The sequence below is a fragment of the Bradyrhizobium ivorense genome (genome assembly GCF_900696085.1).
Lineage (GTDB): Bacteria > Pseudomonadota > Alphaproteobacteria > Rhizobiales > Xanthobacteraceae > Bradyrhizobium > Bradyrhizobium ivorense.
Window position 1 is genome coordinate 57,672 of sequence record NZ_CAADFC020000011.1, and the last position, 57,671, is coordinate 115,342.

40 protein-coding genes, 1 pseudogene and 1 riboswitch are annotated in these 57,671 nt (G+C 58.1%); of the genes and pseudogenes, 23 read left to right on the forward strand and 18 right to left on the reverse strand.

Annotated elements, in window-relative coordinates:
- Positions 1–106 precede the first annotated feature (106 nt).
- The 3 genes from CI41S_RS15185 (at position 107) to hemN (ending at position 3,387) form a co-directional block, all read left to right on the forward strand.
- Positions 107–790 carry a helix-turn-helix domain-containing protein gene (locus CI41S_RS15185; RefSeq protein ID WP_244626526.1) on the forward strand — a complete coding sequence of 228 codons (684 nt, stop codon included), beginning with the start codon at positions 107–109 and terminating at the stop codon, positions 788–790.
- A 140-nt stretch (positions 791–930) separates the two neighbouring features.
- Positions 931–1,560 (forward strand): hemerythrin domain-containing protein, encoded by a 630-nt coding sequence (locus CI41S_RS15190; protein ID WP_139481479.1) that lies wholly within the window; start codon positions 931–933, stop codon positions 1,558–1,560.
- Between the two features lie 474 nt (positions 1,561–2,034).
- The gene (gene hemN / locus CI41S_RS15195; RefSeq protein WP_139860101.1) at positions 2,035–3,387 is read left to right on the forward strand and encodes an oxygen-independent coproporphyrinogen III oxidase; all 1,353 of its coding nucleotides are present in this window, start codon (positions 2,035–2,037) and stop codon (positions 3,385–3,387) included.
- Between the two features lie 704 nt (positions 3,388–4,091).
- Here the strand turns inward: hemN and metE are convergent.
- Positions 4,092–6,437 (reverse strand): 5-methyltetrahydropteroyltriglutamate--homocysteine S-methyltransferase, encoded by a 2,346-nt coding sequence (gene metE / locus CI41S_RS15200; protein ID WP_139860103.1) that lies wholly within the window; start codon positions 6,435–6,437, stop codon positions 4,092–4,094.
- A 102-nt stretch (positions 6,438–6,539) separates the two neighbouring features.
- Positions 6,540–6,742, reverse strand: a riboswitch (cobalamin riboswitch).
- A 1,343-nt stretch (positions 6,743–8,085) separates the two neighbouring features.
- Between metE and CI41S_RS15205 the strand changes: the two genes are divergently transcribed.
- Positions 8,086–8,913 carry a nodulate formation efficiency C protein gene (locus CI41S_RS15205; RefSeq protein WP_139860105.1) on the forward strand — a complete coding sequence of 276 codons (828 nt, stop codon included), beginning with the start codon at positions 8,086–8,088 and terminating at the stop codon, positions 8,911–8,913.
- A gap of 553 nt (positions 8,914–9,466) precedes the next feature.
- Here CI41S_RS15205 and CI41S_RS15210 read toward each other — a convergent pair.
- Positions 9,467–9,649 (reverse strand): hypothetical protein, encoded by a 183-nt coding sequence (locus tag CI41S_RS15210; protein WP_139481483.1) that lies wholly within the window; start codon positions 9,647–9,649, stop codon positions 9,467–9,469.
- A 558-nt stretch (positions 9,650–10,207) separates the two neighbouring features.
- Here CI41S_RS15210 and CI41S_RS15215 point away from each other — a divergent pair.
- Together CI41S_RS15215 and CI41S_RS15220 are read left to right on the forward strand one after the other, a co-directional pair.
- On the forward strand, positions 10,208–10,447 hold the full coding sequence (locus CI41S_RS15215) for a type II toxin-antitoxin system VapB family antitoxin (protein ID WP_139860106.1): 240 nt from the start codon (positions 10,208–10,210) through the stop codon (positions 10,445–10,447).
- Positions 10,447–10,806, forward strand: coding sequence for a type II toxin-antitoxin system VapC family toxin (locus CI41S_RS15220; protein WP_244626527.1), 360 nt, complete (start codon positions 10,447–10,449; stop codon positions 10,804–10,806). Before CI41S_RS15215 ends, CI41S_RS15220 begins: the two co-directional genes overlap by 1 nt.
- A gap of 155 nt (positions 10,807–10,961) precedes the next feature.
- Here the strand turns inward: CI41S_RS15220 and CI41S_RS15225 are convergent, their stop codons facing one another.
- Positions 10,962–11,165, reverse strand: coding sequence for a hypothetical protein (locus tag CI41S_RS15225; protein ID WP_139860108.1), 204 nt, complete (start codon positions 11,163–11,165; stop codon positions 10,962–10,964).
- A gap of 912 nt (positions 11,166–12,077) precedes the next feature.
- On the opposite strand from CI41S_RS15225, the gene CI41S_RS15235 reads away from it, so the two are divergent.
- Both CI41S_RS15235 and CI41S_RS15240 read left to right on the forward strand, forming a co-directional pair.
- The gene (locus tag CI41S_RS15235) at positions 12,078–12,797 is read left to right on the forward strand and encodes a thermonuclease family protein (protein WP_139860110.1); all 720 of its coding nucleotides are present in this window, start codon (positions 12,078–12,080) and stop codon (positions 12,795–12,797) included.
- 49 nt (positions 12,798–12,846) lie between these two features.
- Positions 12,847–13,557 (forward strand): carbonic anhydrase, encoded by a 711-nt coding sequence (locus CI41S_RS15240; RefSeq protein WP_139860112.1) that lies wholly within the window; start codon positions 12,847–12,849, stop codon positions 13,555–13,557.
- 872 nt (positions 13,558–14,429) lie between these two features.
- Here CI41S_RS15240 and CI41S_RS15245 read toward each other — a convergent pair.
- The 3 genes from CI41S_RS15245 to CI41S_RS15255 form a co-directional block, all read right to left on the reverse strand.
- Positions 14,430–15,572, reverse strand: a complete 1,143-nt coding sequence (locus tag CI41S_RS15245; protein ID WP_172628056.1) for an 8-amino-7-oxononanoate synthase — start codon at positions 15,570–15,572, stop codon at positions 14,430–14,432.
- Between the two features lie 1,336 nt (positions 15,573–16,908).
- Complete coding sequence (locus CI41S_RS15250; RefSeq protein WP_139481490.1) at positions 16,909–17,490, reverse strand: LabA-like NYN domain-containing protein; 582 nt, start codon at positions 17,488–17,490, stop codon at positions 16,909–16,911.
- A gap of 163 nt (positions 17,491–17,653) precedes the next feature.
- Positions 17,654–17,917: a Flp family type IVb pilin gene (locus CI41S_RS15255; protein WP_139481491.1), complete on the reverse strand. Its 264-nt coding sequence runs from the start codon at positions 17,915–17,917 to the stop codon at positions 17,654–17,656.
- 966 nt (positions 17,918–18,883) lie between these two features.
- Here CI41S_RS15255 and CI41S_RS15260 point away from each other — a divergent pair.
- The 9 genes from CI41S_RS15260 to CI41S_RS44020 all read left to right on the forward strand — a co-directional run bounded on the left by CI41S_RS15260 (position 18,884) and on the right by CI41S_RS44020 (position 33,360).
- The gene (locus tag CI41S_RS15260; protein WP_139481492.1) at positions 18,884–20,599 is read left to right on the forward strand and encodes an MFS transporter; all 1,716 of its coding nucleotides are present in this window, start codon (positions 18,884–18,886) and stop codon (positions 20,597–20,599) included.
- A 1,144-nt stretch (positions 20,600–21,743) separates the two neighbouring features.
- A complete protein-coding gene (locus CI41S_RS15265; protein ID WP_139860116.1) occupies positions 21,744–22,862 on the forward strand; it encodes a branched-chain amino acid ABC transporter substrate-binding protein in 1,119 nt (372 codons plus the stop codon).
- Between the two features lie 1,708 nt (positions 22,863–24,570).
- The gene (locus tag CI41S_RS45330) at positions 24,571–25,026 is read left to right on the forward strand and encodes a helix-turn-helix domain-containing protein (RefSeq protein WP_139860122.1); all 456 of its coding nucleotides are present in this window, start codon (positions 24,571–24,573) and stop codon (positions 25,024–25,026) included.
- Positions 25,027–26,099: 1,073 nt separating this feature from the next.
- A complete protein-coding gene (locus CI41S_RS15285) occupies positions 26,100–27,614 on the forward strand; it encodes an FAD-dependent oxidoreductase (protein ID WP_139860124.1) in 1,515 nt (504 codons plus the stop codon).
- Between the two features lie 28 nt (positions 27,615–27,642).
- Positions 27,643–28,953, forward strand: a complete 1,311-nt coding sequence (locus CI41S_RS15290) for an aminotransferase class III-fold pyridoxal phosphate-dependent enzyme (RefSeq protein ID WP_172628058.1) — start codon at positions 27,643–27,645, stop codon at positions 28,951–28,953.
- Between the two features lie 29 nt (positions 28,954–28,982).
- Positions 28,983–29,924 carry a sulfotransferase family protein gene (locus CI41S_RS15295; RefSeq protein ID WP_139860128.1) on the forward strand — a complete coding sequence of 314 codons (942 nt, stop codon included), beginning with the start codon at positions 28,983–28,985 and terminating at the stop codon, positions 29,922–29,924.
- Entirely contained in the window at positions 29,921–31,168 is a 1,248-nt protein-coding gene (locus CI41S_RS15300; RefSeq protein WP_283813125.1) for an MFS transporter, read from the forward strand. The genes CI41S_RS15295 and CI41S_RS15300 overlap by 4 nt, the downstream gene beginning before the upstream one ends.
- 17 nt (positions 31,169–31,185) lie before the next feature.
- A complete protein-coding gene (locus tag CI41S_RS15305; RefSeq protein WP_244626528.1) occupies positions 31,186–32,547 on the forward strand; it encodes a condensation domain-containing protein in 1,362 nt (453 codons plus the stop codon).
- Between the two features lie 255 nt (positions 32,548–32,802).
- Positions 32,803–33,360: a hypothetical protein gene (locus CI41S_RS44020; protein WP_175607154.1), complete on the forward strand. Its 558-nt coding sequence runs from the start codon at positions 32,803–32,805 to the stop codon at positions 33,358–33,360.
- Between the two features lie 212 nt (positions 33,361–33,572).
- Here the strand turns inward: CI41S_RS44020 and CI41S_RS15315 are convergent, their stop codons facing one another.
- A complete protein-coding gene (locus CI41S_RS15315) occupies positions 33,573–34,220 on the reverse strand; it encodes an FkbM family methyltransferase (protein ID WP_139481499.1) in 648 nt (215 codons plus the stop codon).
- A gap of 896 nt (positions 34,221–35,116) precedes the next feature.
- On the opposite strand from CI41S_RS15315, the gene CI41S_RS15320 reads away from it, so the two are divergent.
- The 4 genes from CI41S_RS15320 to groL all read left to right on the forward strand — a co-directional run bounded on the left by CI41S_RS15320 (position 35,117) and on the right by groL (position 41,844).
- The gene (locus CI41S_RS15320) at positions 35,117–35,995 is read left to right on the forward strand and encodes a hypothetical protein (RefSeq protein ID WP_139481500.1); all 879 of its coding nucleotides are present in this window, start codon (positions 35,117–35,119) and stop codon (positions 35,993–35,995) included.
- An 843-nt stretch (positions 35,996–36,838) separates the two neighbouring features.
- Positions 36,839–39,205, forward strand: a complete 2,367-nt coding sequence (locus CI41S_RS15325) for an LPS-assembly protein LptD (protein WP_139860130.1) — start codon at positions 36,839–36,841, stop codon at positions 39,203–39,205.
- A 601-nt stretch (positions 39,206–39,806) separates the two neighbouring features.
- Positions 39,807–40,121 (forward strand): co-chaperone GroES, encoded by a 315-nt coding sequence (locus tag CI41S_RS15330; protein WP_139481545.1) that lies wholly within the window; start codon positions 39,807–39,809, stop codon positions 40,119–40,121.
- A gap of 82 nt (positions 40,122–40,203) precedes the next feature.
- Positions 40,204–41,844, forward strand: coding sequence for a chaperonin GroEL (gene groL, locus CI41S_RS15335; RefSeq protein WP_139860132.1), 1,641 nt, complete (start codon positions 40,204–40,206; stop codon positions 41,842–41,844).
- A 986-nt stretch (positions 41,845–42,830) separates the two neighbouring features.
- On the opposite strand, the gene CI41S_RS15340 is transcribed toward groL, so the two are convergent.
- From CI41S_RS15340 to CI41S_RS15375, 8 genes are all read right to left on the reverse strand, one after another.
- On the reverse strand, positions 42,831–43,043 hold the full coding sequence (locus CI41S_RS15340; RefSeq protein ID WP_139481503.1) for a hypothetical protein: 213 nt from the start codon (positions 43,041–43,043) through the stop codon (positions 42,831–42,833).
- A gap of 364 nt (positions 43,044–43,407) precedes the next feature.
- Positions 43,408–44,118: a hypothetical protein gene (locus CI41S_RS15345; RefSeq protein WP_244626529.1), complete on the reverse strand. Its 711-nt coding sequence runs from the start codon at positions 44,116–44,118 to the stop codon at positions 43,408–43,410.
- Complete coding sequence (alr, locus tag CI41S_RS15350; RefSeq protein ID WP_244622200.1) at positions 44,115–45,209, reverse strand: alanine racemase; 1,095 nt, start codon at positions 45,207–45,209, stop codon at positions 44,115–44,117. Before alr ends, CI41S_RS15345 begins: the two co-directional genes overlap by 4 nt.
- Before the next feature lie 103 nt (positions 45,210–45,312).
- Positions 45,313–46,380, reverse strand: coding sequence for an NAD(P)/FAD-dependent oxidoreductase (locus CI41S_RS15355; protein ID WP_139481505.1), 1,068 nt, complete (start codon positions 46,378–46,380; stop codon positions 45,313–45,315).
- Positions 46,377–46,718, reverse strand: coding sequence for a cupin domain-containing protein (locus CI41S_RS15360; protein ID WP_139481506.1), 342 nt, complete (start codon positions 46,716–46,718; stop codon positions 46,377–46,379). Before CI41S_RS15360 ends, CI41S_RS15355 begins: the two co-directional genes overlap by 4 nt.
- A 49-nt stretch (positions 46,719–46,767) precedes the next feature.
- A complete protein-coding gene (locus tag CI41S_RS15365; protein WP_139860134.1) occupies positions 46,768–48,078 on the reverse strand; it encodes a lysine N(6)-hydroxylase/L-ornithine N(5)-oxygenase family protein in 1,311 nt (436 codons plus the stop codon).
- Positions 48,079–48,102: 24 nt separating this feature from the next.
- On the reverse strand, positions 48,103–49,317 hold the full coding sequence (locus CI41S_RS15370; protein ID WP_244622202.1) for an MFS transporter: 1,215 nt from the start codon (positions 49,315–49,317) through the stop codon (positions 48,103–48,105).
- The gene (locus CI41S_RS15375; RefSeq protein WP_139860137.1) at positions 49,314–50,972 is read right to left on the reverse strand and encodes a class I tRNA ligase family protein; all 1,659 of its coding nucleotides are present in this window, start codon (positions 50,970–50,972) and stop codon (positions 49,314–49,316) included. The genes CI41S_RS15370 and CI41S_RS15375 overlap by 4 nt, the downstream gene beginning before the upstream one ends.
- Before the next feature lie 515 nt (positions 50,973–51,487).
- Here CI41S_RS15375 and CI41S_RS45155 point away from each other — a divergent pair.
- Positions 51,488–52,633 (forward strand): annotated as a pseudogene (locus CI41S_RS45155) (PAS domain-containing sensor histidine kinase); the annotation flags it as partial.
- Positions 52,634–53,012: 379 nt separating this feature from the next.
- On the opposite strand, the gene CI41S_RS15385 reads toward CI41S_RS45155, so the two are convergent.
- Positions 53,013–53,204 carry a hypothetical protein gene (locus CI41S_RS15385; protein ID WP_139481510.1) on the reverse strand — a complete coding sequence of 64 codons (192 nt, stop codon included), beginning with the start codon at positions 53,202–53,204 and terminating at the stop codon, positions 53,013–53,015.
- Between the two features lie 927 nt (positions 53,205–54,131).
- Here CI41S_RS15385 and CI41S_RS15390 point away from each other — a divergent pair.
- Positions 54,132–54,554, forward strand: a complete 423-nt coding sequence (locus CI41S_RS15390) for a hypothetical protein (protein ID WP_139860140.1) — start codon at positions 54,132–54,134, stop codon at positions 54,552–54,554.
- Between the two features lie 676 nt (positions 54,555–55,230).
- On the opposite strand, the gene CI41S_RS15395 is transcribed toward CI41S_RS15390, so the two are convergent.
- Both CI41S_RS15395 and CI41S_RS45335 read right to left on the reverse strand, forming a co-directional pair.
- Positions 55,231–56,064 carry a YopT-type cysteine protease domain-containing protein gene (locus tag CI41S_RS15395; RefSeq protein ID WP_139481512.1) on the reverse strand — a complete coding sequence of 278 codons (834 nt, stop codon included), beginning with the start codon at positions 56,062–56,064 and terminating at the stop codon, positions 55,231–55,233.
- 561 nt (positions 56,065–56,625) lie between these two features.
- Entirely contained in the window at positions 56,626–57,045 is a 420-nt protein-coding gene (locus CI41S_RS45335; RefSeq protein WP_139481513.1) for a DUF7694 domain-containing protein, read from the reverse strand.
- Positions 57,046–57,671: the final 626 nt, after the last annotated feature.

Below are 57,671 nucleotides of genomic sequence, written 5' to 3' on the forward strand. Positions count from 1 at the left end.
CGTATAAATACTTAGTGGGTTCTACTTAGGGGAAACATCCAAGTTTTCCAGTTCATTAGAAGCGGCCAGTCTGCGCTCCATCGACATTTGGAAGATCGAGTCCGCCATGTACGCTCAGGCCGCGAGTATTCACGAGATCAGCCATCATCCGAGCAGCGTCTTGTGCAGGCAATCTCGTACCTATGGACCGTTTGGTATGGTTGCGACCCCGATGCGGTTCGCTCGCAATAGCGAGATCTACGGCGAAGACGAAGTAGCTGAATACCTATATCAGGTGGTATCGGGTGCTGTACGAACCTACAAGATTATGGAAGATGGACGTCGTCAGATTGGTGCGTTTTATCTGCCCGGTGACATCTTCGGCTTTGAGGCCGGAGACAGCCATATCGCTTCGGCGGAGGCGGTCTGTGAGACGCACCTTTTAATGGTGAAGCGCAGCACCCTCATTGTTCGCGCCAGCCACGAGAGCGAGCTCACAAGGCAGCTCTGGGACGCGATGGCGCTTGAGCTCCGCCGCTTTCAGGAGCATCTGATGCTCCTGATCAGCAGCGCTGAACAGCGGGTCGTGGCATTCCTACTCGATATGTCTCGCCGCGCTACGAAGAACGCAGCGATCGAACTGCCCATGTCACGGCAGGATGTTGCCGACTACCTTGGCTTGACGATCGAAACGGTCTCGCGCACCCTCACTCAACTCGAGCAGAACGGCGTGATCGCCCTGCCGACCTCGCGCCGAATCGAGCTACGTAACGACAAATTGCCGAGCGGCGTTGCGCAGAACTTGGGCTAAGCTCAAGAAGCGCTGTGAAATGCGCGGCGTCCGTGCACCGAACAGCGCCGACAAATCGCAGCGCGTGGAGGACACCCGAACATCGGCTTGGGCGACCGCGCACAGATGGCAGGATCGCTCGCTTACATGCTGGAGCACGCATGATCATCGATCTTTTGCTTCGAGAGCATCGCAATATTGACCTACTTCTGGTCGCCCTCCAACGTGAATTGGAGATTTTTGAGCAAGGGGCCCGTCCTGACTATGAGGTCATTCGCGCGATTATCAGCTACTTCGAAGTATACCCCGAGGTGTACCATCATCCTCAGGAAGACCTGATTTTCTCCAAGCTCAGAACTCGCGATCCGGATGCGGCTGCAATCATCGGCGATCTCGCGCATGAACACCGGGAAGTCATCGACCGTCTGCACCATTTCGCTCGAGCTATCGATGGTATCCTCGCGGATCGTGAAATCCTTCGGCAAGACGTCGGCAACGTCGTACGCGACTTTATACTGCGGGAACGGCACCACATGATGTGGGAAGAACGAGATTTCTTCCCCGCCGCCGTCAAGGCTCTATCGACTGAGGATTGGACGGAAATCGCTTCCGCCCGCACTGATGATGGGGATCTGCTGTTCAGCGAGACAGCAGAAGCGACTTCCGATGCACTAAGAGCGCATATTCTGGAATTGGAGCAGGAAGCTGAAGCCGAACGGAGTTCGGTCGCGTTTTCGTCTGCAATGGCCGGCAAGCCGCCAGAGGCGCCAAAGCCGATGGACCGTAATTGATCACTGGTATATCGCGACGGGACGTAGAGGTCATGCTCATCTTGTTGAAATGAAGATGACAATCTTTCTGGCGCGTACGCTGCGCGCGGCCAGGACCGCGCCCGATGATCGCTTTCAGCCCGTCCCTTCGCAATCAGCACGGCCGGGGTCCGGCCGGTCCCGTAACGTGAGCGTCGCGGGGCAATTGGCAGTACGGCTCGACCTGCACCCCACTCATATTACGTGATATGAGTGCCCCTTACGTCCGCCGACCGACTGCGATCGATCATTGCGGCACTGCTCACCTCTTCATGCCCGGAACAGGGCAGGACCTTCATCGCGATCCAAAGTCCGATACATACGTTGCGGGCATGCCCTACCAATTTCGGCTTGAGGGCCGCTATGGCCATCAACAACGCGGATATTTTGAGCCAGCGCAAAGCCCATCCGCCGCGTGTCCGGTAATCGGTTGGAGAGGGAAGAAAGGCATTCCGAATGCGACCGGACCTGGCACAATCCTACGGGCAGCACCGCCTGCCGCGCTATACCAGCTATCCGACGGCCCCTCATTTCTCAGCTTCGATTTGCGAATCCGACTATCAAACGTGGCTCAAGTCGTTGGGCGCCCAGCAATCCGCCTCGATCTACGTGCACGTGCCGTTTTGTCGACGCATGTGCTGGTATTGTGCCTGCCACACATCGGTCACGAAACGCCAGGAGCCGATCTCAATCTATGCAGCGGGACTGCGGACCGAAACTTACCTCGTTGCAGAAACCGTTGGCCGACGGCAACCGATCTCTCATATCCATTTCGGGGGCGGGACCCCAACGATCATGACACCTGAAACGTTCGCTGATCTGGTCGGTTCGTTGCGCCATTCATTCGCCGTCCTGCCCGATGCCGAGATTGCCGTAGAGATCGATCCACGCATGTTGAGCGAGCCGATGGCCGAGGCGCTAGGCTATTGCGGGGTCAACCGGGCGAGCCTTGGTGTCCAGAGCTTCGATCCAGTTGTTCAGCGGGGCATCAACCGTCGGCAGAGCTTCGGACAAACTGCGACCTCGGTCGATCGGTTGCGCCGCGCCGGCGTCGACCGTATCAATTTCGACCTGCTCTATGGGCTGCCCCGGCAGACGGTCGCTTCGTGTCTGGATACCGTCGCCAAATGCCTCGAGCTTCATCCGGACCGGTTTTCGGCCTTTGGCTACGCGCACATTCCTTCCTTCAAGAAGCATCAACGTAAGATCGATGAGTCCGCCCTGCCCGACAGCGTCACGCGCCACGTCCAATTTGAAACGATCGCGGAAGCTTTGGTTGATGCGGGATATGTCCGCATCGGAATCGACCACTTCGCCCTGCCGGACGACAATCTCGCCCTGGCGAGGCAGGAAGGCAGGTTGAGGCGCAATTTCCAGGGCTATACTGACGATAGCGCGGACACCCTGATTGGTCTGGGCGCCAGCGCCATCGGCCGTATGCAACAGGGTTTTGTCGCGAACGCCGTCTCGATAAAGGACTACCTCGCTCGCATCAGCGAGGATCGGCTGGCCGTCGCAAGGGGCTATCTACTGACCGACGACGATCGCTTCCACGCCGAGATCATCGAACGAATCATGTGCGATTTGACAGTCGATCTTTCCGAGACATCCCGTCGTTATGGCCGGGATCCGAGCTTGGCCGTCGTCGATCGTTCTCGTCTCGACGGCCTTATCGCCGATGGCGTCGTGGTGATGGATGATGGCCGGCTTTCCGTAGCCGGTGGCGCAGAGTTCCTGGCCCGGAGCGTCGCATCGATCTTCGACGCTCACCTTACTCGGACCGGGACTACACATAGTCTAGCAGTCTAAGCCGACTAAGCCGAACCGAGCCGCTTCAGATCCGAACGCGACATCACCCAACTGGCTTATGCTAATCGCCGCGCTGAAGAGCACGCTGATTGGCGTCCCCGCTCGCCGGCCCCTCTGCGTCGAGCCGCACAAGATTTCCAACAGAGGTTGGAACCAAAACTAGACTAGACCAATGACGACCTGAAGCCAGATCAATGGCAAGCCGCTCATTGCATTGGTCACGACTATGAGATTCTTGCGATCCGCGGTTTCGTATGGTCCCGTGGATCGAGCCGACCGTTTCCGGCAGAAAAGCGTACCAACGTGCGCTTGGCGCCCGTCCATGATCGCCCGGCTCTACCGCCCCACATTGCTCAGCCCTGCAACGCGCTGCGAAAGTCCTCATCAGCGACAAACCTTGGTGTAGATTTCTAATCCCAGGCTATATCGGCCGCATACCAGGGCATGATTGAGCTAGGCTGAGCTTGCGCCTTAACTGGGGTCAGATTTCGGCGGATGTCCTCGCCGTAATCGAACCATCGGCTGTCCTCCTTCCGCCGATGGAAGTCGGCACGTTGCCGAGCAGCGTCGCTCCTCCCGGACACACTTCCGCCCGGCCGCCAAAAGCGGCCGGGCTTTTTTCGATCACCAAGGCCTCTCACGATCATCGAGCCCGCAAATCGCTGACAGGCGGTCGGCCTTCTCGACGAAAGACCAGGCCCAGATCAACGGTCGGCTGGAGCGGATGCAGCGCGTAGTTCGCGGGCGGCGGAGACCATGTTGACCAGCGCCGGGCGAACCTCCTCCCATTTGCGCGTCTTCAGGCCGCAGTCCGGATTGACCCAGAGTTGCGAATCCTGCAGCCGCTGTCGAGCCAAAGCCACGAGCTCTTTCATCTCGCCCGTCCCGGGCACGCGCGGAGAATGGATATCGTACACACCTGGCCCGATTTGATTCGGATATTTGTAGTTCCGGAACGCGTCGAGCAGCTCCATTTTCGAGCGCGACGTCTCGATCGAGATGACATCGGCGTCCATTGCAGCAATCGCATCGATGATGTCGTTGAATTCCGAGTAGCACATGTGGGTATGGATCTGGGTTTGATCGGCGACGCCCGATGAGCAGATGCGGAAGCAATCCCCGGCCCACTCGAGATAAGCCGTCCACTCCGATCGACGCGGTGGCAATCCTTCGCGCAGTGCAGCCTCGTCGATCTGGATCATGGCCGCACCAGCATTTTCGAGATCGCCGACTTCGTCCCGGATCGCGAGCGCAATTTGACGACAGACCTCAGCTCGAGGAATATCATCGCGAACAAACGACCAGTTCAAGATCGTCGCTGGTCCGGTCAACATCGCCTTCATCGGCTTCTTGGTTAGTGATTGCGCGTACCGCCACCAATTCACGGTGATCGGCTTCGGCCGTGAGACGTCGCCAAACAAGATCGGCGGCCGGACACAGCGCGAGCCATAGGATTGTACCCAGCCGTTTTTGGTAAATGCGAAGCCGGCGAGTTGTTCGCCGAAGTACTGCACCATGTCATTGCGCTCGAACTCGCCGTGCACGAGCACGTCCAGACCAATGTCCTCCTGCCAACGTACGGCACGCGCCGTCTCTTCCTTGAGGAACTTGTCGTATTGCCCGTCGCTCATCGCGCCTCGCGCGTGTGCTGCGCGGGCATTACGGACCTCTGCAGTCTGCGGAAACGATCCGATCGTGGTGGTAGGAAACGCCGGTAGTTTGAAGCGCTTGCGTTGGATCTCGGCACGACTGGCAAATGCACTGGCGCGCCGGCGCGTGGTCTGGTTGACCGCTCGCATGCGGGCCGCGACACTGGCATCTCGGATCTTTGGCGAAGTCCTACGGCTTGTGGTGACGCGCTCCGATTCCGCAAGGACGTCCGAAACCTTCTGATCACCCGCGAGAGCCCGCGCCAAGGTCGCAAGCTCGCGAATCTTCTGAACGGAGAATGCAAGCCAACTCTTGACGTCTGAAGCGAGCTCCGTCTCGAGTTCAACATCGACCGGCACGTGAAGCAGCGAACAGGATGGGGCGATTTGTATGCGATCCTTGCCGAGCTTCGCGATAGCGGGATCGAGCCGCTGGCGCAGTGCCGACAAATTCGTCCGCCACACATTGCGGCCGTCTATCGCGCCGAGTGACACGACCTGGTCACCTCGCCCGGCGGTAATGATCTGGTCCAATAACGCTGGCGCTCGAACCAGATCGACGTGCAGCCCGGCGACAGGTAGGCGCAAGGCGGTGGGAAGATTGTCGCCGAGGCTGCCGAAATAGCTGGCGACCATGATCTTGATGGCCGGCCCTTCCTTGGCGAGCCGGTCATAGGCATGTAGCAAGGATTTTTTTGCCCCCTCATCCAGATCAAGAACCAGGCAGGGCTCGTCGAACTGAACCCAATTTGCCCCGCGTTTGGTCAATTCCTGCAGAACCTCGATATAGACCGGTATCAGGTCATCCAATAGTGACAGTGGCTGGAACGCAGGATCAGCACTCTTGCCCAGCTTTAGAAATGTGACCGGGCCGATCAGGACAGGGCGAGTCTGAAAGCCAAGGGCCTTGGCTTCCTCATACTCCTCGATAGGCTTGCGAGAGGACAGCCTGAAAGTCTGTCCGCGGTGAAATTCCGGGACCATGTAGTGGTAGTTGGTGTCGAACCACTTGGTCATCTCCTGCGCGGGCGCGCCATCGCAGCGAGATCCGTGTCCGCAACTCGCGCCCCGGCTGTCGTATTGTGAACCGCGTGCCATGGCGAAATACGTCTTGAGGGAAACGGGCTCGGCTTTCGAGGCGTAGACTTCCGGAATGGCGCCGACCATGACACTGGTGTCGAGCACCTGATCGTACAGCGAGAAGTCGTTTGACGGAATGACGGTGACGCCGAGGGACTTCTGGCGTGCCCAGTTGGCGGCACGCAGGCCGGCTGCGTCCTCGAGCAACTGCTGTTCGCTCATTCTTCCGGCCCAATAGCCTTCGAGCGCGAGTTTGAGCTCGCGTCTTGGACCGATGCGCGGCGTTCCGAGCGTGGCGACCGGAAGTGAGAGAAGAGACATAGCGCTAACCCCATGTTGGGGGCAAAGGCCATGGCGGACGCAGGCAGGAGAAGTCGCCCGAGCGACGGCTGCTTGGCGCACCACCGGGACACCCCGCCCGTGGATGAATATATTGTCGGGGCAGGTCTCCTGGCTCGCGGGTCGTTGCCGCTGTCCGGCCTTCCCGAAGCCGCGCGGGCTTCAGTGACTCTGTTGGACAGTGGCTCGCCGCTCACAGTTGCGGGGGCAGCGCCGGCATTGGCACCGGCTTCCCTCTTAGCTCCGGATCAAACGGAAACCGGAGAACCTCGACGACTTGGATTATCGGCAAGAGAACTCGGCCGTCAACCTCTCAAATTGGTGCTGCGACCTCTCTTACGCGAATGACGCTCCACGGCGACGTGGAAGCCACTCTCCAGTCATAGGATATCGGAATGACCATCTCGAAGTCGCCTTGGCGTCGGGCGGCGTGTCAGATCCGTGGAAGGGACGAATGCGGCCTGCACGATGAAGGTCACGGCGCCGAGCAGGACGCTTTTCATGCGGCCCGGCTTTCGAATGGTTCATAGAGCACGCATCGATGCGTCCTTGCTTCTCCACCAATAACCATGGATCAGTGTCGGATAGGCGCAAAAGATATGCGCTAAATCCAGCAGCATGCTCAGCGAACATGTTGATTTGCGACCAGCCAATCCTGGTAGGCGTCACGCCGACGTTTTTTGGTGATACTGGCTAAAACAAGCATATTCAATCACCACAACGAAAAAGAGAGCCTCGCAATGAAAATGGCTGTTTGGAGTGCCCTCGACGTCTTTGCTGCTGCCGTCTTTACGATCGGTCTGTTCGGCTGGATGGCAAGACCAGTTATGAGTCGCCCCGTCAGACAGACGATCTCGAAAGTTTTGAGTAGTTCAAGCCGAAGCTAGCAAGACCTGAGGCTTTCCTCTCGCCGCTCGACACGACTGCGTGGAAGCGCGGGCCCTCTAATGTTGACTGCAGTGACGAGCAGGTCGACGACAGGCCGATAACGTTGCGCGAGCGGGGAATGCCACCGTCTCGTCCGCCTGCTTGATCCGTGAAGTTCCTTACACGTCGTTTCCAAATCGCTCGCCGCTGAAGGGCGGCTTCGCGTCGTTGTGGCCGCAAAGTGCCAAGCACAACAGGCTGGCGCGCCCTCGGCGTTCGTAGCAGCGGCAACGACCCGGACCACACGGATCGATGGCGGCATACCTGCTCCCATTTGTCGTCAAGACTCCGGCAGCAAGGCATTCGCCCGCGCTATCGAAGATTCAGTGCGTGACAAGAATCATTCACGGAAGTCGTGGCAAATAGGCTGAATGGCAACATTAAAACGTACCCGGGTCGGGAAGTCGACAAAGACGGCCCAAATCCGGTGCGAACTTCCGGCTATTGCCTGGCACGAACAATGCAAGTCCTCAGCATGTCCAGGCTTCTCCTCCTGGGCAGGTCCAGCATTGCAAATTGAGGCTTTGGCTGACCACTGAAGTTAGCGGCGCGTGACACCGAGGGTCGGCGCCTGCTCGCGCGGGACATCGGCAGGCGCCCGCGTCACGTTGCCGCTAACTTCTTGCAATCGCGCATAGCACGTTGAGGAGGATGTCCCGCTTTGGAATTGACGTGTGGATGATAACCAGATGAGCCGGCAGCAATGAAGAAAACGTCTGGAAGGCGCGTACTTTGGCTCTGTATCGTTCGGTCGCTGCTCTGCCTGGCCGGGCTGGCGGCGACGAGCAACAATGTTCGCGCCAACGAACACGCGCTTGTCGAAAGGGTCAAGTCAACGTGGCGAGCGCAAGATGGTGAGACAATAGAACAAATTATTTCCAAGGTCTCGAAGGTGGCTCACTTCGTGCCTCGATCGTGGGGAGTCGCTGAAGGAATTGACGGAACAGAGTATGTCTATTTTTCATGGACCAGGCACCCGGACAATAGATCAGACGAACGGTATGCTATCACTTGGAAGATCGCGACCGACGGGACGATTAAACTTGCGTCGACATATGCAAAGCCGATTGAATTGGGCTGGCGCGCCTTGGCGCTCTCGCTGATCGCCAGTGAAGTCACAGATGGCGAAAGGGACGCAAATCTTCACTTTCTGCATGATCCGGCCAACTTCAACTTCGTGACGACTGCGCAAGGCAAGCTCGGCAATCTTCTGCGACACGGCCGCTGCCATATCATTGAACCCGTTGCAGTGGATTACGTGTCGAAACCGAATGACAAGCCGAACGAGAAGGATGACCGGTGGCGCGTTCTGCTTTTGGTGAACTGCAAGATCCCAGGGCCCCATTATTTTACCCACAACGGCGTCATCACTTTCGAGAAGAGCGAGGGACAAGATTGGGAGCCGCAATCTTTCTTTGCCAAGCGTATCGCGGCCTTTCCTCCAGGCTCTTGGTTCGATCGGATAGAGCCAAGTGAACGCGAAGCAATAGAGAGGGCGCGAAAGGCCTCGGCCAATGGTCGCACCGAGTAAGATCGCGGCGCAGCTCCTACACGCTGAGCGCCTCCGAGTAGCAGCAAAGCACACGCGCTCGGAAACGCTGACTTGTCCTGTTAGGTCTTTGCGACAGACCGCGAGCCTCTCGCAGCTTGTCATAGTGCAGCACCGTTGCTCTCGGCCCATTGCGAAGCATCGATGCGATGACTAGGCAACCGCGTGCCAGCTTACGAGAGCCGGTGCAGCCCTGCCCGCTCACATGCAGGAGCGGACGCCAATCTGCGACGCGGCTAGCTCTAGATCCATTCTTCAGGGCAATTGGCGTAGCAATGCTTACGGCCCAAGCTCTGACCAGGCGTGCGCGCAGCGCATCGCCTCAACGGACAATGGCACCCGCAGGAGCGTGACGCCGAAGGCGGCACGCGGGACCGAGTGCAGCGACGAGACCGGTTAAAAGGGTACCCGGGAACGGGGCAGTGATAGCGACGCCGGCATACTTCATGGCGGCGGGCCCCTTTCCCGAGTACCCCCGGCGAGGAGCTCTGCAGCCGTGCTGCGATGGATCGACCGCAGAATTGAGATGGAGGATCTAGATTTCCTCACGCGCATTCGTTTGCGCGTCGTAGATCCTGATCTGAAGCATGGGAAAGCGCTTCTTTAGCTCTTCCCCACCCGCCCGCGCGCCGTCTCTCGTTACAAATTCGGCTTTCAGCCGGCCGTCCACTTCAAGCCCGTAACAAGAAATCGGCAGTTCACGGCTGGCTGCAACCATTTCATTCCCATTGTGTAGTGACGTGCTTGAGAACGATGTGTAGCGTGAGTCGCCCAAACCGCACCAGAGCAAGCTGCCTGAGTGCGATGACGCATGTTGTGGATTGATGCCTCGCACGGAGTCCGGGATGGGAATTCGTCCAAACAAGGCGGCACATGCACGATCAAGCCATCGGCTCGACATAGCTGCCTTTCCAACTGCCCTGGGCCACGCGCACCTCGAGCTGAGCTTCGTGGTATGCGCCCTTCATGTTCGGACCAATTCAAGCAAGGCCGTTGCGCATGCAATTCAGCAAGATCTCGTCCGCGACCGACAGACTGTGACCGTGCCCGCCCTACCGGAGGTTGAGCGAGACACAGTTGATGGGCGCCAGGCGTCGCAAGAGATCATAGCGACATGGTCGCGGACGACCGTCGACGAAATATATTTCGCGGCACCAAGGCGACCGGGGCAGCTCTCTCTTACTTCTTGTTCGATGGCCGCCATGCAGTCGGTAAGCGTCGCGCCCCTGCTAGGGTACCTAAGTGTGGATACCTATATGCCCGAACAGAGGTACCCATGGCCTACAACATTAAAGACCGCGACACTGACCGGATCATTCGTGAACTTGCCGCCCTCAAAGGCAAGCCGATCCTCGATTGCATTCGCGAGGCTTGCGAACATGAAATTCAGCGTGAACGCCTAAAGACGCCGCTCTGGGAGCGGGTGCAACCGCTGCTCGACCGCATCGCCCGCGCTCCCAGAACCGGTCTGACCCCCGATAAGGCGTTTTTCGACAATCTGTCCGGAGATGCCTGATGATGATCGATGCCTCGGCTCTGGTCGCAATCTTGCTACGCGAGCCCGACGCGGCTGAGCTCGTCATGGCAATTGCGGACGCCAAGGCGCCGTTCACCTCACCCATCGCGGTATACGAAACGATCTATGCTCTCATGCGCGTCAACGCATGGGGTGCGCCGGAAGCGGAGGCGGCAGTGCGAGAATTTCTCGACGCCGCATCCATCCGCGTGTGCGCGATTGCTGACGGCATGATATCGACCGCCGCCATGGCATTCGATCGGTTCGGAAAGGGGCGACATCCGGCTCAGCTCAATCTTGGCGACTGTTTCGCCTATGCCCGCCAAGACCCATCGCGCGCCACCGCTGCACAAGGGTGACGACTTTACGCGAACCGATCTCGAGCTGGTCCATAAAGGATAGACCGCTGGCAACGTCTGTACGATTATCCCGAATTCCTGCCCTGGCCCGAATTCGCGGCGCTGGTGAGTTTATCCAAAGTATGTAGTTTTGGCTGCTATTGAACCTAATGTCGTCACGCCTTGCCGATCCACGATGGTTGATCCGCCATCGGAGAAAAGCGATAGTCGAGACCAACCGGTGCCAGCTTCAGAAGTCGCTCAGCAACCTCGTCCACCGCATCGTGCGTGTAGCCGGCGAAGATGATCTGGTCGAGCTTGCTTATTCCTGAATCGCGCTCCCAATGTGAATGGCAAGGCCATGGGTCACGATCCACCAAGATGAGATCGCGTCGATGATGATACGGCGACCATCCGCGGTTTGGAGATAAGCACCAGTGCCAAGCGCGATCTTCATCTTAAAGTGCATGTTGCGTGAACAAATACCGGATGAACGACCTCTTGCTTGGCATCATGGCTTCAAATCATCGGCGATGAAGGAGCCTTCAGATGTGGACAGCAACGTGCTCGTCGTGACCGGAGAAAGCGAAGGCTAACGTCCTAGCCAACGCACCCGCCCGATGTCATAAATTGCACTTCAGTTGCAGGCTTTCAGTCGCCACTGAATGCAACCCCAAGAATGCCGTTTTGGCGCTTTCACAGTGCCTCTATCAAGAGCAGCGAGTGCTTGATGGCACCCAGTAGCGTGCTCACGCAGAGCACGATGGAAAGCCGCTACCGCTCGAAGATGCCGGCGCAAGTGCACCGCAATTCAGCGGCACCATGAGCCCACCCGCTCCCTCGATCACTAACGGTCGCGCCCCAATGTCTGGCACATCGAAGAATCTACATCGAAAGATCGTACGGTGTACGATAGCGCTCGCGAACGCGCTGTAAGCCATGTTCATTTTGATTGCTTTCTCATTCCGGGAGCAGTCTGCTGGCTTTTCTGAATGCACCGACGCCGGCAAGTTCAACGCTGCGCCCGATAATCCTAGGTCACGGTGGGGTGTGCGCCTACTGAGAGAGACGGTCGAGGCCGGAAGCATACCGCAACTCACACAAGAAATCGCTTGAATCTCACGTTACGTCAGGCCGTAGGTTGGCAAACACAACCGAGCTTCCACTAACCAAACACCGAATGATGCAGCACAGACAAAATAACCGACACGGTGCGGTCAAGCAGTCGAATGCGGCGACGCCGGATTGTACGTGTTTCTGAGCGCATGGACCAAGAGCGAAAGGCTGTCGGGATGAAACGTCGCGCGATGATAACCGCATTGCTCGCTATCATCACATTTCCGGCTTGCGCGGCGAAACTCAGCGGCCCTCCGCGCATCGTCGACGGCAATACGATTGAGATCGAGCAAACCAAAATTCGGCTCTCGGGTATCGAGGCGCCAGAGACGGATCAAATCTGCCTCAACGCCCGAGGCCGGAAATGGGCTTGCGGCATAGCTGCTCGCGATGAGCTTATCAGGCATTCGAATGGACGAACGTGGGATTGTCATACCACGGGGGTAGATGAGTACGGACGGTCACTCGGCAGCTGCTTCATCGCAGGCGAGGACGTGAACGCATGGATGATAAGCTCGGGCTGGGCATTATCATCCTATCCTCACACCTACACTATCCATGAGGTTATAGCGGGCAATGCCTATGCGGGCCTATGGTCGGGGGCGTTCATCGCTCCTTGGGACTGGCGTCGCCGCAACAAGGGGACGATCGTCGTCGGCGCGAGCTCGATACCGATCGACGCTCAGGAGATCCTGCTCGGATCCGCTTTGCTATCCGACCCGCCGTCACCCGAATGTCAGATAAAGGGCACCCTGGGCGGCGGGGGCGAGCGCATTTATCACATGCCCGGGCAACTCAGTTACGGACAGATCGATATGACGAAGAAGCCGGGTGATCGATGGTTCTGCAGCGAAGCGGAGGCTGAAGCCACTGGATGGCGTAAAGCGGCGCAATGAGGCGATACACATGCATGCAGACCGTTCCCCGAATATATCTCGCTCGCTCATGATCAAGCCTTCGCGCCGGTCGCTGTTGCTGTCGCTGTTCGCGTTTTCGACGGTTGGCATGCGGCTTGGCGACAACATCGTTAACGCGAATGAAGCAAAACGGCGGCCCAAGCCGGATAATCTGCTCTCGCCGGATGCTGCGCTCAGGCGGCTGGTCGAAGGTAATGACCGTTTTGTCCAGGGCGCATCACGAGGCGGCGATTTCGAGCGCGAGCGTCAGATTTTGGTCGATGGACAAAATCCATATGCGGCAGTTCTGAGCTGCGCTGACTCTCGCATAGCGCCGGAACTTGCTTTCGACAGCGGACTTGGTGACCTGTTTGTCTGCCGCCTCGCCGGCAATTTTGCCAACGATGTCACCATCGCCAGCATGGAATACGCGGTCGCCGTGCTAAACACGCCGTTGATTTTGGTACTCGGTCACGATCATTGCGGCGCGATAGACGCCACGATCAAGTCGCTCAACGACGACAAGCCGGCGCCGGGACATATTCCATCCCTCGTCGCTGCGCTTGCGCCTGCCGTTCGGAAATCTCGCCAGCAAACCGGTGATCCGTTCGTCAATGCCATCCGGCAAAACGTGACCGATAACGTCGACAAACTCAAATCGGCGGGCCCGATTCTGAACGCTGCAGTTGAGCAGAACAGACTAAAGGTCGTCGGGGGTCTATACCGGCTCGACACCGGCAGGGTCGATCTACTGAACTGACCTGCACTTTCGCAGTCGATTGCATTGCCTAGCACGGCTTCGGTTGAGTTCCGCAAGACTCGCCAGTTCATCGCTAAATGCACCGGATGTGATCCGCTCCAAAATTGACATACAGCTTCGGGACACCTCTTTGTATGCGCGGGCTCTTTGTCCTCCTCTTAGTTTACGTACTTATGTTGGCAACGCGCGGCCAGCACCAACACAATTCCTGCCGCGACCGAACAGGATCCATGCCTTCTGTTAATGCACTGGCCAACACAGTTGGCTGACGCCGCAGAAATCGCTGCGATGGATGTCCGAAATCTCAGCGCGGGCTCGCCGACACGGGACAAAATTTCAGCAAAATATCCTTGCCGGATCATCCGTTATGGGACCGACAGAGATCGTCGCGTTAAGCCCCCCCGACTCAGATCGGGCTGAAGATCACATACAGCAGAATTACGATCGCGACGGCGGTCCAGGCTACTGATGTGAGGAATACTGTTGCTCGCGACGGCATCGGACGTCTCTCCTGCATCAGCCCAACGAAGCGACCGCCGGTCTCGGAAAAGCAGCATCGCTGAATCTGTCTTAAGACCATGCTTTTGACCCGCAATAGACCGGCACTTTTCGCGCGCGCGACAGTTGCAATCACCGGCTGGAACGCAGAACACTCTTCTGCGCGTCGCCTACACCCGTCGAGCATGGCACTCAAGGATCGATGGACGTCTTGAGAATGCACAAGAGCGCTGGTCGCTCTGGGTGGGCGAGCCTAGTCAATTTGACTTCCGAAGTGCTCCATTCGAAAACGAGCATCTGGGTGCGTCGGCAAGCACCTTTGAAGACCGTTTTTGCCGATCCCAACATCAGCCTCATCATCATCTTGCGCGGCCTCATTGCACGTCGCCCCAGGTCTCTTCGACCAACGCATCGATCATGTCGGATACATCATCTTGTCCGACGTTAAGTGTCAGCGAGATCCGCAACCGTGCCGTTCCCACAGGCACCGTTGGCGGCCGTATCCCACGAATATCAAAGCCGCGCGCCTGTAGTGCGGAGGCAAGCCGCATCGCGCGGGCGTTGTCGCCCACAACATAAGGAATGATCTGTGAATTCGAAGAGCTCGCGCGACCGCACACAACGAGCTGCCGATGTGCAAAGTCGACCAGATCGATCAGACGTCGTTGCCGCTCAGGCTCCTCCTGCAGGATTAAGATTGCCTCTCGCACCGCGACGGCTATTAGGGGTGATGGCGCGGTGGCGAAAATGAATGGGCGGCACCGATTGACCATGAAGTCGCGCAATACGCCCGAAGCCGTGACAAGCGCCCCCGCCGCGCCCAACGCCTTGCCGCAGGTGTGAACCACTAGGAGATTTTCGCGCCCCTCATAGGGCGCAGTGAGGCCCCGTCCCTGCTCGCCGTAAACACCTGTGGCATGAGCCTCATCCACGACCAGGAACGCCTCGTGGCGCTCGGCGATTGCGATCAGATCTTTAAGCGGCGCGAAGTTTCCGTCCATACTGTAGAGGCTCTCCACCACGATCCAGACGCGTCCCTTTCCGCCCCTGGCGCGCCAGTCGCCAATCGTGTCTTCGATCGACTGGGGGTTATTATGGGTGCTTATGCGGAACTCGGCTCGGCCCGCTCGTGCGCCTTCATGAAGGCTAGCATGCACGAGCGCGTCGAGAACAAGCAAATCGCCCCGCTGCGGCAGCGTTGTCAGAACAGCAAAATTTGCGACGTAACCGCCGCCGAAGAACAGCGCTGTCTCCGCTCGGAAGAACCGCGCCGCGTCCGCTTCGAGAGCTTCGTGCTCCTCACAATTTCCGCGCAGGAGCCGTGACCCACCGGCTCCGATCGGCGTTCCGGCATCGAGCGCAGTGAACAGAGCCTTCTTCATACGGGGCGCACTCGCCAGCGCCAGATAATCGTTTGAAGCAAAATCGGTCCCTTTGCGCGGTTTCAGGCCGCGGAGCCGATCGTCTTCATTCAAGGCTTCCAGGGCCGCGACATAGCCATTAAGCGGCGTATTCATTGATCGAATTTCCTACCGCCCGCAGCAGCGCGCGACCGACCGAGCCTTCGTGGCACGAATCTCAGCTTGTGTCATGTCACCGACGGGCGATGGCTTTGCCAGCAAATCGAAGCGCTGCTGGCCGAGAAGCATGGCGCCTAACGTCCATCGGTAATGGGCCGCCGTCCGGCGAACAAGCCTCCGGCTCGGCTGAGTCCCGCTTTTGACCGTCGCGACCAAGCGCATCAAGATCGCTCATCGACACCACTAATCGTACGCCTCTGACTTTGTTCCATAAAGTGAATGAGCAAGCAGGCTCCCCCACCGAACGCCCGCCGAGAGAGCGAACTAGTCGCGGTGCGGGCCATTCCGCCCTCATTGAGTTATGTGGCAGATTGTGCTTCCTCATGCGCGCGCAAACTCCGTACAAAGCGGACAAGCACGCCTTCACTCAGCGAGCGTGATCTAATCGCATCACAAGCGCACGTTCCGTACCCGAGCGCTCGCGATACCACTATCAATTCTAGCGCATCAAACCATTAAAAGGTCTGCTAGATGCTTTTGTCCCGGCTTGCACGAGTTCTCGCGGCATCTAAGATGGCTCTTTGATCGTGGAATGACGCTACGTGCGGCACGAGATCGACTTGATCTTCGTCCTATCCCTGCGTCTGCCATCAGCTTCTCACTCATAGCTCAAGTATGAATCACCACGGCGGAGATCAAATTTGCTCACCGCGGCTTTATCTCGTGAACCACGATCTGGGCGATGATAATTCATCAAAAGAGGCGTTTAAAGGCCGGTTTCAGGCGTCAACTCGGGTAAAATTGCATTCAAACATCGCGATCATTGAAGACAATGATGCCATGGAAGGCCTCTCGTTGGCGAAATGGACCAGGAGCGGGACACCAGGAGCGGGACATGGCCAGTCATTTCTACCGACTGCTTTACCGATTCCGCATGCGGACATATGCCGAAACATTGTTTCGGCGTAGCATGCACGAGAAGCAGGAAGGGCTTTGGCTGCAGTGCAGCCTGATGCGGCTTGGGAGCGAGCTACGGCAATCCAACCACCGGTCCGTCGCATCGTGTCAACCGGTGCGGGATACGGCAGAAGCCATCGTCAGACTCACCTGAGGACGCCGGACGCGGTGCTGCCTAGAGCACCGCGTTACAAGCCGCAACAAGCGCTGTTGGAGCCGACCGTCGCGAGAGGGGATGGCATCGGCCTCCACAACAGCATGACAGGCGCAAGAAACACTGACAGGAGTAAGCCATCATGTGATGGTCGGGCTGTCGATGACGCCGGCGGGCTGCCGGGCAGCATGGCCACTTGCCGTTATCGCATCACCATATGCGCTATTCCGCGCTGGCTGACTCCGGCTTGCCAGCCCCTGTCGCGGGCCCGAGCCACTCGGTCGGATCGCGGCCCAACTTTGGCTTCAGCTGCGCTAGTTCAATAAAGTCGTCTGCCTGCCGCCGAAGCTCGTCTGCGATCATCGGCGGCTGGATCGTATTGGTGGAGATGACGGTGACACTGACGCCGCGGCGCTGCACTGCCTCGACCAACGAACGGAAGTTGCCGTCACCAGAGAATAGGATCATCTGGTCGATATGCGCGGCGAGTTCCATGGCATCGACCGCAAGCTCGATATTCATGTTACCCTTCACCTTACGCCGACCGCCGACGTCAAGGAATTCCTTGGTTGGCTTGGTGACGACAATATAGCCGTTATAGTCCAGCCAGTCGATGAGCGGCCGGATCGACGAATACTCCGGATCCTCGGCAATCGCCGTGTAGTAGAATGCCCGCAGCAACCGGCCCTGCCTCCGATACTCCTCAAGCAGGCGCTGGTAGTCGATCTCGAAACCAAGCGCCTTGGAGGTAGCGTGGAGGTTGGGACCGTCGATAAAGATGGCGAGCTTTTCGACTCGGGACATCACTGCTCCAGCTTCCAAAATTGCGCGGGGCCGCGCAGGTTATCCACTAACCGTGTGCAAAGACAAGCTGGAGGGTTGGCAGCCAAGGGTCCCTACCAATGATCCGGGGCGAAATTTATGTCGAGCTCATGCACCGCGGCGGTCCTGTTCCATCGAACTCATATCATCGGTCGGAGGATCCAGCGGAGGCCTTGTCGAAGTTCCGTTGCTTACCTGTGCCGGGTTCGCGCGCGGGGTCCAGCTTGCCAAGCTGGCCAGACGAAACGCTGAGCGCAGGCGCAGAACTGCAATCAGCGTTGTGGTTTGTACGAAGACTGTTGAGCGCAAAGATAAGCGGAGCGGAAACCGCCACCGCGATCAGACCGTACTCGATGGAGGTCGCCGCAGTCTTGTTCGGCCAAAACCGAAGAAAAGCAGATGATCTCATGACAATGTCATTTCTAGCGGCTCCCCCGCCTTGGAATTCTAGTGCAGCAATTTCCAGCCGCTCTCAGCCCTTATTGCTATGTCAGGTGACGTTATCTCAGATCGCTTCCCGACATCCGCTTTGGGCATACAATCTGCTGCTTGCAGCACCGCTCTTCCACTGTTCACCTGTCGTCCCCGATGATCTAGAGCGGCCTGCTATGTCCGTCTGCCATGCCGGCAATGAATACATTGATTCCCTTCGGCTGCGCTCGGACGAACTCAGTACGCAAGGGACGAACCAGTTCGTTACCTACCCGAGCGTCTCATTTGCACCTTCACCCGAGGATCGACCATTCCGACTGGGTTTTGACATCATGACGCCAGCCTAAGATCCGGCGCCTGGTCTTAATGCCGCCGTGGCAAGACTAGCGCAGCAACCCGATGATCAGCCCCTCGCGAAAGCGGATGCATGCTGTCGCAATAAACTCAGCACCTCGCGCCTAACTCATCCCGGTGGACCTCTCTTAGAGGCTGACTGATGGGTTGCCCTAATCCCGCGAGATGGATTTTCAGTTTCCTTCGCAGTGAGAGCGAATTCGGCTTCTCAGTCCGGCTTAGAGGCCTCGCGCATTGTCCGCTTCGTACAAAGTGTGCATCTGCCAGCAAGCACAATTATCAACATGAGCGTGCAACCAGCGCGCTGGAGCGAATAGGTATTGAGGCAGGCTTTGAGTCATCCGATCGCTAACGTTCACTTCGCCACGATTAGAAGGCGATCTTGCTGCGATAGGAGATTGCAGATGTCACGCCGGTGATGGCGACTATTGCCGTTTTCTGCGCCGCTACCTTTGCCATGAGGCGCAAGGCGACAGAAGCAGTGGATCACTGCCAGTCAAACGCGATCGAAGCATCTCTCGATATCGCGCCAGGAACATCCTTGTGATCCCTACAAAGATCAAATTATGGTAGACCACCACGAGCTGATATGACCGATTCACCCAAAGCCCAGACGCGTAGTGCCGACGGCATCACGGCGCCGCTGCGGCACACGACCTTCAGGCGCATCTGGCTTGCAAGCCTCCTGTCCAATGTCGGTATCTTGATTCAAGGCGTTGGTGCAGCCTGGGCTATGACCCAGATGACGTCGTCGGCCGACAAAGTCGCGTTGGTGCAGACCGCTCTCTTATTGCCAGTGATGCTGATTTCGATGCCAGCCGGGGCGATCGCGGATATGTATGACCGCCGCATCGTGGCGCTGGTCTCCCTTGGATTGGCGCTCGCTGGAGCGATCGGGTTGACGGTGGTCGCTTGGCTTGGCTTGGCCACCCCAAACCTCTTGCTCATGCTATGCCTCGTTGTCGGCAGTGGCATGGCGTTGATGGGACCGGCCTGGCAATCGTCGGTTAGTGACCAAGTTCCGCTGGAAGCACAGCTGCCTGCAGCGATCGCGCTGAACGGCATCAGCTACAATATCGCGCGAAGCGTAGGTCCGGCAATCGGTGGAGTCGTGGTGGCAACCGCGGGTGCAGTGGCCGCATTCGCGCTCAACACGTTGCTGTATCTGCCGCTGATTATCGCTTTGTTGCTTTGGAAACGCATCGGCGCGCCCTCACGCCTGCCGCCTGAAAGATTGAGCCGCGCGATGGTGTCTGGCGTACGCTATATTAGCAATTCGCCGTCGATCAAGATTGTGCTGGCCCGCAGCCTGGTGACCGGCATCATTGGCGGTGCAATCACCGCTCTGATGCCGCTGGTGGCGCGCGATCTCTTGCATGGCGACGCGCAGACCTACGGCATCATGCTTGGCGCTTTTGGCCTGGGTGCGGTGGTCGGCGCACTGAATATCACCGAACTGCGCAAGCGATTGAGCGGGGAGGCCGCGATCCGCGCCTGTGCGCTGTCCATGGGCGCGGCGATGGCCGCGGTTGCGCTCAGCCGCGAGCCGGTATTGACCGCGGCGGCACTCGTCCTGGCGGGAGCCGTGTGGATGATGGTGTGGGCGGTATTCAACATTGGGGTGCAGCTATCGGCGCCGCGCTGGGTGGCCGGACGCTCGCTTGCAGCCTATCAGGCGGCGAGCTCAGGCGGGATTGCCGTTGGCAGCTGGGGTTGGGGCCGTCTGACCGACGCGGCCGGCGTCGAAACCGCGCTGCTGGTGTCGGCCGGCCTGATGGTTGCCTCACCACTCATCGGCCGTTGGCTGCCCATGCCCCGCATCGGCGCGCGGGGTGAGGAGCCTGAGCCGCTCGCCGATCCCGAGGTACGGCTCGCCTTGACCGGACGCAGCGGCCCGCTCGTCGTCGAGATCGAATACCGGGTTGCACAGGAGGATGCCAGAGCGTTTCATAGTGTTATGCAAGATGTGCAATTGTCTCGCCAGCGCAACGGCGCCTACGGCTGGTCGATCGCGCGGGACATTGCCGATCCGGAATTGTGGACCGAGCGCTTTCACTGCCCGACCTGGCTCGACTACTTGCGTTGGCGGAACCGCTCAACGCGGTCGGAACGTACACTAGAGCAGCGGGCAATTCATTTCCACGTCGGCCCTGCGCCCATACGGGTCCGTCGCATGCTGGAAAGGCCGTTCGGCTCGGTACACTCGAACGACGATACGTCCGAGTACGGAGCTGGCGAAATGCGAGGGGAGATCGCAAGCCCGGCAAAGGCATTACATAGCCGGCCACTCCGCCCTATCAAGTGACCCACCTGGCAGGTGGCTGGAAGGCAGGCTACCTGGACACTCTTTGCTTTGCCCTCGCGAAAAACGGCGAGAGTGTCAGGCCGAGTAAGTGACAATCGCGCGACGATCTCCGTCGAGAGCGACGAAACGTTCGGGCTTTGTAAACTCTTATTCGACGCGCTTTCTCGCGTACGGTGGCTTTGCAGTTGGCCAGCGTACATCTCCAGCATTTTGGTCGCATCATCGACGCTGGTCTAGCAATACGTTGTGCTCGCCTTGCCGTCGGCGGATACGCGCTTTCTTGGATGATGGGCCTTCAGCTTCGCCCAGGGCGCCGAATCTCCATTCGACGATCGCCGCATAAGAGCTTGCTTATTTCTGACGTTTCGAGGCTCCATCCGTTCCACTTCTTACGCCGAACTTCAACAAAATACTGCTTAATAATGCTGCAAAAATGCAGCATCACCCGGACGACGCAGGATAGCGCAATCAGAATCGTATAACTTGCTGTCGAAGCTCGAACAGACGAACTGCTGCTGCGGGTCTCTCCTTAGCTGCGATCGAGGGTGCTTCATGGGCAATCATGACCTTGTCTCCGGTAGCCTCCTTGTGCTGAGTGCGACCAGCTTCGCACTACTCTGCTCGAGCCTGCTCGTTTTTGCCTTCATTTGAAACAGCGCTGGTTATCAAGGCGACCATACGTTCGAGCATCAAGTGTTTCTGCGTCTCCAAAGACGATAGTCGTACACGACCTGAACGATTCTCCTTCCTTTCGGCTCGACCGACCGCTTGGATCTGAAGTGGCGACGCCTCGGATGCGACGAGCTCTGTACGTTACGGACTGATCTATTTCTTTCATAAACGCCCGATTCAGCTAGTGTCCAACTAAGATGGCCCTGTGCGTTGAGCTAGCGGGCGGTATGAGATTGGACGTGCAGCTATGAGCTGTCTGCCGTAGCTCCCGAACCGTTGTATGTTTCTGCAGTACCAACCGTTGTCTCAACAAGCAAAGTAGGCTCCTGCTCTCACATCGCAGTGCAATCGAACGGCTTGATGCACGACTATGACTTTATCTCGGGTTGCTTCCTGGCACTGACCGCCGCCGGGGTCGTCTTGCTCTACTCAAGCTTACTCGCCGCCGCGTTCACCCTGTGAGGACTACCCCATGAAATCACTCAAGCTAATCGGCTTTGCACTTGGAGCGTCGATTGTGCTGTCGACCGCGGTATTGGCTGAGGAAATCACCATCGCCGTCGCCGGACCGATAACCGGGGGCGAGTCCGCCTTCGGTCGGCAAATGAAGAACGGGGCCGAGATGGCGGTGGAGCAGATCAACGCTTCCGGCGGCGTACTCGGCAAGAAGCTAGCCCTCGACATCGAGGACGATGCCTGCGATCCCAAGCAGGCGCGATCGGTAGCGGAAAAGGTCGCCGCCGCCAAAATACCATTCGTTGCTGGGCACTTTTGCTCTTCGTCATCGATCCCAGCCTCGGAAGCCTATGCGGATGGCAGTGTGTTGCAGATCACGCCGGCTTCGACCAACCCGCTATTTACCGAACGCAAGCTATGGAACGTGGCGCGCGTCTGCGGCCGTGACGACCAGCAGGGCCAGGTTGCCGCCCAATACATCGCGAAGCAATTCAACGGCAAGAACATCGCGATTTTGAATGACAAGACGACTTATGGAAAGGGACTTGCCGACGAGACGAAGAAGGCACTCAACAAGGCCGGTATCATTGAAAAGATGTACGAGTCCTATAATAAGGGCGACAAGGATTTCAATGCGATTGTCTCGCGACTGAAGCGCGACAATATCGACCTCGTCTATGTCGGCGGCTATCACCAAGAAGCGGGCCTTATCTTGCGCCAGATGCGCGATCAGGGCCTGAAGACCGTCCTGATGTCGGGTGACGCGTTGGCTGACAAGGAATATGCTTCGATCACCGGCGCAGCTGGAGCAGGTACGCTCTTCACCTTCGGACCCGACCCGCGAAAGAAGACGACGGCGGCTGCGATCGTCGATAAGTTCAGAGCCAAGAATATCGACCCCGAGGGCTACACGCTATACACCTACGCTGCGGTGCAGGTCTGGATGCAAGCCGCAACCAAAGTTGGCACTACAGATCCGAAGAAGGTGATGGATACGATCAAAGCGGGCTCTTGGGACACTGTGATCGGCACACTGCAATACGACGCCAAGGGTGACATCAAGCAGCTCGACTACGTCGTTTATAGGTGGGACGACAAAGGCGGCTATAGCGAGACTAACCCGACCGCGTTCTGACTCATCTTGGTGCAAGACATCAACGTTAGCGTCCCCAGGGAGCGAAGACGGGGATCAATGTCGATCGATCGATTGCTCCAAGGCAGCAAGCTACGGCCGGAACAAATTGAATGTCGAACTCAGCCTAGCCTATGCACGGACAATGCGCCTGCCCTGCTTGGTTGATCGTGACGATCCTATCGCCGAAATCGTCGCAAAGAAGGTCATCGAGATTGGCGCAAGCGGGGTTGGCGATCCGGCGGAGATATCAAAGTGCGTCATCGAGCAGCTTGGTGTCCGCAGACCGCCATCGGTCTAAAGTGAGCACCGCGCACATGCGCAGTTTGGATCCACTTTCCGGTCGATGCGCAGCCTGCCACGGATTCAACGCCTTACGGGCTGGACTTAATTGGAGCTGATAACTTGGGCCCAACGCAGACGTTTAGCGGCGGGCACGATGAGGTGCTCCTTCACCAGACTGCAGTCATCGATTTCGGCTTATGGAGAGTTTCGCCTATCGGGCCGCGCGACGCGCATTAGCTCGGACTCTTCGTTCCACGAAAAAGTTCGACCGAAAATTGCGCGGCCCCGCCTCGGGGAAACAAGGCGGGGCCGCCCCCTCCCCCTGGCTCGCCCTGGGGGGCCGCGCTGCGGATCACAACGGAAATCGTCTAGCTGCCGTCCTCTGTCATTTATGATCACACGCCCAAGCAACTCACCTGCATTGCGGCTTCCGGTCCTCGGTATTTTCCGCGACGCGCCGCAAGACGAGCTGAGAAAGCTGCACAACCAAATTCTTGAGACGCGCTACTTCCTGCCTGCACCGCGCCAACTCGCGTTCTTCTTCCGTCACTATCGATACTTCAAAGCGGTCCCCAGCCGCACGACTCATGTTGGACCTCAATTCGAGCAGGTAATCACGAGAGACGGCTCAAGCACATCCCCTGCTTTGATCGTACTGGAGTCCCGTATTTTTACGCCGATAAACACGGTACGCTACGGTCGAACGATCTCGCTACCTCGGCTCAGTGTGCCATCGCGGCCACAGATCTGAGCGTATCGTACAAGAGGCTTGGCTGCATGGCGCTCAACGCGATAGAGTTTTATTGTCTTTCTTCGAGTCCAGGCCCTGCGCGAGTGGATCTCGATTGCGATTGCGCAAAAGAATTGCGTTAGTTGGCTGCCGGCCACGGCGATACGGAAGGTGTCAGCCGAGCCGAAGCCGGCTAAGCGCTCCGAAGAAATGACGTCTAGCCGCAAAGTCACCGCAGCTGTGCCTTGACGAGATCGCGAGCCATGCCTCGTCCTTCTTTAAGGAGCGGTTCGCCATCGCGATTGGAAGACGGCCAGGCCGTCGTCATCATGGCTTTCGTGACGGATGCGCGACTCGTCCAGCAATGAGTTCGAGCGGTAGAAGAAGCTGAACATCAAACGGAACCGTGCAGAATGGCCGAGGCCACGAAGCTGGTGGGATAGGCATCAAATATGTACCCCGGCGATGGAACGGGTATTGCTTGCCGCACAAAACTCATTGCGTCTCTGCGCGGCGTCGCGGGCTTGTCTGACCGAGACCGAGCCAGCTTGAAAACATACCGCACACCATCAGGCGTTTTGCGGATGGCGAGTACTTGGCGCGCCGAGGGCCGGCCTGTAAGCTGCAGCGTCGTGATGGGCGGCTTGCTGTCTCGTCAAAGGGCGGTATCGGATCGAAATCAGATAACATCGTTCTATGTACCGGGTGACATCCCAGATTTGCACACTCTTCACCTGCCGGAAATGGATCGCGATCTCTGCTGCATCGGCGCGAGCACCATTGCTCTTGTGCCTCACTGATGTCTCAACGATATCCTGGCGAGTTCCGCTGGACTCACCCGCGCGTACCTTGATCCAGTCGGCTAACTTTCGCGAATGGATCGAGAATCTTGGGAGAAGCGCTGCCTCACCTTTCTCATCTTCTGCGCGGCTTGAGCTCGTGGGGCTCCCGGACAATGGTCGTCTTCATGTCCCTTTCACACAGCAGGACATCGCCGATGCATGCGGCCTCTCGACTGCGCACGTGAACCGAACGTTTCAGGAGAATAGGCGTAGGAAGCTCATTGAATGGAACGATCATGCTATTGATCTTCTTCAGCGAGATCAGCGAGAATTACTTGGAGAATTCCGCCCCTCATATCACCTGCGCTGAATTTCTTCGGCCGCCGCTTCGTACTCTTCGTACCAAGCAAATCAACGAGCCGACGCCAATTTCGATCCGTATTGACGCTATTCGACCTGTAGTCGCGTTCGCTCGGCAGTTTTCCTGAACTATTGAGCGTAGTTACAGCGTGCGCGACCTACCTGAGGTTACGGTCGCAAAGCTTCGTCGAGGCAGTGGTCTGTACGGAGAACAGAAACGCTGCACTGGCTGAAATCTCCTGGCGCTCACGTGGTACAAGCCGGTGCACATAAGCAGAATACGACATGCACCGTTGCGACTCGCGGATTAATCAGCTGCCTGTGAGAAATCGATTGAATTTTCCTGGCGCGCGCCGCAGCTCAAACGACTTGATTCGTACCTAGCGTCACGTTGTAGCATCTCAAAGCAGGACGCGAGGGCCTCGGGCAAAGCCAGCGGGGGCCACTCCGCCAGAGGCGCGACGACGACACCCAAGCGGTCGACTTTGCTTTACAAGCATCGTCAAGATCATACCGATTAGATGAGTTGCGTCGATGACAGATGATCTCGGGCTGTCCGTGCATTCGTGAATATCGCCTTGGTAAGAAGGGAAACAACGCCAGACCGACATCGATCCTTTTTGTGATTAAGATTTGCGGTGAATGCATCACCGCAAATGACCGTCGGCGGCCCTCCCTCTGTCGACGAGAGCTGGCGCGACGCTTAGCAGCCTCGTTCGCCCAGACTGACTTCCGCCCGGCCCTCGAAATGAGGCCGGGCTTTTTTTCCGATAAGATGTGCTGCCCGCATGGCTTTTGCGAACGCTTAGACGGCCTGACCCAGCCATCTGTCATATTCACGCGGTAGTGGCTTGGACGGCCTTGAATCGTACGTAGCGTCACATTGTACGATCTCGCGGTAGTTCGCGATGATAATTGGCAGATGATCATTGGCAACCGAGCCAAGCGGCACTGGATAGTCTGGGGCAATCGTATAACTGCCGCGCGTTCATCGTTGGCTATGGCAGTTATCTTGGGCAGCCGGTCACTGATCAATAGGGCTCTGATTGCGCATCGTCGATATTTGTTGCCAGAGGTGGGATAATGACGGCCGATATCGTCGATGTATGCGTTGTCGGGAGTGGTGCCAGCGGCTCGACCGTGGCGTACGAGATCGCCCAACACGGTTTGCGAGTGCTCCTTCTCGAGGAAGGTCGGGCGCTTCCTCCCGACGCCTCGCTGGCGAGCGTCCAAGATGGTATGGATACCGCCCTAGTGAGGTCTTCGGCAGGTACGTTGACGTCGTTTGGACGTCCCTGGACCGTGTGCGCGCTCGGCGGCGGAATGACTTTGTATGCCGGAATAGCCTTCCGCTATCGGACCATCGATTTTGATGCGCGAGCGCATGTAGCTGGAGACGCGCTTGACCCTACCTGGCCGATCAACTACGCCGAACTACGCCCGTTTTACGAGGAGCTAGAACGGCGCATGGGCGTGGCCCGCCTAGCCGGGGTGGACCCATTCGAACCACCGAGCAATCCTCCCGTTCTGCCCCCGCATGATTACAGCGCGAAGGGGCGGTTGATCGCCGATGCTGGCGGACGCCTGGGCCAGCTGCCTTTTCCCACCCCATTGGCAATCAACTCCGTACCCTATCGCGGCCGGCCAGCCTGTGATTGCGACGGACCTTGCAACGAACACCTGTGTCCTACCGGCGCGAGGGCCGACGCACGCTCGCCGTTCACAGACGTCGCCCTGCCGCCCGGCGCGCTGACGGTTGCACTCGGCAGCAAGGCTGTACGCATCGATCTGGCCAACGTCAGCCGCGCGGGTTCGGTGGAATGGCTGGACACGCTCAGCCGACGACGCGCGCGGGTCCGCGCCCGCTGCGTGGTACTCGCCGGCAACGCAGTGCAGTCTGCCGCGCTCTTGCTAAGATCGGCTCAGCGGGCGGCGCCCAACGGCATCGGCAACGCCTCCGGCATGGTCGGCAGCGGCATCTCGTTCAAAATCAGCGGCTACGTGTCCGGTAGCATCGGAATAGATCCGATGTCCGCGCGCCCGGCCGGTGGCCCATTCTCTACCGTTGCGATCTCCGATCACTACCTGGACGAAGAGGCTCCTTCGGGGCTCGGCGGAATGATCTACGAAGCAAGTCGGGTTGAGCGCACAGACCACGACGGAAAGATAACACTACGGCTGCATTTCCTGGCGGCCGACCAACCCATGCGCAACAATGCGGTCCGACTGGCCACCAGCCTGGATCGGCTAGGTTTGCCGAAGATCATTCTCGATTATTGGACCCATCCGCTGGACAAACGCCGATTAGGCTATTTGTGCCGACGCGCGTCGAACTTGCTGACGGAGGCCGGCGTGAAACAAGTCGATTTTCAGGATTCCAATTATCAGTTCGGCAGCGGACATCTGCATGGCGGCTGCCGTGCCGGCGTCGACCCGACACAATCCGTTGTCGACCGCTGGGGCCGGGTGCATGACATCGACAATCTCTATGTCGCGGATGGCGGCTTCTTTCCCTATTCCGGAGGCGTCAATCCGACATTCACCATTCAGGCGAACGCCCTGCGGATCGCTCGAAGAATAGTCACGCAGCTCACCTAAGGGCATGATTATCAAACGGAGACAGCTCATGTCCACCGCCACCCCGACTGCAACCGCGGCTGCGACCGACGCGCACAGATCAGCACTACGCCGCGCGTTGCGCGTCACCGCGTCGGAAAAATGGGATCTCAACAGGCGTTTTCCGGTCGTCATGGCGCGCGCTTCGGGTGCGCATGCATGGGACATTAATGGACGGCAATATGTCGATCTCACTTCCTGTAGTGGTGCCGCGCCGCTCGGAGCCGGATACGAGCCGGTCGTGGCGCACGCCGCCGCCGAGATGCGCCGTACCGGCGGCATATTGCCCGGACCGCTGTCCGTCCACCGGGTCGAACTGGCCGAACGGTTGGCGGAGATCTTCCCCGTCGCGGAACGCTCAATTTTCTTCCGCACTGGATCGTGTGCGACTACCGCCGCCGTCCGCCTTGCCCGCGCATTCACCGGGCTGAACCATGTGCTTACCAGCGGATTTCATGGCTGGCACGACTGGCAGTTGCAGGACCGACCAGAGATGGGGCTACCCGATCGGGACCGAGACAGCGTGGAGTTCCGCTACAACCTGGACTTGCTCGACGAGTTGGCAAGTGTCCAGCGCGTCGCCGCGGTGATCATCACCCCCGAGGTCAACTTCTTCCCGCCCGAATACCATCAGGAATTACAGAGGCTGGTGCATCGGCACGGCGCCTTGCTCATCCTTGACGAGGTGATGACCGGATTCCGCTACGGCATTGGCGGGTACCACATGGCAGTCGGCCTCACACCCGATCTGATCACACTAAGCAAAGGACTGGCCAATGGAATGGCGCTGTCCGCAGTCGCGGGTCGCGCGGACGTACTCGCCGCCGCCGAGAAGACATACATGGGCAACACCTACCAGCGCGAGGTTACCCCGTTCGCGGCCGCACTGAGCACGCTGCACGCGCTGCGCGACGGGACGTTGCTGGCTCGGATGCGCGAGGTTGGCGAGCAGCTGATCAAGGGGCTCAACGAGGTCTTCGCCAGACAGCAGGTCGCGGCATGGGCATTCGCCTGGCCGACTATGTTCGATGTCGTATTTGCCAACGCCGAACTAGGCCATGCCTTTTTCCAGGAGATGTGGGCACGGGGTTTTCTCATGCAGTACGGTGGCCGCTTCATGCCATCGGCGGCGGTATCCGACGCCGATGTGCAGGCGGCTGTCGAGGCTGCTGGAGAGGCCCTGCCGGCGGCGCAGTCCCGTATGGAGGGCACCGGCGGCGACCCGGACCCAGTCGCAGCCGCTGTACGGTTCGCCAGGGATCATTTCGTGGCCACCCCGGGGGCGGTTCGGCGCTGGTTCACCGGACCCGTCTGCGGATGAGTAGGCATTTTCCAACAGAGAACACGGCCATGCCGCTGCCCAATCCATTTTCCACATCGCCGGTGCTGCTCGGCGGCGAGAACCGCTCGGGCACCACATTGCTGAGTGTCGTGCTGGATTCGCATCTGGATCTGGTAGCCGGGCCGGAGATCGACTTCCTCGAACCGCCCGATCTCGGTCCGCACATCTTGCGCGCGATCGACCTGGTGGCGGCCGGCGATTCCCGTGTCGCGGGCATGACCAAAAACACGGTCGATCCCGTCTGGTATGACGGGGTGCATTTTGTGGTCCAGTGCCACCGGTTCGGCCTCGACTTCGATGATATGCGTGGGTTGGTGAGCAAGGTGATGGTCGAGTTGGGCGACGACATTGTTTCGTTCGCCTCCCGATGCCGCCTTATCAACGAGATGGGCGAGTTGCGCCGAGCACGTAGCGGGGCCCGGCGCTGGGGCTTGAAACTGCAGCGCAAGATCGCCCAGACCGACGCCTTCGCCCGGCTGTGGCCCCGCGCACATTTCGTGCATATCGTGCGGGACGGCCGCGACGTTGCCGCCTCTCATCTGAAAACCGTTCCCGATTGGGGATACCGAACTGTTGCCGATGCCGCGCGCGGTTGGCTGGAAGTGGTATCCCAACCACATCGAGTCGCGCCGCCTGGCCGCTATCTTGAGGTGCGTTACGAGGATCTTGTAAGCAGTCCCCGGCCCACCCTGGCCAGAATCCTGGATCACCTCGGCTTGCCTTGGGATGAGGCCGTGCTGCGTCACGCTGAATACGAGCACGTATTGTTCGAACAACCGCACGGCCATCCGGCGGCCGAGGCAGCGGGGAAGCCGCTGCACCGAGGCAGGATCGGTCGTTACGTCCAAGATCTGACGCGAGCCCAGATCGAGGAGTTCGAGCAGATCGCCGAAAGTGAGCTGAGCCGACTGGGGTATCTGTCGGCTCCCGGCCTGTCTGGCGACGCGTGAGCCGCCCGCGCTGTTCCGCCGCGCTTCGCGGACTGCCGCGAAGCTATCTTGCGCTGCTCGTTGGCCAGACCATTTCGCTGCTGGGCTCTAATGTAACCATGCTGGCGCTGCCGCTAACCGCAATCACGTTGCTGGACGCGGGACCGGCGCAAACGGGGCTTCTGCTGGCCTGCGGTCGAGCGCCGTACCTGGTGGTGAGTCTGTTCGCCGGGGTCGTCGTGGACCGCCTCCCGCATCGGCGGATCCTTTTGACCGCTAATCTGGTGATGGCGGCGACGCTGGCCACAATTCCCTTGTTCGCCAGCCTTGGACGTCTTGGACTGGTTCAGTTGTACACGACAAGCATGCTGGTTGGGGTCGCCGCGGTGATCTCTGACGTGGCTTATCTGGCGTGCATACCCACCGTCCTAAACCGCTCACAACTGGTTCGGGCACAGAGTTCATTGGAGCTCAGCCAAGCGGGCGCGATGGCGGCAGGTCCGTTCCTGGCCGGTTGGCTCGTCGACCAATTCTCTGCCCCGACCGCAATACTGGCGGACTCGGTTTCATTTCTGGTTGCCGCGGCGCTGCTGTCTCGGGTGCCCATGCGTAACGCTGGCTGCTCGCGGGCCGCGCCGAGCGCGCTACTCGGCCAAGTGGCCGAGGGGCTGGCAAGCGTGTTCGGCAATCCGATCTTGCGGGCAGTCACGTTGGCCAGTGGCACATTTATCTTTTGGCACAACGCGTATTCTGCGGCGTTTCTGCTGCATTTGACCAAGGATCTCGGGTTTGACAGCCGGGTCGTCGGCATGATGCTCGGCATCGGTGCGCTTGGCGGTGTGGTCGGGGCGGCTAGCTCACCGCGGGCGGGCCGGGCGATCGGCCTCGGCCCAACTTTAATGATCGGTTTGGCGGTGAGCGCCGGCGGAATGAGCTTGGCGGCCCTGTTCACCCAGCCCTGGTGGGCCGCAGTGGCATGCGTGACGCTCTCCCAATTCATGCTGTGGATCGGCCAAGGGATCTACAACGTGCAGCAGGTTCCCATCCGATATGCGTTGGTCCAGCCGCACTTACAGGGCCGGATCAATGCGAGTATCCGCAGCGTGGTGTGGGGACTGGCCTCATTGGGTGCGCTGGCCGGCGGCGCGGCCGCTGCTGCGACGAGCCTGCGTACCACGTTGCTCGCGAGCAGCGTGCTTGGCCTGGCCTCGATAGTGTGGATTTGGCGGTCGCCGCTGCGCCACGCCCGCAGCTTGCGTCTGTGACCGCGACGGGCTCGCTCATGGACATCAAAGAATTTGGCGACCTTGGTCGGCAGCCTGGCGGGCTCATGGTGTGGCGAATCAACGTCCCCGAGCCGATCAGCTGGCGGGCTGACCCGCGCCGTCCGTCCTATGTTCAAGAGGAACATGTTCGCTCTGCGGACGACGGCCGACCGGGCTGGCTCGGCGCAGCATTCGAGTTGCCAGGCGAGCTCAACGCCGCGGCGCTGACCAAAGCGATCCTCGGCTGGGTCGATCGGCATGAGGTATTACGCAGCCGATTGGCCAAGGATGGATCGGCAATGCATCGCGCCACGATTGATCCAGGCGCTGCAGCGCTTGAGAAAACCGTGGTGAGTGACTGCGCCGATAGCAACGAAATTGCTCAGCTCCTCGAAAAACTGTTTGACGCGGAGACCAACCCGCTGCGCTGGCCGGCGTATGTCTTCGTGACGATCAGCCGGCCGACATCCACGAGCCTCCTGCTCGCCTCCGACCACTCTGTTAGCGATGCCTACTCGATGGCCTTGGTACCATATGAGATCCACGAGCTGTACACAGCCGCGATACATCGAGTGGAACCCCAGCTGGCAGCGGTGCACAGCTATCTGGATCACGCCGAGGCCGAACGAGCGCGACTGACCGATCTAGCCGATGACCATCCTGCTATCGGCCATCGGCGCGAGCTGATCGCGGCGAACGGCGGTCAATTGCCGGACTTTCCGCTACCATTCGATGTGCCGGAAAGATCCTTGCAGCGGAGCGGAACAATGTGGCTGCTCGATGCGGTTGGCGCATCCGAGTTCGATCGCAGCTGCAGGTCCCAGGGCGGAAACGCGGTGACGGGAATTTTCGCCTGTCTGGCGCTGGCAGGAAAGACATTGGCAAACCAACGACAATTCCACGCCGTTGCGCCCTTTCACACCAGGTACGATCTGCGATCGATGCGTTCGGTTGGATGGTATGTCGGGATGAGTCCGGTGAGCTTCCGGGTGGCCGATACGTTGCCGGAAATCCTGCATGCCACCCGGCTCGAACTTAAACGCGCCAAGAGAACGGCTCAGGTGCCATTTTCAAAGGCCATGGAGCTGGTCGGCACCACGCTGCGCGACCGTTTCATGGTCTCCTATATGGACAATCGGACAGTGCCCGGGTCGGACTGCTGGCCGCACTGGCGCACGATATTTCTGATTAGCCGCAGCTCCGATGCTTGCGAGACATACCTATGGGTCAGTCGCTGGCAACACGGAATTTCCGTGAACTTCCGCCACCCTGGTACAGCCACCGCGCGACGTGTGATGGATGACTATCTTGCTGAAGTAGCTGCGCAGGCCCACCTGATCAGCGGCGCTCGTCCGCTGCCGCGGCTCTCAATCGACTGAAAGGGTGGCTGAGAGTTAACCTTCTTGACCAGGAACCGCTCGCGTTACGATCAAGAGCATGCGTGCTTGGGTGACGAGAAGCGAGCCAAATCCAGGAGCATGTCGAGAGCGCCACCTGCTCCGAGGCGGACGCAAGCATAGGCTCCGATCTGGCTCTATCATTTGGTTCGGGCGACTTTCTCGCAGGTGGCTTGCGAGCGATCAAGATGATCCTCGCCACGCCAAGTCGACACAATTCCTGCTCCGGACAATAGCATGTACAGTGCCGACCAGCATGTCGGGTTTACAACCAGCCAGATATTGCGATCAATGCGCGCTAGCATCCTCATATCCATGTTTTTCCTGCATAGAGCTAGCGATGGCACGGTCATTGCAGGTCTTCGTTCAATGAATGGATTCGCCTCTCGCACGGCAGGCGTTGATTTTTCGAAAGCTCATCGACGATGCTTTGTACCAGCGACGTATCGCAGATTACAAGCTGCAGCCGATGAGGGGCGACAAACTCGCTATGCACCACCCCACCGGCGATGGGCTGAACGCGAATGTTTCAGCATGCCTTCTCATCGACGCAACAATAGCGACGCCAAGCGCGTAATCGAAGTGGCTCATCTTAAGGATCTACGAGAAGTGATGCAGTTGCTTTGGCATTTGTTCGAAGCAGTGGACAGGCTTCCTAGAGGACCAGAGCATACAGCAGCAGTTCAGACGATTAAACGCTTTGAGCGACGGCTGGCAGTGTTGGTTCAGGCATCTGAGAAAGCTCGAGCTGCTCGCCTCAGCGTCGCCGGCCGTGCCGGCCCAGCAAATAAATGATCTTCAAACAATCACAGAAACTATCGAGGGATTCCGCCTATGTGCGCTATCGCCAAGGCCTGCATGGCCACCGCGACGTGAAAGGAACGATGGAGCGCGCCTGTCCGGACCGCAGTCCATTCGCTTGGTGATCGGCCGTCCTGCAGCGCTACGCTGCAGAGAACCGGGGCAGGTCTTCCAGCGGTAAATGAGGGCCGGATATCCGGCAGGCGCTAGAAGCGCGTATTCTTGAGCAATACATCACCTTCTACAGCATGGGGATAATGAGCCGCCACTTCGAATGACGGCAATAGATCAAGAATGGCTTGTAGCGACAATTGCCCCTCGTAGAGCTCCCGGTCGCTATATTCCGTGTAGACGAAGCGCGTATTGCTGAAGGTTTGCATGCCGCCCGCAATGACGTCGGCCTCCGCGCCTTGGACATCCATCCAGATGAAATCAACCGTGTTCAGCTTAGCGTCGCTGCACCAATCGTCCAGCCGCCGGGTTTCAACCGAGAACGGGCGATCGAACCGAACCCAATCATACTCGGTAAGATGGTTTTTCGGGCGGCGTATCGAACCGGAAAGGTCCCACTCCTTCGCATCACCATCTGCATTGCTTGGATGGAAATCGATCGTTCCGTTTCGATCGCTGATCGCGATTTCCAGCAGCTTTACCTTAGCGAGGGACGGGCCCAGCCTCTTTTTGAAACGCGCGATCGCTCTGGGGTCGGGCTCAAAGCTGTAGATTTGAGCTTGCGGGCACAGGTTGAGAAAATGTTGCGTATCGGTTCCGTCATTGCAGCCGATATCCAGGATAACAGGATTCGGTTTCTGAAGAAGTGAGACGATGTGCTGGTGTACTTCTACAGACGACACTGTTTGTCTTTCCATTGGCGCAGGGATCGGGTGAGCTTCATTCTCGCTACCGCAATCACACGCCAGACGTCCCTGCACAACGTATATCAACGTATATATTTAATGTGCTCGCCCAGCCCCTCCAGCCATGGCGGCGATCAATGTGACACGAACGGGAGCCTGTCACGGGGACCGCCGCAGCAATTGCCCTGCAACGGCAGCTTTATCAGGGGGCACTCGGGACCTGCACGAGGAGCGAATAGCAGATTCCGATGTGCCTCCAGCGGCCAACGGATCGGGTTCGTCGCACTTTAGAGCGGCCGCTTTTGATGGGGCGGTTTCGGGCAGGGTGATCGCGTCCTGAATGACAATGTCAATCACCTCGAGCGCAGTTAGCGACCAGCCAAATGTCACGCTGCCAGCTAACGGCCGCCTTTCCAAGTTCGCGCAGTCGCGACTTTTCGAGATCGCAGCCATGGATTGCTCGGCCTGAAGCGGGACGCGATCACGCTGAACGTTGATGGGGACGACTCCTGGTCGGCCGGCCGCGGCTTAAGGATGACCACCGAACTCCTCGCACAGATAAGCGTACCGCTCCAATACGCATATCAACCGGCAACAGCATATTGTCAGTCGTTGGTGCACGCATTCCGACGCACTGCTGCACCGAGTTTGTCCGGATCCAGACAATCATCGATGTCTCGAAGGCAGGCACATACCACGAAGCCTTCGCAAAACTGCACTGTGCGCGAGGCACGAAGATTGCTTTTTATGCTCGGCATCGGCGCCCGCGCTTCGCAGCATCGATGATGTGGTGACGAGTCACGACACGGCGTCGCTTTCGCCTTTGAGAGACACAAAGAACCGTGGCAGCGAGCAGTGACATCTGAGCCACAGGAGAGAGGAACGATTGGTCATTGGCGATCGCCTCGGCGGCGGACTTCATAGCCATGCCAGTCGATAGGCCGATTCGACAATCACGATATTTTTTGCACCTGTGTTTCGTGGGCCTCGTATTGCTTGCCGGCATATCCATGCTGGTGGCGAGCACGCCTGTGGCGCCGGTCACCTGCTCCAATGACTGCGGTTCGGGGAGTTCTCGAGCAAAGTTCCTTTCGTTATCGATCTTGGATTTCAAGCAATCGCAACGACGTCCCGTGCCGACGAGAGCTGTCGTCGACATCTTCTGCCTCGATCAGACCAATGCTACGCAGGCGACCGCTAGCTTTGCAGCACTCTCGTGCCCTCGCCGGTGGACGAAGTCGCTGAGCAGCGATGACCAACAACCGAACTGCATCCGTCGCATCCCAGAACAATGTGCGGAGGATCAGGTTGCGGATTTCGCCGGAATAAAGGTTACCGGGCAGCAGCGTCCGAAGCTCTATGGGGATTGGCTTGCCATTTTTGATCCGATATCCACTGTCGCCTCAAGGGGAAGCCATACATTTACATCCTCCAACGGCACCACGATCACCTACACTCTGATCATGGCCTTTAATGCCAGCCGTGACGCCTTTGGGCCTCAGGTGTACATGGACGCAGACAATAAAGCTGCGGTTTGCGCGATCTCGCCGTCCGACACGGAAACAATCTCAGGATTTCGGAATTCGTTGGCTGACGCTTTTGTCCAAGAGGCTGGCGATCCCGGGAGAGGAATTCCTCGCGTAAACGTGGAACGATCCTTTGCGGACAATTGGGCTACCGAGGCGACGAATGGCATTCTGAGCCGTTGTCTGCTGGCCACGAATGGGGGAGCCGCTCCAATAATGATAGCTGCTCATGGATCAGGGCATTGACCTTGATTGAGTTCAGTCTGTCCCGGAACCACCATTTTCAGGGACGATTCTGCAAATCAAAGACACGGGTGATACTTGCTGCCAGGTGATACCAACGCTCTGGCGTCAAACGTGAAGCAGCACTGATCCCGGCAAGCGCCGCACCGGCAATTGTAAGCCACTGATTGCTTTGTTGGCCGCCAGGACCGCGGCGATCTAATCGGCCTTCATAGAGGTAAACCCGGCCAGAAGACGGCGGCAATTCAGCAAGCTTCGCTGAGGGCGAACGCGTACTCGACGAGCACAAGATCGTCAGACCGAACATCGTGGCGTACTGAAGAGGCTTCCGGTAGGACAGAGCCGGCGGACTAGCTTGGCGGTTGCCTTCATGAGGTTGGTAACTCGCACGGCAACGAGCGTTCTAGTTCATCGCGCTTACGAGCGTGAACACCGGCCGAGCGCGCGCGTGGCAGCGGTGATTGCAGGGACTAAAGCTTCGGGCATCGTCACCATTGACAATTCGTGTCGTGGCTGCGCCGATCCGCGTCAAATCCGAGACGTCAATGTCACAGAATCTACAGTCATGGCTCGCCAACGTCAGCAAAGATGCAATGGCACGTCGATTGCTTCAGATTCGAGACATTGCGTGCTGTCGATGACGGCTCGCAATCCCGTAAAGGCTAAGATGGACTCGTCCGATTGATTGGAATCAATGCTATGTTGGAGCCGTCGCTCGGATCGTGCTGCGCGAGCGTTAGCCAGGATTGTCGCCGTTCTTCTCCCGCTCGACAGGTACGCCTTACTGAGCCAGCGACACCTCTGGAGTGGACAGTTGCGATCGCTGGCCGCCGTGGCTTAACGCTTATGGTCGCGGGTGTTGTTGCGACTGCCTGTGCCGTCGTTGCGCCCGCGACCGCATCGGCGCAGGGTTTCATCTACAATCAGCACCAACCGCGAGCTAACAGGGCAAAGCTGATCGACGACAATCACATGCTCGTGCAGGCGACCGAGATCGACTACGACTACAACAACAGCCGCATCTCGGCGGTCGGCAACGTGCAGATGTTCTACAACGGCACCAGCGTCGAGGCCGACAAGGTCATCTACGACCAGAAGACCAAGCGTCTTCATGCCGAAGGCAACATCCGCATGACCGATGCGGAAGGCAAGATCACCTACGCCAACATCATGGATCTCAGCGACGACTACCGTGACGGTTTCGTCGATTCGCTGCGCGTCGACACCGAAGACCAGACCCGCATGGCGGCGACCCGCGCCGACCGCTCCAGCGGCAATTACACCGTGTTCGACAACGGCGTTTATACCGCCTGCGCGCCCTGTAAGGACGATCCGAAGAAGCCGCCGCTCTGGCAGGTCAAGGGCGCGCGCATCATCCACAACCAGCAGGAGAAGATGCTCTATTTCGAGAACGCCCAGATCGAGTTCTTCGGCGTTCCGATGGCGTATCTGCCCTACTTCTCGACGCCCGACCCGACCGTGAAGCGCAAGAGCGGCTTCCTGATGCCGGGCTTCACCTCGTACACGGCCTTCGGGTACGGCGTCGAAGTCCCCTATTATTTCGCGCTCGCGCCCGACTTCGACGCGACCTTCAACCCGCGCTTCACCACGAAGCAGGGCGTGCTGCTGCAGGGCGAATTCCGCCAGCGCCTGCAGGACGGCGCCTATCAGGTCCGCCTCTACGGCATCGACCAGACCGATCCCGGCGCGTTCAAGGGCCTGCCCGGCGACCGCCAATTCCGCGGCGGCATCGAGACCAAGGGCCAGTTCGCGCTCAACGACAAATGGACCTGGGGCTGGGACGGCGTGCTGCTGTCCGACTACTACTTCATGTCCGACTACCGGCTCGCCCAGTACAAGGATCCGTTCGGCTCGTTCATGTCGCTGCCGACGGAAGCGATCTCGCAGCTCTATCTGACCGGCGTCGGCAACCGCAGCTTCTTCGACGCGCGCACGATCTATTACCTCAGCTTCTCCGGTAACCAGAACCAGGTCCCGGTGGTCGCTCCGGTGATCGACTACAACAACGTGATCAACAGTCCGGTGCTCGGCGGCGAGTTCAGCTACAGGTTCAACTTCACCAACCTGACCCGTGAAACCGCGGTGTTCGATCCGATCACGACACTCGCCAGCACCAGCGCGCTGTGCAGCCTCACGTCCGCCGATCCGCTGGCGCGGACGCCGTCGCAGTGCCTGCTGCGCGGCATGCCGGGCACCTACACCCGCCTGACGGCGGAGGCGCAGTGGCGCAAGTCGTTCACCGACCCGTTCGGCCAGATCTGGACGCCGTTCGCCAGCGTGCGCGCCGACGCCATCAACGCCGATATTTCGAATCAGCCGGGCGTGTCCAACTTCCTGCCGGTCGGCGACACCCAGACGGTGCGCTTCATGCCGACCGTCGGCCTCGAATACCGCTACCCGTTCATCAACGTGCAGCCGTGGGGCACGACGACCGTCGAGCCGATCGCGCAGGTCATCATCCGGCCGGACGAACCAAAGGCCGGCAAGCTTCCTAACGAGGACGCACAAAGTTTTGTATTCGACACCAGCAACCTGTTTGCGGTCGACAAGTTCTCCGGCTACGACCGCGTCGAGGGCGGCAGCCGCGCCAATGTCGGCGTGCAGGCGACGACGCAGTTCGATCGCGGCGGCAGCATCAAGGCGATGTTCGGCCAGTCCTACCAGCTGTTCGGGCTGAACTCGTTCGCGGTTGCCGACGTCACCAACACCGGCGTCGACTCCGGCCTGCAGAACCCGCGCTCGGACTATGTCGCCAGCCTCGCCTATTCGCCCAACAGGACCTTCACGTTCAGCGTGCGCTCGCGCATGGACGAGGCGACCAGGAACATCAACCGGTTCGAGGCTCAGGCCAGCGCGAACTTCGACCGCTGGTCTGCAAGCGTGACGTATGGCGACTATGCGGCGCAGCCGGAGCTCGGCTATCAGGCGCGCCGCGAGGGGATTATGACCACCGGTTCGCTTAAAGTCGTCGCGAATTGGGTGGTGACGGGTTCGGCGCGTTGGGATCTCCAGTCCAACAACATCAATCAGTATGTTTTCGGCGCTGGCTATGTCGACGATTGCTTCGTTCTGGCGGCGAACTACGTAAGTTCCTACAACTACTCCGTTGGTTCGACACCGCCAGTGCTGAACAAGACCTACCTTCTCACTCTCGGTTTACGAACGATCGGGAACAACTCGGTCAATTTTTGAGCGACGGTGTATCACTTCCGGAGAGGGACAATTCACAGTGCGATTCTGGAAAAGCACACTGCTTGTTTACGGAAGCCGGTCTGAATCGAGATAGTTGGCACATCTGTTATTCCGCCCCTACATCATATTCATCGAGCGGGCTTCTTGACCAACTCTTCAGCATCGCACGCATCGCCGTACCAAGCTGCCTGGAGACAATGTCTGGCAAACTAGTGCAGCCCTGGCAGCATCGTCTGAACTCTGGAACAGCTGGCGGCAAGACATTTCTGCAATGCTCATCGGATGCTTTTTTCGCCAATCGCGGCTGCACGCGATTGGCGTTCTGGCACGCGACTTTGATCAAAGTAATCTCCGCCACTGCAATCGAGAACCGTGGAGCTCAATGTGGCCGGATCTGACGATACGCAATGTCATGTTAGCAACAGCTTGGCTGGTTGTGTACATGACGGCGTCTGTTTCCGACTGGCACACACAGGCCATGCGTGCGATTCAGCTGAACCGCAGGCAGAGTCGCTCCGCTCACCTTTGGCCTGGCTCTTGCTATCATGAACGCTGTTACAATGTGGCGTTCGCCACTCGTTCAAACGCTCAGGAGACCTCTATGAATTTCCGTCCGCTTCACGACCGCGTCGTGGTCAAACGCATCGACGCCGAAGAGAAGACCGCTGGCGGCATCATCATTCCGGACACTGCCAAGGAAAAGCCCTCCCAGGGCGAAGTCATCGCCGTCGGCCCGGGCGGTCGCGATGAGACGGGCAAGTTGATTCCGATCGATGTCCAGGTCGGCGACCGCGTGTTGTTCGGCAAATGGTCGGGCACCGAGGTCAAGATCGACAGTCAGGAGTTGTTGATCATGAAGGAGAGCGACATCATGGGCGTTCTTACTGATGTTTTTTCCAAGAAGAAAGCCGCCTAGTCCAGCGCTCACCACTCACCCCCTGACGAGCGCCTTGCCGGGCGCGCCGAAGGATGAGAAATTGAACTGAGGAAATTCGATTATGTCAGCCAAGGAAGTCAAGTTCGGCGTAGAAGCGCGAGACCGCATGTTGCGTGGTGTCGACATTCTCGCCAACGCCGTGCAGGTCACCCTCGGTCCGAAGGGCCGCAACGTGGTGCTCGAGAAGTCGTTCGGCGCTCCCCGTATCACCAAGGACGGCGTTGCCGTCGCTAAGGAGGTGGAGCTCGAGGACAAGTTCGAGAACATGGGCGCCCAGATGGTGCGCGAGGTCGCGGCCAAGGCGGCGGACGCCGCCGGCGACGGCACCACTACCGCGACCGTGCTTGCGGCTGCCATTGTGCGCGAAGGCGCCAAGTCGGTCGCCGCCGGCATGAACCCGATGGATCTGAAGCGCGGTATCGACCTCGCAGTCGAGGCCGTGGTTGCGGATCTGGAAAAGAACTCCAAGAAGGTCACCTCGAACGAGGAGATCGCCCAGGTCGGTACCATTTCGGCCAACGGCGATGCCGAGATCGGCAAGTTCCTCGCCGACGCCATGAAGAAGGTCGGCAACGAGGGCGTGATCACCGTCGAGGAAGCCAAGTCGCTCGAGACCGAGCTCGACGTCGTCGAGGGCATGCAGTTCGACCGCGGCTACATCTCGCCCTATTTCGTCACCAACGCCGACAAGATGCGCGTTGAGATGGACGACGCCTACATCCTCATCAACGAGAAGAAGCTCTCCTCGTTGAACGAGTTGCTGCCGCTGCTCGAGGCCGTGGTGCAGACCGGCAAGCCGCTGGTCATCGTCGCCGAGGACGTCGAGGGCGAGGCGCTCGCCACCCTGGTCGTCAACCGCCTGCGCGGCGGCCTGAAGGTCGCGGCCGTCAAGGCTCCGGGCTTCGGCGATCGCCGCAAGGCCATGCTGCAGGACATCGCGATCCTGACCGGCGGCCAGGCCATCTCGGAGGACCTCGGCATCAAGCTCGAGAACGTCACGCTGCAGATGCTCGGCCGTGCCAAGAAGGTGATGATCGACAAGGAAAACACCACGATCGTCAACGGCGCCGGCAAGAAGGCCGACATCGACGCCCGCGTTGCCCAGATCAAGGCGCAGATCGAGGAGACCACCTCGGACTACGACCGTGAGAAGCTGCAGGAGCGTCTCGCCAAGCTCGCAGGCGGCGTCGCGGTGATCCGCGTCGGCGGCGCGACCGAGGTCGAGGTGAAGGAGCGCAAGGATCGCGTTGATGACGCGATGCACGCGACCCGCGCGGCGGTCGAGGAAGGCATTCTCCCGGGCGGCGGCGTCGCCCTGCTCCGTGCCTCCGAGCAGCTCAAGGGCCTGCGCACCACGAACGACGACCAGAAGACCGGCGTCGAGATCGTGCGCAAGGCGCTGTCTTGGCCGGCTCGGCAGATCGCGATCAACGCCGGTGAAGATGGCTCGGTCGTGGTCGGTAAAGTCCTAGAGAAGGATCAGTACTCGTACGGCTACGACGCGCAGACTGGCGAGTACAGCAACCTTGTCTCCAAGGGCATCATTGACCCGACCAAGGTCGTGCGCATCGCGGTCCAGAACGCCTCCTCGGTGGCGGCGCTGCTGATCACGACGGAAGCGATGGTTGCCGAGCTTCCGAAGAAGATCGCGCCCGGTCCCGCGATGCCTCCGGGCGGCGGCATGGGCGGCATGGACTTCTGATCCCTCCTCTTAAAGGTTTGACAGGCAGAACCCTGGCAGAAATGCCAGGGTTCTCGACTTCGGGTAAGTTCGCAACCACGCAGCCATCGTCAGCTTGAGTTGGATCGGCAGGTTGGCCCGACAACGCCAACGACCGAAACCATCCAGCCATGTTATCCGTTGGGTTAACCCGGCAAGTGCACTGATCGCGCGCTAATGGAATTCACCGATCAACCACGGCATATAAATGACGTTCCATGAGCTCTCGTTCTTGGACCGGGTATCCCGGATCTCTCAATTCCCCGCATGATCCAGATCGAACCGAAAATCTGTGTGCGTTAGCAGGTTATCTAGTCAACGCTGAGTGATCACACGGCCACGCAGATGAGGGGAAATGAGTTTTGACGAAAGAGCCGCTCGCCCAAGACGCACAATTTCGAAAAATAACGCGTGTGAATGTCAGCGAAAAACTCGCCATGGGTCCCGGCCCGCCCAGGTATCCCAATCCTGCCCCCTCAGCTGCTGACTGGTTCCGTTTTAGAGAAATCCGACTTTTGGCCTAAACATCGGCGCTAACGATCGTATCGCTTTGGTTTGCGAGACCGGAAAGAAGCCCAATAGCCAGCGAAGCTGCCCGTCATTGGCGCCGTCGAGCCGTAGGGCAGGTGCGATCGCTTAAGTTCTCGACCGCTGATGCCTTAATGAACCGGATCTGATTTGTGGAACTAGTTCGGCTGGATTTTAACGGAGGCTGCTGAACCGGAATCCGCATCCGCTGTTCCCAAATTGGCTCCCATCGCGGCATGGTTTCAAACACGGATATACCGTGCGAACCACTGCGGCGCAGAAGTCGCTCGGATTGAAGTCAAGTCCCGCGTGTGGTAGGCGATCGCTTGCCGGCCCAGAAAGAGGCTCGGTGCTCTCAGCGCGCCAATCGGTCCGGAAATGGAACGCCTAGAATTTACGACCGTTCGCAATTTATTTACCGATCGCTCGTTGTTTGTAGATCAAGCTAGCTTGTCAGCTAAGGTTTTCATGGAACGACTTAGCGGCAACTTTCGCCGATGGTAGCCGTAGATCCGGACATCTTCGCGGATTTGCTCGCTAACCGAGCGCACGATACGTTTCTTCCGCCACTTCCTGTTGAGATCGATCGGAATGGAATTGCCTCGAGGAACGACGAGAAGGTCGTTCCGTTCGTTCAAGTAGACATCATACATGGAAATCCTCGCTCCAGGTCAACATAGGCCGAAGCCCCAGCCCTTTGGTGACTTGGACGACACAGTCTCAAGAAAGCCGAACAGGGGGCTTTGCTCTCGGAACGCCAAGGCTGGGAGGGGACGATTTCTGCTTCATCTTGGCAGCAGTGACGAAGCCGAAAGAAACTCCGGATTGGGGCACCTTCCCGATCGGCGCGTGTCGCAGGTCTCGGCTTGGCTTGTTGTAAGCTCTTCGTTGCCTAATGGTGCCGGCCTATGCAACTAGCCGTGGCCTTCCGTGCTGCTTGCGTTCTAGTGATCCGCCTGGCGTCGATGTCCTAATATCTGTTTCTGGGCTCGCTTGGCATTATCCCGCCTCCTCGTTTCAGGATGCCCCCTTTTTGAAATGGAGGAAGTTACAGACGTCATGATATTCTATCTCGTTCAAGCGGAAGCCATACGAGGATATGCGGTTCACCAGAAAGACCGGATCGAAAGCGAACGCCTGAAAACCGTTGGAGCAATCTAATCGAACATAGTCATCCGTGCGCACCACCCCCTGAACGGAAATACCACAAAGGTCATAGTATTCGTGGCGAGCCACCGTTGCCGTATCGCTCGTCGAAAAGAGCGACAAAGCTAGATCAAAAGGCGCTTTACAGACCAGCGTCAGAAATTCTATTGGCGCATCCATCGTGCCAATAAAATTAAATGGCAGTATGCAAAGCACCTTTCCATCATATCGGCGCATTATCTCGTCGATTAACCGCGTTCTTTTGAAGAATCTTCTGGCCTCGCAGCGGATTACCGCTCCTCTCCTACTCTTCAACCGGCGCATACGAGGTGGATTTATTTCAATGCCAAGATAATCATTGTCATCGTTCTTGATGCCAATAAGGCGGTACCCACTACAACCCACTTCTATGATCAACCCATACCGGGTCGCACGCAGGAGATCGAGGTAAAAAAGTCTCTCACGGAGATGAAATTGACGCACCTCGGCCGTGAAGCAGCTCGGACGCATGAGGCGTATGCCTTCATCGCCTAGATAGATCGCTCGATTGACTTGCTGGGATCGGAGCGTGGAGGAGCTCACCGGTATCTCACATCATCTCGTTCGGATGAGACGTAAAGCCTGCGGCATCGCCGTCCCATCGCCGTGGTCAATTCGTCGCTCAGCATTTTCGCGGCTGACGCCATATCCGCGACGGTCTGCTCGGGGCAGATGAGGTCCACCACCGTACCGGGCGGCGTCAAACTCTCGGGCAGGTCAGTTACGTCAATGGTAACAAGGTCCATCGAAACGAAGCCGACGATAGGTGCACGACGACCATATATGAAGACATGCCCTCGATTACCCAGAGTACGCGGAAATCCATCTGCATAACCGATCGCGGCGGTCGCGACCCGCATCCGCTTCTTTACTGTGTAGGACCTGAGGTATCCAATCGCCTCCCCATGCTCGACTTCACGGCATTGAATAATTTGCGTTTGCAGATGAACGACTTGCATTGGTTTGAAATCGGGGTCATCGGACGTCGAGAAGCCGAAAATTCCGCCACCCGTTCTTATGAGGTCAAAATGAAACTCACGTCCGGCAAACAGTCCGGCCGAATTCGATAGAGAAAGAATCGCATTCGGGAATAAATGGGCAAGTCTGCGAAACCGATTTAGTTGTTGGAGGCAGATCTCGTTTCGCCACTCTGCACAGGCGAGCTGACTCATGAACAGCACGACAGGCAATTCAGATAACCCGTTTCTATTTTCGGCGATTGTGTGCAACTCATCAATGGGAAACCCCAATCGAGACAGGCCAGTGTCGACATGAATTCCTGCTGGCAGCGCGCGATTGCGAACTCGGCAATGCCGAAGCCAGGCCTCCAATTGTTCCCTGCTATTGAGGATCGGCAACAAATTGTGCTGCTCGGCCGCCAGCTCCATGCCCGGCAGAGCGCCGTGGAGCATATAGATCTTTGCGGATGATGGCAGCACATCGCGCAGGGCAACGCCCTCCTCCACATCGGCGACGAAAAAATGCGTGCAGCCGAGGGAAGCCAGGAAGGGCGCTATACGCGTCGCGCCAAGACCGTAGGCATCAGCCTTGACAACGGCGCCGCAAGCGCTGCGAGGCGCAAGCGCCTGGCACTTTCGATAGTTGGCTTCAATGGCGCTAAGATCGACAATCATGGTCGGTCTCGACGTCTCGCAAACGGGATTTGCAAGTTTATGATAGGGATTGGCTTCGAGACCAATCGGCAGACGTCTTCTCATCACGGCACGCCGACGACTATCAATGGTGAGAATACAACGATCGAATTGCCTCTTCCGCGCACGCGGGCCCAAAACGAAACCCGTTACCTGCACCGCCGCCAATGACATACAGTCCGGCGACATCTTGAGCTGGACGAGAGAACGGGACCCCATCGTCAGAATAGCAGTCGCAGAACACACGCGCTGATACCACGGCGGGAATGTCAGAGGAAAACCATTTTGCCAGGATTGCGGTGGCGCGCGCGAGATCATCCGAACTGATGTGCAGCCCGCCGGGGTCAGGTCTCACATCCCATTCTTGCGAGGTGAAACTGAACAACCAATACCCCTCCTCGATCATAGGAATCAGGAACGCATAATCATCGAACAAGCCGACCATTGGACAGTTCGTTGTGGGGCGCGCCGCCAAGTGAAGCGCGACGACCTTTTTTACTCGCACTCGCGGCTCCTCCGCGAAATGCGCGCGCAACGGTGACTCTGGCAGCCATGGACCGATTGCCAGAACGGCCCGCCTTGCCGAGAGTTCGTCATCATCAGAGGTCTGAAGACTGATATGGCTCGGTCTCTGCCGTATCCGTGCAATCGATGTGCGTTCCCGTATCGAAGTCCCGACAGCCTTGAGCCTTTGGGCCAAATCCTGAACAATTGAATTGACTGGACAGTAAGACCCCCGATCCAGCGCCACCACCATATCGCCGGGAATCAAAAATTGCGGCAGCGATAAAAGCCTTTCCCTGAGCGCGAAAGAAGTCGATGGGGCGGTACCGACCACACAGGTCGTTCGCGTGAGTTCTTCCGGATCCCGCGTCAACCAAAATACATCGCAGTCTCGACCGCTGGGCCATTGCCCAGGCGGATAAATCTCCCGCCAAATCTTTGAACCACGACTGAGGAGGCTTCTTTCCTTTTCATTACGACCGACGTTGATTTGGATTCCGGGGGCAAACCCACTGGCACCTGCCCCAACGGTCTCTCGATCGAAGATGACGATTCTATCCCGTGGCCGGCTGCTCGCTGTAATGAAGGCGGCACTCAGGCCCATGACGCCGGCGCCAATGACCGCCAGGTCGTAAATGCTGTCGGTCATCGAGCTCCCTCCCAGGCGATAGATAAAGCGCTGAGAACTTCGCTGCCGCGATTTTCCAAATAATGGGTTCGATGTGGCTGCAGAAACACGAGATCGCCTGCCTTGATAGCCAATTCTCCATCGTCAGTTATCACTCGACCTTGGCCGCTCGTGATGCGCCAGATCTCGCAGGAAGAATGGGAATGAGGCGTCGACACAGCGAACGGATCCAGCCGGAATTCGATGAGCTCGACGGGACAAGGGGTCCCGGAATGGCCGATTTTTTCAACGTGCTGCAAAACTACGCCGGGGCTATGGACCGTCATGTCGTCCAGTGCCATCAACTGTGCATTCCTCATGGTATACTCCGTAAGACTATCCGGTGGTCGTGGCAGACTTGTTCGCCGGTCAGCAGGAGCCTTCGAACCCAACGCTACTCCACTCGATGACGCCAGTTCCCGGCCCGCAATCGTAGGCTACGCGGCCGATGATCGAATTGAGGATTAGCGAAGCGCGCCAAGGAACCAGGCTTAGATTTGTATCAGCGATGCCATGTTGAAGGCGTGCGCCATTCTGGACGTACAAACGGCACTTTCCGGGACCGTCAAAACGAGCCGAGAATTCCTTGTCGACCACGATCTCTTGAGAGCCACCCGGGGCATTCAAGACCTCGAGCCGGCCTGCGATCGGCTCCAGGAACGATGGGATTTCGGTGCGGTAGCCTGTGGCTAAGACGACAATGTCTGCGACATGTTGTGAACAAGTGTCCGTCTTCCGCTGACGCAAATCCAAGCGAAAGGGAGACATGCCGCGCAAGTCCTCGGCCGTGGTGTCCACGTATATCTTTACGTGCGCCGGGTAGGACCGTCTATGAACCTCGCGGTCGTACAGCGCATTGTAGATAGCGCGAAGCGTTGAGCAGTTCACGCCATCGCTCGCCAACGATTGTCGCTCAAGAATTTGCTTCCGGGCCGCTTCACTCTGTTCAAAAAACCAATCACCATGTTGCGGAAAGAACCATTCATTGACGAAAGGACTATCTTCGAGCGCGAATATGCTTGCGCGGCGCGTCACCCAGGTCAGGGTTGCCAAGGGACCGCATGCACCACCGAGGAGATGAAGGAATATTTCTGCCCCGCTTTGGCCGCCACCTACGACCACGACACGCTTGCCGGAAAGCTCACGCCGCCGCAGAAGAAGGGTACTCCCGTGAAACACCTCGTTTGGCGGCGCATTCCTGCCCCACTCAGGAACAGACGGTACCCTGCCCACGCCAAGCACAATCGCACGGGTTTGGTAACTGCGGCAATTCGTTATGATATTAAAGGCCTCGCCGTGCAGTTCGACTGCGCTCACGTGCTCACCGAATTGAACGTTCGCCAGCTTCGCCGCTGCCCAGCGCAAATAGTCCTCAAATTCACTACGAGTAACAGACGCCAGTCCCCGAACAATAGCTTGATAAAGTCGCTTCTTATCATGCAAGTAGGCGAGGAAACTGTATGCACTCGTCGGATCAGCCGGTGTGACCAAGTCCTTTAGCGGGCTGGTTTGCATGACGGCACCTTGCAAAAGCAGACCGGGATGCCACTTTACGTCCTCTGAGCTCTCAAGGACGTTCAACGAAATGTCCAGAATCGGAGCCGCGAGCGCTGCCAGACTCAGATTAGCCGGCCCCGCACCGATCGCGATGACGTTACAACGGTCCCCGTGCTTCAGCATCCCATGAACCCTACAAGGAGCCAGTCAACGTTCTCGGCTGGCCGAGAACACTTGAGTTGCCAGAAGAACTGCATTAGCGACGATAAGCACCATCATGCCTATCAGCAGATTGTCGAAGCTGCCGGCCTTCACTATTTGCCCAGCGATGTACGGAAACCCGAATAGGCCAATGAAATAGGAGAGCGTGAAGACTTGAGAAGCAATAGCCAACGATGTCCCATCCGTGTCAGCAATGTAAACGACCATACTGTTCAGGGTCGAATAGCTGAGACCGTATCCCAGCGCGAACATCATTGTTCCGAAGATGTAGTTCGCCGTACTGCCTACATTCACGAAAAGGATGAATAGCCCTGCGATAGTGCATATGACGAGAACCGCGGCTACGCGTTCAAGGCGCACTTTTCCTATTATCGGCGCCACAGCAAACCGCATGAAGACGGCCGTCAGCGTGAAAACCAGAAAGAATGTGTCGGCTGACTGCGATCGCGATGCTGCGTAGAGCGCCTGGAACGTGGAAAGACCGGCGAAAACGCATGCCCCAAGGCCATTCATGATGATCGGATATCGCGTGTTCGATTTGAAGGCTTTTAGCACGCCTTCCAGCGTGAGACGTATAGTTGGCAATTTGGTCTGAGGAGCTTGCGCCAGCCCCCTACCGGCGAGCTCCAAAAGCATCGCAGCAACGAGACATGCAGCCGCAAATAGGGCGTACACTGCAATGTAGGATCCCGCAGTCTCCGCGACGGTGCGCGCGAGAGGAGCAGCAAGTCCGATACCCAGCATTTGAGACCCGGAAAGCAGGGTAAGATACTTGATACGGGCTTCAGCCCGCACGTGACCCAGGACTTGAAGCGGCGCCAGCATATAAAACCCGGACCAACCAATACCGAGAAAAAGCCCTCCGACATAAGCGAAGAGCGTTAACGTTGACGCTGATGCGAAACATATCATCGCGACCGCCATCATCACTGCGGCTACGGTGATAGCTCGCATCAAGCCAAGCGACTCCGCGATCCGGCCCGCCACTAGCGAACACAATATTGTTGCGATCGTACCGGTCGAGATAACGGCTCCAGCGGTCGTGGCGCTTTGTCGAATGGACTGCAGAGCGTCCACGAGAAAGAAGCTCGAGCCATAGGATGCGGCCAAGCTGATACTACCAAGCATGAAAGGAATGGAGACTTCTGGCGGAATTGCACTGGGCAGTTTCTCGGCAGGAACGATGTTCGCGACTGTCATGCTGCAATCTTTCTCGGAAGGCATCGTTCAATATCCGCAACCGCCAACCTGCGCCCATTTATCTTCGGTGCCGTTCCACATCGGTGGGATGAGGGCGTCGCAGCGCATGCGGCAACTGGATGGCCGCCATGACCGAGCCAATGCCATAAGGCTTCTGTTATCTTGGGCATCAGCGGCCACGCCAATACGCTGAACCCCATAAGCCAGGTGTAAGCGGTCTGATGGTTCGGCGTGCCGCTAAGATGATCAACCCATTCGATAAGCGGCCCCGACGATTGCGATACCCGCAGATGGTCGAGCGACAGCGCGGCGCACTGTTTTTCGTAGAGTCGATCCAACGTAACCATCATCGCACCATCAACGTGACATCCAGCGAGAGCCGGTATCGCGTTTATGGACACTGTGCAGCAGTCGATGGCCGCAGATATCTTGTCGAGAACCGCGTTGTAACGATCGACCAACTGCTCTGACACCAAATCAGTCTCGGTTTCTTCCGGGCAGATTTCCGACAGGTACACTCTGAGGACGTCGACCGATATATTTGGAATTTGAGCGATTTCGCCTGCCCAGATCACGTGGCCGCGACTCGTAGAGAACTTCGAACCGTTCAGCCGAAGGAAATGATTGAAAAAAATTCGATCAAATGGGCGGAACGAGTTCTGGCCCAATGCGCATCCAGTAACTCCGACGAGCATCGGGATTGTGTTATCGATACCGGTACCGCCAATGAGGAATGCATCGGACTCGTGCGCAAAGGGACTGGGCTTGCCGGTGCCTTCGGCGTCCTTATGCCCGCAATAGAGAGAATGAGCGTAGAGCAACGAGGAGTAGCTAAACAATATCTGCTGGCTGTTGAAATGCCGTGAATGCCAAGCCAGCCCGTGTAGTCCCGGTACGGTCAGCCGCATTTGCTGCCCTTTACGAGCCACGTACCGTTTCCCTATCTCCAGAAAGCCGGATTCGATGGCCGTATCGTCCCACGCCCGTAGAAGTCGGTCCTTTCCCGAAATTGAAAGGAATGCGGAACTATTTTCCAGCCATTCGACAATCCGCCCGCGCCTGGATACCGGATTCAGCGCTTCCTCGGGTTCAAAATGATGTCCACACTGTTCGCAGAAGAAGCTTCCCGCAGATGCCAGGCAAACCGGACAGGTTGCACCAAACCAGCCTCCAATGCAGAAACGCTCTTCTGGTGTGACAGTAGAACCCACATTGTCCACCGGTAAGCGCGTCGCGAGGAAACGAAGCGAGCCCGCTGCAGATAAGGCGCCCATCAGCGCGTTGCCGACCGTCGAAAAGCGCTGCAAATTGCTGCTATACGCCGGATCATCGAAATGATCGAAAACGACACCGACGGAGGCGAGATCTTCCACAATTCTGATATGGAAGCCATGTGCCAAGGTGGACGGGTCAATGTTCTCAAGAGCCGCTCGGACCAGGACATGGTTCTCGAAACCGTCAGTCGTCAATCCAGAACGGACATGATGCCCCGCCCTCTTCAGGTGCTTCTGGACAACATCCATTCTGAGATATGGCCCAGCGGCATGCCCCAGATGTGCTCTGCCATTGGCTGTCAAGTTGACGGGAGATATATACACATCAACGGGATGCGTATTCGCTACATTTATCCGCGAGATCGTTGGACTTCTTTTCATAGCTGAACAATGATTTCTATGAACACATATCCGGAAGCATCCAAACAGGTGCCGGACATCGCCGCGGGGACACGAAGGCGCATGCGGCTTACGGGTTATGGACGCAGCCCGCCTGTGTATTTCAAACTGGGCTCCATACGTCGAAGACGTGCAGCGTTCGTTGTTTCGCGGGATACTCGACGTATCGCTCTACCTCAGCTCGCAACATAGGTAATCTCCTCGCCAACCGCCCCCTGGAAGCGATCAGTGCTGACGCCTTGAACGAAGCAAACGGCGCGCCAACTGAAATTGCTTGCTTCTGCGGCTTATCACGGCCTGCGTTTCGTCAACTTTCCGACATTGGTCACGAATCTCACAAGTGGCCCGTAAAGCCGGATGAGAGCGGTCGTAGGGAGAAGGTTTTTATTTTTTCGCGACCGTTAACCCAGTTGCAGCCAACTGGTGATGCCGACGACTTGGCGCGTCGACCAGTCCGGACATAGCTTGCTTCCGCGGATCAACGTGTCAATACGCGGGCCAGGGAGCGGTTGGAAAACACTCTTGCAGCACTGAAAGAAAGCGAGCAGCGATTTCGCGACTACGCCGAAGCGGCTTCGGACTGACTCTGGGAGACCGGGCCGGATCACCTGTGCACCCATCTTTCGGAACACGCGAGCGCTGTAGGCCTCTTGGCCGGCGAGCTCATTGGCCTGGCTCGTTGGGACGTTGCGTGCGACGTTGAGGCAAAACCCCAGAAATGGCAGCAGCATCGAGCAACGCTAGCTGCACATCTCCTGTTTCGCGATCTGATCTATCCCATCCTCAGCCAGACAGGTTCTCCGATCTACATTCGGACCAGCGGCAAACCGTTCTTCGATGCGTCCGGCACTCTTCTAGGCTACCGTGGTGCCAGCACTGACATCAACGCAACTATTCGTGCAGATCAGGCGGAACAAGAGCTGCGAACGGCTCAGGCCGAGCTTGCGCATGTTACGCGCGTCACAGCGTTGGGAGAACTGACGGCGGCCATCGCCCACGAAATAAGCCAGCCGCTCGCCGCCATTATCAGCAACGCCGATGCATGCCTCGGTCGGATCGGCCGCGAAACTCATGATCTTCCAGCTGCGCGAAGCTCGGTTGAATGGATCGTCGAAGATGCAATCCGGGCAAGCGAGGTAATCCGTCGCATCCGCGAAGAAGGGCGAGATCGAGACGTGGACTCTCGATATCAATGACGTTGTCAAGGAGGCTATCGCGCTGGTGACGCGTGAGTTGATCAGTCACCGCGTGAGATTACGAACCGAGCTGATGTCTAATTCCACCGATCGTCGGTGACCGGGTTCAACTGCAACAGGCAATCATCAATCTGGTTATGAACGGGATTGAGGCCATGCAGGCGGTCGATAAAGCGGCGCGCGAACTGGTCATTCGCTCATTCAGCCGCGCTGCAGAATACGTGCAGCTTAGTGTGGCTGATTGTGGCGTCGGAATCGCTGAGCGTGATACGGACTCGCGCCTTGGACCCCTTCTTCACCACCAAATCAAGCGGCCTTGGAATGGGACGTTCGATCTGCCGTTCAATCGTGGACGCTCACGGAGGGCGCCTGTCAGTTGCCCGCAAGCCGAAGCCGGGTGCGACGCTTCAATTCACGCTGCCGCTGCATAGGAAAGTCATGTCGTGATTGGACGCTCTGAGTCGCCGTACGACGATGGGAAGGCCAGGGAACGTCAAACGGCCGTCTTGTCGTGGTGAACGACGGCTCGAGGCCGATCGCTCATCACCCTTTCAGTGCGCCCGGGCGTCGCCACTTTCGGAGGGCTCGCGAGATACGGCGGAGCAAGCTTCCGGATGTTGTCAACTGTCTAGTTCTTGCACCTGGCTGGCGGATTGTGCGGTTCTCGACTTCCAGACCGAGCGGCCATCACTGACAACCGGCCCGAGATCAAAGCGTTGGCGAAGGAGTTTCCAATCCTTCCGGTCCACAATGCGCTCCCACGAATAGGCGGAACGAGCAATTTTGTCTCATGACCGCTGAACCAACCGATGCCGAGACAAGCAATCTATTCGCGCGCGGCGAGTTCAACGATCGTCGCCGTGTCGAGGACCCTGCCGGCAAGGTCCTTGATCAGGATCTCGTTTCCAGATTCGGCGAGTTCATTTGCCTTGGCGAGAGCTTGCTTTGCGGAGGGAACAACGATCCGGATAGCACCGTCGCCGCTTTTCGAATAAACCTGATATCCAACGCCACTCATCGCGCCTCACTGACGAAGGTCTCTAACGTTCCTCCAGATCCGCGTCTAGTGCAAACGAGCCACGGCTCGCATCTTCCGAACAGAGCGAGTGTCAGGCGCTTGTCTGCAAAGGATCACTGGATACACCGCTAGACAGCCGTCGTGGGATTGAGAAGACGCGTCGAAAGATGCCGATGCATGCATGGTTGCCATCGTCGCGGCCGACATCGCGAGACACTCAGGGCAGCAAGCCGATTCTGAGCGGCATCTCACGAGGTCCGACGTTTGTAAACAAGCGCAGCGCCGCTATTGACGCAGAAATGTTTTCCACTCCGTTGCCGAGAATGCTCGGAACGGAGCTTTGGCGACGATATTTGGGCGCCCGGCCTCGCCGTCAGCGTCGATCTCCGGTCAAAAGACAGGCTTGCAACCGCTGGACACTCCTGCGCACTTCTACTCCGAAGCCTGGAGAATATTGAGTTACGCACCGCCAGCGCAGAACTTTGATTGAATTTCACAGGAGCTCTGCGATCCGCCCGGACAACCGCAGATCGGTAGCACGCTGGCGATAGCGGCTATGGACATGCCACGAAGCTCTCGCCCCCGAAGACCCGGGCAGACTCCTCCAGACAGCTGGAATCAGAGCGTTTTTATCCTCGCTACCAAGGTTGGCGGCACCCTAGTTCCACAGCGGCGGTCTAAGCCTCGCTTCCCCTGTCAGATGTAGCGGAGACATGAGTGGCCAAGCACACAAGCATTCGTTGCAATAGAAGAGCGGCGGACTGCCCCAAAACGACGACTCTAGGTCGTTGCATCGTTCAAATGGATGCTGACTTACATGAGGTACAAAGCATGCGCTTTTAAGCGGAAGCGGCTCTCCTACCTTTGTGAGCCGCGATCATATTTTCATCGACGCGGCCCGGGTTTGGTGCCGACGCAGAAGCCGCAATGCAAAGGAGGGGCCTCGCCACGCTGAGCGTCAAAGAAGTTGTTACACGGTTCAGCCCGAACGATTTCAACGCCATTGATCCAGATGACCTCCATATTGCGCCTGCACAGTTCATCGAGAAACCCGTCGAAATTCCAAATATGCGATGCATCTACGCCATGGATGGCGTCCGTTGTATTGCGCTTCCGCCTGCGATGATTACAATTGTTTTCGCAAAGGCTATCGTACCCGCCGCGCAACGAAAAGCGCTGAAGAACGACTGCAACGTGATCCGGAGTATGGCGCAGTCGCCTGCCTGCCGAAGGAATATCCGAATGGTTCCAACCGGCTACAGCGAAACTTCCCTCAACGCCTTTGCGAAGCGGGTCGTCGTGACGGCGGGGACAATTGAAGTCCTACCGACGTGGCGACGGAAGCATTGACGTCGAACACAAGGAAATGCTGTTCGAGCAAGGACGTCCTGGGTTTGATGCAGCTCCTTTCATTTCTGGACCAATCAGCCGAGCTTGACGCAGATCGATTTTCCCTCGACCCTACACTTGGCGTCTGACGAGTTTGCGGCGCCGATCTGCCGCTCGGTCTATCCGAATGCTTCACGGCGTGCCGGAGCAAGATCTCGATGATGACGCTCGCCAGACGCTTAGCATGGACGTACTAACGCGGCAGATGATTTAGGGTGATTTAGGGCGGCATCGTTCGCAAGCTGGTGTTCAACACGCTGATCGGCAAATCCTGACGAGCACGTGAAGCAGCGATCATGGACGATCCAGATTACCGCGGGACCGCCCCGCCCGCGCCAGCATATGACTTTGTCTCGACAGGCTCCGTACATTCCGGCCGAATTCGCAGCTATCAACGCCCGCACGCAAAGAATGCACGAGTTCTCACTTTACGAGATTGGGCCTTCGATCAAGCAAACCTCTAAGATCCAGGCGGCGGCGAGCTCCATTTCAGCTCGTTTGCGCATGCTGAAGGCGGCAGATTCGGAGTCCACGGCTGGTTGCCCTTAAACGCGACGTGGCTGTTCTCGGTCTCCATCGACTCCGCGCCGCGAAAAGACCGGCGACCTCGGCAAGGTTGGTTAAAAGCTCCGAACGCTCAGGCCATCCTTTGTGTGACGACCGTCGATATATCATGTTGGTTCGGGTTCCTGTAACGCTCGGCGAGACTTTTGAACACCTCACCCATCTGATCGGACCGAACAGTAAACTCCCCATAATTGGGATCGAAGAGGGTCGTCATTCCATTCGATGTCGACGTTGCGATTGTGTGTCCGCCACCTGCGGCGAAGCGCAAGCCGATTAAATAGATCGACGGATCGGCGGTGACTTCGTTCACTATCTGGGCAATGCGTGAAGATGAGCCAAACCTGTATCGCGTCTGTTCGGCGGAGGGTTGCAAACCCGCTTCATGCAGCATTGTGCTTCTTGCCTGAAGGTTGTGAGAACCTGCCGCCCCATCGTTCCGCAACAGAGTCTTGATTTCTGCATATCGCTGCTGCCGCGCTGCCGCCGAGGCATGGTTTTGGGCGCCCGGGTGCAGAGCGCTCATGCGGGATGAGGGGCTGCTGTGGAGATTGAGTAGCCACTCCGCCGCCAAACCAACGCAGATACCGTTGACATTGGCCCCAGGCAATTCAGCGGTCCTGTATTCGAACAGAGCACGGATCGGCCGAGCCGGAGAGGATGAACTGGAATCGGAGGACAGGGAGGATGTGCTGGAGTCGGAGGGGCCTGGACTGTAAACATTTGCGTCTGAGGTATGTGGCCTGCTGCAGCAGCTCCCCATTTGGTCGGGCAACTCGCCATCTGACAGGCTCTCCTGCTGCGCGCATTCCGCAAGTTCTTGCGCAAAGCTGCCACTGTCCACCGACAGACCCGGTTCATCAGCCCGATTGGAGCCTATGGATTGTCCGCTCACTCGATTATACATGTTGGTTCGCCTGCCTCTTCAGCGCACGTTTCCTCAGAGCGAGTGCGGGATGCTCATGCTCTGCCTGTGAAGGATATTGCCGCAAGCTGACGACGAGCTGACGAGCCCACAAGCTTGGAAACGATATCGTTCATGTCCCCTATTGGAGGCACACCGTTTTGATCGCCAGCTCTGTTCCAGGCGGGGGCTGGGGCTGACAAGCACGCGGTCCCGCTTGAAGTGGTGCCCGCCCTCGATACGACTTCCGTTGCTGCTCCTACCCCACGTTCAACGCGGCTTTCCACAAGCACTGGCCTGAACGCCGCCAAGATCTAATCCAATCCCATCATGCCCACAATGAAAGCAGCCGCGGTGATGCATATGAGACAACTCTTGCGGATTTAGCGAACTTTAACGGCCACCTGCGCGGCGGCAGGATTTCCGGCTGCGCCCCCCGCACGTTGCAACTGGCAGAAAAAGCCCGATATGTCCGCCGATCGCGCTGCCTTCCGGCGGCGCAGAACCGACCTTTCTGCGCTGTCCCAGCGCCCTCTTCCAAGCGGACGCTGTTGATGCAACCCGTCATGCTGTCGCACTCATCCGTGCAAATAACATTGCCGCTTCGGATGGTCCTAGCCCAACTATGCCTACAAAGCTCGGCGGCGGCATTGGGATGTCCCGATGAGTAGGTTTCCACAGGTGCAGGCAATACCGGCTGTTGTTCACATATTGCGAATGAGGCGGATGCAGTTGCATCACGCACTCCTCTTCATCCCAGAACAGGTCTTTTACGAAGCTCATCTCTTCCCAGTTTGGACAACGCCGCGGCGTCGAGACAGCGACGTGCTCCCAACTAGGACGAACTAATCCACTGATCTTGAGTTCACACCCGCAAGGCCCCTGCACAAGAAACAAGCCGCAAGGGCCTGATCCAGGAACGCTGGCGAACTGGCCGTATCTTACCCGGCCGGCCTCAAGCTTTTCTATGATCTGCGCTCGCACGTCCCCTCCTTTGCCTCGCGGATCGCTTTGAAGTCGACGTAGATGACGTTGTCTGGCGACTGATTAACCGGCGCCACCTCGGTCCTCAGCCCAGCGTTCCAAAACCACTCTTCAGCGAACCATCTGCTGAGAAAGACGCAGATGTCCATCATCACTTGCTCTCCTAACTATTGGTTTTCGAACGCTCACATCGTGTTTGAGGACGCGACGAACGCTCTCATTGGCCCCTTGATTGCGTGGCCGCACACGATCCGCTCGATACGAATCGGCCACAGTTATACACCCATGGTTAACCCGACGGCTGGCCCCGGTGGACGACTTCGTCACCGCGTCGAGCCTCACGTGGGCCATCTTGCTCATCTATGCTGACAGGCCTGGCCTCTCATCGCCGAACAGCGCCAGCCTTCAGGCAGATCAGCCTGTGAGCCTTGGCACGTCAAAACAAGTATTCATTGCTTTACCCGTGCAGATCAGCTGGTGATGTGCCTGGGCATATGAAATGGGCCGAGGCCGATCATGGCCCATCAACTCTTCGCCGATGGACCGATTGTCATCCCGGCGGCTCCATTTGATCGCATGCGATACCCGCTTGTAGATTCCATTATGGCTCGAAAACCGCGCGCGCT

What these genes read in the sequence shown, in the direction of transcription:
- groL (WP_139860132.1), top strand. Translation starts at nt 40,204, where the DNA reads ATGTCAGCCAAGGAAGTCAAGTTCGGCGTAGAAGCGCGAGACCGCATG.
- metE (WP_139860103.1), bottom strand. Translation starts at nt 6,437, where the DNA reads ATGTCTCTTCTCTCACTTCCGGTCGCCACGCTCGGAACGCCGCGCATC.
- CI41S_RS15250 (WP_139481490.1), bottom strand. Translation starts at nt 17,490, where the DNA reads ATGTCCCGAGTCGAAAAGCTCGCCATCTTTATCGACGGTCCCAACCTC.
- CI41S_RS15260 (WP_139481492.1), top strand. Translation starts at nt 18,884, where the DNA reads ATGACCGATTCACCCAAAGCCCAGACGCGTAGTGCCGACGGCATCACG.
- CI41S_RS15245 (WP_172628056.1), bottom strand. Translation starts at nt 15,572, where the DNA reads ATGAATACGCCGCTTAATGGCTATGTCGCGGCCCTGGAAGCCTTGAAT.
- CI41S_RS15235 (WP_139860110.1), top strand. Translation starts at nt 12,078, where the DNA reads ATGAAACGTCGCGCGATGATAACCGCATTGCTCGCTATCATCACATTT.
- CI41S_RS15205 (WP_139860105.1), top strand. Translation starts at nt 8,086, where the DNA reads ATGAAGAAAACGTCTGGAAGGCGCGTACTTTGGCTCTGTATCGTTCGG.
- CI41S_RS15340 (WP_139481503.1), bottom strand. Translation starts at nt 43,043, where the DNA reads ATGTATGATGTCTACTTGAACGAACGGAACGACCTTCTCGTCGTTCCT.
- alr (WP_244622200.1), bottom strand. Translation starts at nt 45,209, where the DNA reads ATGATTGTCGATCTTAGCGCCATTGAAGCCAACTATCGAAAGTGCCAG.
- CI41S_RS15255 (WP_139481491.1), bottom strand. Translation starts at nt 17,917, where the DNA reads ATGAGATCATCTGCTTTTCTTCGGTTTTGGCCGAACAAGACTGCGGCG.
- CI41S_RS15390 (WP_139860140.1), top strand. Translation starts at nt 54,132, where the DNA reads ATGCAAAGGAGGGGCCTCGCCACGCTGAGCGTCAAAGAAGTTGTTACA.
- CI41S_RS15305 (WP_244626528.1), top strand. Translation starts at nt 31,186, where the DNA reads ATGGACATCAAAGAATTTGGCGACCTTGGTCGGCAGCCTGGCGGGCTC.
- CI41S_RS15375 (WP_139860137.1), bottom strand. Translation starts at nt 50,972, where the DNA reads ATGAAAAGAAGTCCAACGATCTCGCGGATAAATGTAGCGAATACGCAT.
- CI41S_RS15210 (WP_139481483.1), bottom strand. Translation starts at nt 9,649, where the DNA reads ATGGTTGCAGCCAGCCGTGAACTGCCGATTTCTTGTTACGGGCTTGAA.
- CI41S_RS15190 (WP_139481479.1), top strand. Translation starts at nt 931, where the DNA reads ATGATCATCGATCTTTTGCTTCGAGAGCATCGCAATATTGACCTACTT.
- CI41S_RS15285 (WP_139860124.1), top strand. Translation starts at nt 26,100, where the DNA reads ATGACGGCCGATATCGTCGATGTATGCGTTGTCGGGAGTGGTGCCAGC.
- CI41S_RS15290 (WP_172628058.1), top strand. Translation starts at nt 27,643, where the DNA reads ATGTCCACCGCCACCCCGACTGCAACCGCGGCTGCGACCGACGCGCAC.
- CI41S_RS15240 (WP_139860112.1), top strand. Translation starts at nt 12,847, where the DNA reads ATGATCAAGCCTTCGCGCCGGTCGCTGTTGCTGTCGCTGTTCGCGTTT.
- CI41S_RS15185 (WP_244626526.1), top strand. Translation starts at nt 107, where the DNA reads ATGTACGCTCAGGCCGCGAGTATTCACGAGATCAGCCATCATCCGAGC.
- CI41S_RS45330 (WP_139860122.1), top strand. Translation starts at nt 24,571, where the DNA reads ATGTACCGGGTGACATCCCAGATTTGCACACTCTTCACCTGCCGGAAA.
- CI41S_RS44020 (WP_175607154.1), top strand. Translation starts at nt 32,803, where the DNA reads ATGTACAGTGCCGACCAGCATGTCGGGTTTACAACCAGCCAGATATTG.
- hemN (WP_139860101.1), top strand. Translation starts at nt 2,035, where the DNA reads ATGCGACCGGACCTGGCACAATCCTACGGGCAGCACCGCCTGCCGCGC.
- CI41S_RS15395 (WP_139481512.1), bottom strand. Translation starts at nt 56,064, where the DNA reads ATGTATAATCGAGTGAGCGGACAATCCATAGGCTCCAATCGGGCTGAT.
- CI41S_RS15220 (WP_244626527.1), top strand. Translation starts at nt 10,447, where the DNA reads ATGATGATCGATGCCTCGGCTCTGGTCGCAATCTTGCTACGCGAGCCC.
- CI41S_RS15215 (WP_139860106.1), top strand. Translation starts at nt 10,208, where the DNA reads ATGGCCTACAACATTAAAGACCGCGACACTGACCGGATCATTCGTGAA.
- CI41S_RS15360 (WP_139481506.1), bottom strand. Translation starts at nt 46,718, where the DNA reads ATGAGGAATGCACAGTTGATGGCACTGGACGACATGACGGTCCATAGC.
- CI41S_RS15385 (WP_139481510.1), bottom strand. Translation starts at nt 53,204, where the DNA reads ATGAGTGGCGTTGGATATCAGGTTTATTCGAAAAGCGGCGACGGTGCT.
- CI41S_RS15370 (WP_244622202.1), bottom strand. Translation starts at nt 49,317, where the DNA reads ATGACAGTCGCGAACATCGTTCCTGCCGAGAAACTGCCCAGTGCAATT.
- CI41S_RS15325 (WP_139860130.1), top strand. Translation starts at nt 36,839, where the DNA reads ATGGTCGCGGGTGTTGTTGCGACTGCCTGTGCCGTCGTTGCGCCCGCG.
- CI41S_RS15265 (WP_139860116.1), top strand. Translation starts at nt 21,744, where the DNA reads ATGAAATCACTCAAGCTAATCGGCTTTGCACTTGGAGCGTCGATTGTG.
- CI41S_RS15355 (WP_139481505.1), bottom strand. Translation starts at nt 46,380, where the DNA reads ATGACCGACAGCATTTACGACCTGGCGGTCATTGGCGCCGGCGTCATG.
- CI41S_RS15330 (WP_139481545.1), top strand. Translation starts at nt 39,807, where the DNA reads ATGAATTTCCGTCCGCTTCACGACCGCGTCGTGGTCAAACGCATCGAC.
- CI41S_RS15365 (WP_139860134.1), bottom strand. Translation starts at nt 48,078, where the DNA reads ATGCTGAAGCACGGGGACCGTTGTAACGTCATCGCGATCGGTGCGGGG.
- CI41S_RS15295 (WP_139860128.1), top strand. Translation starts at nt 28,983, where the DNA reads ATGCCGCTGCCCAATCCATTTTCCACATCGCCGGTGCTGCTCGGCGGC.